The 55995-nt window shown below is 69.4% G+C and carries 53 protein-coding genes, 1 tRNA gene and 2 pseudogenes (2 of these 56 only partly in view); 22 read left to right on the plus strand and 34 right to left on the minus strand.

Going from position 1 to position 55995, the window contains the following annotated elements; translation table 11 throughout:
* The 14 genes from ABD235_RS18095 to ABD235_RS18160 all read right to left on the minus strand — a co-directional run.
* Positions 1 to 1259, minus strand: the 5' portion of a protein-coding gene (locus ABD235_RS18095; protein ID WP_344175398.1) for a DNA cytosine methyltransferase. Its footprint begins 472 nt before the window's first position; the window shows 1259 of its 1731 coding nt (coding positions 1–1259); the start codon lies at positions 1257 to 1259; the stop codon falls past the left edge of the window.
* Positions 1260 to 1338: 79 nt separating this feature from the next.
* Positions 1339 to 1509 carry a hypothetical protein gene (locus tag ABD235_RS18100; RefSeq protein ID WP_344175401.1) on the minus strand — a complete coding sequence of 57 codons (171 nt, stop codon included), beginning with the start codon at positions 1507 to 1509 and terminating at the stop codon, positions 1339 to 1341.
* The gene (locus tag ABD235_RS18105; RefSeq protein ID WP_344175402.1) at positions 1506 to 1661 is read right to left on the minus strand and encodes a hypothetical protein; all 156 of its coding nucleotides are present in this window, start codon (positions 1659 to 1661) and stop codon (positions 1506 to 1508) included. The genes ABD235_RS18100 and ABD235_RS18105 overlap by 4 nt, the downstream gene beginning before the upstream one ends.
* 288 nt (positions 1662 to 1949) lie before the next feature.
* On the minus strand, positions 1950 to 2345 hold the full coding sequence (locus tag ABD235_RS18110) for a hypothetical protein (protein WP_344175403.1): 396 nt from the start codon (positions 2343 to 2345) through the stop codon (positions 1950 to 1952).
* 52 nt (positions 2346 to 2397) lie between these two features.
* Positions 2398 to 5589, minus strand: a complete 3192-nt coding sequence (locus ABD235_RS18115) for a hypothetical protein (RefSeq protein ID WP_344175406.1) — start codon at positions 5587 to 5589, stop codon at positions 2398 to 2400.
* 19 nt (positions 5590 to 5608) lie between these two features.
* Positions 5609 to 10276: a MobF family relaxase gene (gene mobF, locus ABD235_RS18120; protein ID WP_344175408.1), complete on the minus strand. Its 4668-nt coding sequence runs from the start codon at positions 10274 to 10276 to the stop codon at positions 5609 to 5611.
* 217 nt (positions 10277 to 10493) lie between these two features.
* On the minus strand, positions 10494 to 12107 hold the full coding sequence (locus ABD235_RS18125) for a DUF2637 domain-containing protein (RefSeq protein ID WP_344175410.1): 1614 nt from the start codon (positions 12105 to 12107) through the stop codon (positions 10494 to 10496).
* A complete protein-coding gene (locus ABD235_RS18130; RefSeq protein WP_344175412.1) occupies positions 12104 to 12832 on the minus strand; it encodes a hypothetical protein in 729 nt (242 codons plus the stop codon). The genes ABD235_RS18125 and ABD235_RS18130 overlap by 4 nt, the downstream gene beginning before the upstream one ends.
* On the minus strand, positions 12829 to 13497 hold the full coding sequence (locus ABD235_RS18135; protein ID WP_344175414.1) for an RRQRL motif-containing zinc-binding protein: 669 nt from the start codon (positions 13495 to 13497) through the stop codon (positions 12829 to 12831). Before ABD235_RS18135 ends, ABD235_RS18130 begins: the two co-directional genes overlap by 4 nt.
* Entirely contained in the window at positions 13494 to 14306 is an 813-nt protein-coding gene (locus tag ABD235_RS18140) for a deazapurine DNA modification protein DpdA family protein (RefSeq protein WP_344175416.1), read from the minus strand. The genes ABD235_RS18135 and ABD235_RS18140 overlap by 4 nt, the downstream gene beginning before the upstream one ends.
* Positions 14303 to 16612 carry a type IV secretory system conjugative DNA transfer family protein gene (locus tag ABD235_RS18145; RefSeq protein ID WP_344175418.1) on the minus strand — a complete coding sequence of 770 codons (2310 nt, stop codon included), beginning with the start codon at positions 16610 to 16612 and terminating at the stop codon, positions 14303 to 14305. Before ABD235_RS18145 ends, ABD235_RS18140 begins: the two co-directional genes overlap by 4 nt.
* Positions 16612 to 17127 carry a Pycsar system effector family protein gene (locus ABD235_RS18150; RefSeq protein WP_344175420.1) on the minus strand — a complete coding sequence of 172 codons (516 nt, stop codon included), beginning with the start codon at positions 17125 to 17127 and terminating at the stop codon, positions 16612 to 16614. The genes ABD235_RS18145 and ABD235_RS18150 overlap by 1 nt, the downstream gene beginning before the upstream one ends.
* Positions 17124 to 17474, minus strand: a complete 351-nt coding sequence (locus ABD235_RS18155) for a hypothetical protein (protein WP_344175422.1) — start codon at positions 17472 to 17474, stop codon at positions 17124 to 17126. The genes ABD235_RS18150 and ABD235_RS18155 overlap by 4 nt, the downstream gene beginning before the upstream one ends.
* Before the next feature lie 137 nt (positions 17475 to 17611).
* Positions 17612 to 18001: a helix-turn-helix domain-containing protein gene (locus ABD235_RS18160; RefSeq protein WP_344175424.1), complete on the minus strand. Its 390-nt coding sequence runs from the start codon at positions 17999 to 18001 to the stop codon at positions 17612 to 17614.
* A gap of 144 nt (positions 18002 to 18145) precedes the next feature.
* Here ABD235_RS18160 and ABD235_RS18165 point away from each other — a divergent pair, with 144 nt between their 5' ends.
* Together ABD235_RS18165 and ABD235_RS18170 are read left to right on the plus strand one after the other, a co-directional pair.
* On the plus strand, positions 18146 to 19000 hold the full coding sequence (locus tag ABD235_RS18165) for a hypothetical protein (RefSeq protein WP_344175426.1): 855 nt from the start codon (positions 18146 to 18148) through the stop codon (positions 18998 to 19000).
* Positions 18945 to 19919 (plus strand): NAD-dependent epimerase/dehydratase family protein, encoded by a 975-nt coding sequence (locus ABD235_RS18170; RefSeq protein ID WP_344175428.1) that lies wholly within the window; start codon positions 18945 to 18947, stop codon positions 19917 to 19919. Before ABD235_RS18165 ends, ABD235_RS18170 begins: the two co-directional genes overlap by 56 nt.
* 193 nt (positions 19920 to 20112) lie before the next feature.
* On the opposite strand, the gene ABD235_RS18175 is transcribed toward ABD235_RS18170, so the two are convergent.
* The 5 genes from ABD235_RS18175 to ABD235_RS18195 form a co-directional block, all read right to left on the minus strand.
* On the minus strand, positions 20113 to 20574 hold the full coding sequence (locus ABD235_RS18175) for a hypothetical protein (protein ID WP_344175430.1): 462 nt from the start codon (positions 20572 to 20574) through the stop codon (positions 20113 to 20115).
* 493 nt (positions 20575 to 21067) lie between these two features.
* Positions 21068 to 22360, minus strand: a complete 1293-nt coding sequence (locus tag ABD235_RS18180) for a site-specific integrase (RefSeq protein WP_344175431.1) — start codon at positions 22358 to 22360, stop codon at positions 21068 to 21070.
* A 154-nt stretch (positions 22361 to 22514) separates the two neighbouring features.
* Positions 22515 to 22587 (minus strand) — tRNA-Thr (locus ABD235_RS18185).
* Between the two features lie 27 nt (positions 22588 to 22614).
* Positions 22615 to 23760, minus strand: coding sequence for an MFS transporter (locus ABD235_RS18190; protein ID WP_344175432.1), 1146 nt, complete (start codon positions 23758 to 23760; stop codon positions 22615 to 22617).
* Between the two features lie 52 nt (positions 23761 to 23812).
* On the minus strand, positions 23813 to 25108 hold the full coding sequence (locus ABD235_RS18195; protein WP_344175434.1) for a gluzincin family metallopeptidase: 1296 nt from the start codon (positions 25106 to 25108) through the stop codon (positions 23813 to 23815).
* Positions 25109 to 25233: 125 nt separating this feature from the next.
* On the opposite strand from ABD235_RS18195, the gene ABD235_RS18200 reads away from it, so the two are divergent.
* From ABD235_RS18200 to ABD235_RS18220, 5 genes are all read left to right on the plus strand, one after another.
* Positions 25234 to 26028 (plus strand): alpha/beta fold hydrolase, encoded by a 795-nt coding sequence (locus tag ABD235_RS18200; RefSeq protein ID WP_344175436.1) that lies wholly within the window; start codon positions 25234 to 25236, stop codon positions 26026 to 26028.
* Between the two features lie 67 nt (positions 26029 to 26095).
* A complete protein-coding gene (locus tag ABD235_RS18205) occupies positions 26096 to 26824 on the plus strand; it encodes a class I SAM-dependent methyltransferase (protein ID WP_344175438.1) in 729 nt (242 codons plus the stop codon).
* A gap of 189 nt (positions 26825 to 27013) precedes the next feature.
* A complete protein-coding gene (locus tag ABD235_RS18210) occupies positions 27014 to 28438 on the plus strand; it encodes a glycosyl hydrolase family 18 protein (protein ID WP_344175440.1) in 1425 nt (474 codons plus the stop codon).
* A gap of 92 nt (positions 28439 to 28530) precedes the next feature.
* Positions 28531 to 28968, plus strand: coding sequence for a TIGR03618 family F420-dependent PPOX class oxidoreductase (locus ABD235_RS18215; RefSeq protein WP_344175443.1), 438 nt, complete (start codon positions 28531 to 28533; stop codon positions 28966 to 28968).
* A gap of 104 nt (positions 28969 to 29072) precedes the next feature.
* Positions 29073 to 29231, plus strand: coding sequence for a hypothetical protein (locus tag ABD235_RS18220; protein WP_344175445.1), 159 nt, complete (start codon positions 29073 to 29075; stop codon positions 29229 to 29231).
* Here the strand turns inward: ABD235_RS18220 and ABD235_RS18225 are convergent, their stop codons facing one another.
* The 3 genes from ABD235_RS18225 to ABD235_RS18235 all read right to left on the minus strand — a co-directional run bounded on the left by ABD235_RS18225 (position 29232) and on the right by ABD235_RS18235 (position 32744).
* Entirely contained in the window at positions 29232 to 30260 is a 1029-nt protein-coding gene (locus ABD235_RS18225; RefSeq protein ID WP_344175448.1) for a CapA family protein, read from the minus strand. It abuts the gene before it with no gap.
* Positions 30257 to 31318: an acyltransferase family protein gene (locus ABD235_RS18230; RefSeq protein ID WP_344175450.1), complete on the minus strand. Its 1062-nt coding sequence runs from the start codon at positions 31316 to 31318 to the stop codon at positions 30257 to 30259. The genes ABD235_RS18225 and ABD235_RS18230 overlap by 4 nt, the downstream gene beginning before the upstream one ends.
* A gap of 124 nt (positions 31319 to 31442) precedes the next feature.
* Positions 31443 to 32744 (minus strand): hypothetical protein, encoded by a 1302-nt coding sequence (locus ABD235_RS18235; protein ID WP_344175452.1) that lies wholly within the window; start codon positions 32742 to 32744, stop codon positions 31443 to 31445.
* Between the two features lie 207 nt (positions 32745 to 32951).
* Between ABD235_RS18235 and ABD235_RS18240 the strand changes: the two genes are divergently transcribed.
* From ABD235_RS18240 to ABD235_RS18250, 3 genes are read left to right on the plus strand one after another with little or no spacing between them, the layout of a single operon-like run.
* The gene (locus ABD235_RS18240; RefSeq protein ID WP_344175453.1) at positions 32952 to 33761 is read left to right on the plus strand and encodes an NPP1 family protein; all 810 of its coding nucleotides are present in this window, start codon (positions 32952 to 32954) and stop codon (positions 33759 to 33761) included.
* Positions 33762 to 33797: 36 nt separating this feature from the next.
* Positions 33798 to 34289: an MSMEG_6728 family protein gene (locus tag ABD235_RS18245; protein WP_344178683.1), complete on the plus strand. Its 492-nt coding sequence runs from the start codon at positions 33798 to 33800 to the stop codon at positions 34287 to 34289.
* Positions 34290 to 34299: 10 nt separating this feature from the next.
* Positions 34300 to 34701 carry a PPOX class F420-dependent oxidoreductase gene (locus tag ABD235_RS18250; RefSeq protein WP_344175455.1) on the plus strand — a complete coding sequence of 134 codons (402 nt, stop codon included), beginning with the start codon at positions 34300 to 34302 and terminating at the stop codon, positions 34699 to 34701.
* Here ABD235_RS18250 and ABD235_RS18255 read toward each other — a convergent pair whose 3' ends face one another.
* The 3 genes from ABD235_RS18255 to ABD235_RS18265 form a co-directional block, all read right to left on the minus strand.
* Positions 34702 to 35115: a DUF6042 family protein gene (locus ABD235_RS18255; protein ID WP_344178685.1), complete on the minus strand. Its 414-nt coding sequence runs from the start codon at positions 35113 to 35115 to the stop codon at positions 34702 to 34704. It lies immediately after the preceding gene.
* Between the two features lie 200 nt (positions 35116 to 35315).
* The gene (locus ABD235_RS18260; RefSeq protein ID WP_344175457.1) at positions 35316 to 36014 is read right to left on the minus strand and encodes an anti-sigma factor family protein; all 699 of its coding nucleotides are present in this window, start codon (positions 36012 to 36014) and stop codon (positions 35316 to 35318) included.
* Entirely contained in the window at positions 36014 to 36565 is a 552-nt protein-coding gene (locus ABD235_RS18265) for a sigma-70 family RNA polymerase sigma factor (RefSeq protein WP_344175459.1), read from the minus strand. Before ABD235_RS18265 ends, ABD235_RS18260 begins: the two co-directional genes overlap by 1 nt.
* Positions 36566 to 36902: 337 nt before the next feature.
* On the opposite strand from ABD235_RS18265, the gene ABD235_RS18270 reads away from it, so the two are divergent.
* Positions 36903 to 37625, plus strand: coding sequence for a hypothetical protein (locus ABD235_RS18270; RefSeq protein ID WP_344175461.1), 723 nt, complete (start codon positions 36903 to 36905; stop codon positions 37623 to 37625).
* Positions 37626 to 37701: 76 nt separating this feature from the next.
* On the opposite strand, the gene ABD235_RS18275 is transcribed toward ABD235_RS18270, so the two are convergent.
* The 3 genes from ABD235_RS18275 to ABD235_RS18285 form a co-directional block, all read right to left on the minus strand.
* Positions 37702 to 38640 carry a DUF1996 domain-containing protein gene (locus tag ABD235_RS18275; protein WP_344175462.1) on the minus strand — a complete coding sequence of 313 codons (939 nt, stop codon included), beginning with the start codon at positions 38638 to 38640 and terminating at the stop codon, positions 37702 to 37704.
* A gap of 63 nt (positions 38641 to 38703) precedes the next feature.
* Positions 38704 to 39210, minus strand: a complete 507-nt coding sequence (locus ABD235_RS18280) for a hypothetical protein (protein WP_344175464.1) — start codon at positions 39208 to 39210, stop codon at positions 38704 to 38706.
* A 34-nt stretch (positions 39211 to 39244) separates the two neighbouring features.
* Positions 39245 to 39640, minus strand: coding sequence for an SRPBCC family protein (locus ABD235_RS18285; RefSeq protein ID WP_344175466.1), 396 nt, complete (start codon positions 39638 to 39640; stop codon positions 39245 to 39247).
* Positions 39641 to 39691: 51 nt separating this feature from the next.
* On the opposite strand from ABD235_RS18285, the gene ABD235_RS18290 reads away from it, so the two are divergent.
* Positions 39692 to 40105: a MarR family winged helix-turn-helix transcriptional regulator gene (locus ABD235_RS18290; RefSeq protein WP_344175468.1), complete on the plus strand. Its 414-nt coding sequence runs from the start codon at positions 39692 to 39694 to the stop codon at positions 40103 to 40105.
* Here ABD235_RS18290 and ABD235_RS18295 read toward each other — a convergent pair.
* The gene (locus ABD235_RS18295) at positions 40102 to 40641 is read right to left on the minus strand and encodes a GNAT family N-acetyltransferase (RefSeq protein ID WP_344175470.1); all 540 of its coding nucleotides are present in this window, start codon (positions 40639 to 40641) and stop codon (positions 40102 to 40104) included. The two genes, ABD235_RS18290 and ABD235_RS18295, sit on opposite strands and share 4 nt — an antisense overlap.
* Before the next feature lie 66 nt (positions 40642 to 40707).
* On the opposite strand from ABD235_RS18295, the pseudogene ABD235_RS39915 reads away from it, so the two are divergent.
* Together ABD235_RS39915 and ABD235_RS18300 are read left to right on the plus strand one after the other, a co-directional pair.
* A pseudogene (locus ABD235_RS39915) lies at positions 40708 to 40878 on the plus strand (MerR family DNA-binding transcriptional regulator); the annotation flags it as partial.
* Between the two features lie 67 nt (positions 40879 to 40945).
* Positions 40946 to 41404, plus strand: a complete 459-nt coding sequence (locus ABD235_RS18300) for a hypothetical protein (protein ID WP_344175472.1) — start codon at positions 40946 to 40948, stop codon at positions 41402 to 41404.
* A gap of 30 nt (positions 41405 to 41434) precedes the next feature.
* Here ABD235_RS18300 and ABD235_RS18305 read toward each other — a convergent pair whose 3' ends face one another.
* On the minus strand, positions 41435 to 43057 hold the full coding sequence (locus ABD235_RS18305; RefSeq protein ID WP_344175474.1) for an alpha-L-fucosidase: 1623 nt from the start codon (positions 43055 to 43057) through the stop codon (positions 41435 to 41437).
* Between the two features lie 102 nt (positions 43058 to 43159).
* Positions 43160 to 43462, minus strand: a complete 303-nt coding sequence (locus ABD235_RS18310; RefSeq protein ID WP_344175476.1) for a hypothetical protein — start codon at positions 43460 to 43462, stop codon at positions 43160 to 43162.
* 71 nt (positions 43463 to 43533) lie between these two features.
* Between ABD235_RS18310 and ABD235_RS18315 the strand changes: the two are divergent.
* The 3 genes and pseudogenes from ABD235_RS18315 to ABD235_RS18325 all read left to right on the plus strand — a co-directional run.
* A pseudogene (locus ABD235_RS18315) lies at positions 43534 to 44118 on the plus strand (NmrA family NAD(P)-binding protein); the annotation flags it as partial.
* Positions 44119 to 44191: 73 nt separating this feature from the next.
* Positions 44192 to 44578 carry a VOC family protein gene (locus tag ABD235_RS18320; RefSeq protein ID WP_344175478.1) on the plus strand — a complete coding sequence of 129 codons (387 nt, stop codon included), beginning with the start codon at positions 44192 to 44194 and terminating at the stop codon, positions 44576 to 44578.
* Positions 44579 to 44593: 15 nt separating this feature from the next.
* Positions 44594 to 44959 (plus strand): hypothetical protein, encoded by a 366-nt coding sequence (locus tag ABD235_RS18325; RefSeq protein ID WP_344175480.1) that lies wholly within the window; start codon positions 44594 to 44596, stop codon positions 44957 to 44959.
* Positions 44960 to 45007: 48 nt separating this feature from the next.
* On the opposite strand, the gene ABD235_RS18330 is transcribed toward ABD235_RS18325, so the two are convergent.
* Positions 45008 to 45946, minus strand: coding sequence for a GlxA family transcriptional regulator (locus ABD235_RS18330; protein WP_344175482.1), 939 nt, complete (start codon positions 45944 to 45946; stop codon positions 45008 to 45010).
* Positions 45947 to 46017: 71 nt separating this feature from the next.
* Between ABD235_RS18330 and ABD235_RS18335 the strand changes: the two genes are divergently transcribed.
* From ABD235_RS18335 to ABD235_RS18350, 4 genes are all read left to right on the plus strand, one after another.
* Positions 46018 to 47049: a saccharopine dehydrogenase family protein gene (locus ABD235_RS18335; RefSeq protein WP_344175484.1), complete on the plus strand. Its 1032-nt coding sequence runs from the start codon at positions 46018 to 46020 to the stop codon at positions 47047 to 47049.
* Positions 47050 to 47108: 59 nt separating this feature from the next.
* Positions 47109 to 52595, plus strand: a complete 5487-nt coding sequence (locus tag ABD235_RS18340) for an ATP-binding protein (protein WP_344175486.1) — start codon at positions 47109 to 47111, stop codon at positions 52593 to 52595.
* Between the two features lie 69 nt (positions 52596 to 52664).
* Positions 52665 to 53156: a DUF3592 domain-containing protein gene (locus ABD235_RS18345; RefSeq protein ID WP_344175489.1), complete on the plus strand. Its 492-nt coding sequence runs from the start codon at positions 52665 to 52667 to the stop codon at positions 53154 to 53156.
* Positions 53153 to 53719, plus strand: coding sequence for a dihydrofolate reductase family protein (locus tag ABD235_RS18350; protein ID WP_344175491.1), 567 nt, complete (start codon positions 53153 to 53155; stop codon positions 53717 to 53719). The genes ABD235_RS18345 and ABD235_RS18350 overlap by 4 nt, the downstream gene beginning before the upstream one ends.
* Here ABD235_RS18350 and ABD235_RS18355 read toward each other — a convergent pair.
* Positions 53701 to 54594: an EamA family transporter gene (locus ABD235_RS18355; RefSeq protein WP_344175493.1), complete on the minus strand. Its 894-nt coding sequence runs from the start codon at positions 54592 to 54594 to the stop codon at positions 53701 to 53703. The genes ABD235_RS18350 and ABD235_RS18355 overlap by 19 nt on opposite strands.
* 68 nt (positions 54595 to 54662) lie before the next feature.
* Between ABD235_RS18355 and ABD235_RS18360 the strand changes: the two genes are divergently transcribed.
* Positions 54663 to 55520, plus strand: coding sequence for a LysR family transcriptional regulator (locus tag ABD235_RS18360; RefSeq protein WP_344175495.1), 858 nt, complete (start codon positions 54663 to 54665; stop codon positions 55518 to 55520).
* Here the strand turns inward: ABD235_RS18360 and ABD235_RS18365 are convergent.
* A protein-coding gene (locus tag ABD235_RS18365) for a type 1 glutamine amidotransferase domain-containing protein (RefSeq protein ID WP_344175497.1) crosses the window boundary here: on the minus strand, positions 55513 to 55995 show its 3' portion. It continues 42 nt past the right edge of the window; only the last 483 of its 525 coding nucleotides appear in the window; its start codon lies beyond the right edge, outside the window; the stop codon is at positions 55513 to 55515. The genes ABD235_RS18360 and ABD235_RS18365 overlap by 8 nt on opposite strands.

Genomic DNA, 55995 nt, shown 5'->3' on the forward strand with positions numbered 1-55995 from the left:
CGGGTGGTCAGGGTTCGCAGCGCTTCGTCGGTCGGGCGGGCGTCGTCGTTCCACGAGCCGCCGGACGGGGTCACGAGGCCGTGGTGGTTGCCGCTGGCACAGAACGTCGCCGCGGGCTGCATCACCGACCGTGCGTCCGACCCGCCACCGCGCAGCTCGGCGACGAACGGTGTGACCATTGCGGTCTCGGCCCGGGTCGTCTGGGTCCGCATCGGCCACCACATCGGGTCGGCCTGCTTACCGTCGCGGCCCTCAACCGGAACCGCGAGCGCCTTCGACGCAGTGGTATGCAGGGTCCGGAGAACCTCATCCATCCCCCAGGCGCGGTAGTAGCCGTCCGGGTCGCCGTAACGCGGGTGGTTCGGGTCCGTCGCGTCGTAGGCGTTCCCGGCCGCCTCCAAGTGGAACGCGCCCCAGTAGCGAGCGATCCCAGCAGCGATCCGCGCCCGGGTCTTCGGCTTCAACCGATCCCCGATCCGCTCCCCCGGCACGCTCCAGTCGATCGCCGCAGCAGCGGGGAGGTATCCCGGCTCGACGACGGTGCCGCAGGCGGCGTGTACGTAGTGGTAGGCCTGGCGGTACCGGCCCACGGACTTGCCCTGAGCCCACGCCTGCTGCGACTCCACCATCGCCTCACAGCGCGTGCAGTACGCCTGCGGACGGAGGATCTGCTCGAAGTCCGGCGCCGGTGTCCCGTCCAGCCAGCACGCGATGTAGATCCGGTCCCGCGACTGCGGCGCCGGCGGCCCGAACGCCTGGGCGTGCATCGAGTTCAGTGACACGACCCGGAACTTGTAGCCCAGCTTCATCAGGTCTTGGCGCCACACGTGCCACGCCAGCCGGTATTTTTCCTGGACGGCGATGTCGACGACGTTCTCGATGATCATCACCCGGTAGCGGTGGTACTCGGCGAACTTGAGCACGTCGAACATCAGCAGCCGCGAGCGCTGCGCGGCCTCGTTGGACAGCGGGTCCTCGAACAGCCCTTCCTCGATCGCGGGCAGCTGCTTGCCGTTGGCCTGCGACCACTTCGTGCACTCCGGCGAGGCCCACAAAATGTCGGTGCGCGGGAAGAACCTCGGGTCCTCCTTGTGCAGGTCGGCGGTGGAGTGGTCGGTGTTGGGGTGGTTCAGGTTGTGCACGGCCACCGCCAGCGCCCAGTGGTTCGCGGCGATCCGCACATCGATCCCCGGGATCTGCATCGCGCCCGAGCTGGATCCACCGGCGCCGCAGAACAGGTCAGTCAAGCTCAAAGTCATGGTCGGCTCCTTCCTGTGGTGCGGGGAGCGCCGTGGGTGTCTGGTAGTCCTTCACCACGGCGCGTCCCCGGCCGGTGGGTTAGTTGGTGATCTCGTCGGGAGCGCTGTGCACGAGCAGCTGGTAGTCGGCGTCGTCTGGGTCGTCGCCGAAGAACTCGGCGCCGCACGAGCAGAGGCTGACGAACTTGCCGTCCACGTAGGGCTGCTCGGCCGGGGTGACGTCGCGGTGCTCGCTGGTCCTGGTCGTCATCGCTTGCCGCCCTTGGTGTTGTTGCGGGCGGCAACGGCCTGCGGGGTGTGCAGGTGCTCGCAGCAGATCGGCGAGCCGCAGAAGCGGTACTTCTTCGGGCTGCACCAGAGGGCGCAGGTCGTGCTGTGGATGCTGTTCCGGTCGTTGGTCACGGTGGTCATCCCTTTCGCTGGTGGGCTTGTGTAGCGGCAGCCCCGTTCTTGGGGGCCTGCCGGCTACTGCCGCCTAGCGGGCCGGGTCAGAGGCCCCGGCCAAGTTGGTTTCGGCCGTTGTCAGCTGGTGGACGCGGTTTGTCCTCCAGGTGAGAACTGCCGGGACCGACTTGGCCGGAGGGGACCTGGTCCGCTAGCCGCCCGCCAGCCCCAGCCAGGCACCGGGACCTTGCTCGGGCCGCAGGACCGAAAACGCCCCGCCCCGAAGAGGGCGGGGCGTCAGCCGAGTCAGACCTGCTGGTCGTCGCCGAGCGCCGGCCCGGTGTCTTCAATGGCCTGCTCGTCGACTGCTTCGGTGGCACGGTCCTCGGCGTGCCAGCGGACCAGTTCGTCATCGCGCTCGTCCCGCATCTGCTGGTCGACTTCGATCCGCTCGTGAACCTGCTCGACCGAGCGCTGCGCACGGCTGATCGCCACCGAGCACGCGCTGGTCTCGGTGGCCGCCTTGACGCTCTCCGACGGTTCGTCGCCGCGGTCGCCGGCGGCGACCAGCTCGACGCCCTCGCGAGCAGCGATCTTCTCCTCCACGTCACCGCTGCTTTCGGCGGTGGCCGCCAGCTCGTCGACCTGGGCGACGAGCGTCTCGTTACCGCGCGCACGGTCGTTGTACTCGGCGGCCTCCAACTCGTCGGCATGTTCGGTGCGCGCTTGCTTGTCGTCGGTGGCCTCACTCTCGTCACCGAGATCGGCTGGCAGCTGGACCTGCAGGCCCTTGGCTTGCTGCTGGACCCACGTCTGAAGGTCGCGCCGCGCCCCGCACGAACTCCGCCTCGCTGTCGCTGCTGGCGGCCGCCAGCTGCATCGCGTTGTACTCAGCATCTGCGGCCGCGAACCGTACGTCGTCGGCGAGCATGCCGAACCGCTCCTCACGCTCATCGTCCCCGGCGTGGGCAGCCTCGCCGGCAAGCTGCGCGAGCCGCTCGGCGATCCGGGCGTGTCCGAGATCGGGGGCTTCCATGGCTTCGGCCGCGGCGCGCTGCTCGGCCGTCAGGTACGACGCGGGGTCGGCCAGCTCGTCGCTGTCGTCGTCGACCTGCTCGGCACTGCCATGGTCGTCGCGGCCTTCCTGGTCGGTACTTTCGCGGCCGGCAACCTCACGTCCTGCCGAGACCTCGGCCTCGGCAACTTCCTCGGCTGCGGTCTGCCAGGGCCCAGGGATGATCTCGGACTCGCCATCCCAGGCGTACGGAACATGACGGGTGTCGCTGGTGAGGATCCTCAGCCGCCTCGCCCGCTCGGCGTCACCGTTGCTTGCCGCGGTGTCGGCGAGTTCGTCGACTTGGCGCGCGAGTGTCTTCCGGCGGCGCTGCGGTTCGTTGTACTTGGCCGCCTCCAGCTCGGCGTCAAGCTCTCGCCGCCACTCGGCGTCGGGTGCGGCGTCGCCCTGCTCAGTCCTCGCTGCCTCGACGTCCCGTGTCGTCCGTGTCGAATCGCTGTCGATCGGGGCGTTAGTGCCGCTAGGAGCGTCGATCTGGTGCTGCGTGGACTGGTCGAGCCAGCTGTCGAAGTCGACCCTGGGCTGAAAAATGCGCCCCACGGCGGCGCCGGTCTCACGCGCCGGCGCATGAATGGTTGCAGGAGGCGAAGCGAAGTTGGCGGAGGAGAACGAGAGCGGTTCCTTCGTCCGCGCTGCCTCTTCCATGACCGATGCGGTGAGACGGTCGCGCCACTTCGCGACATCCTTCTGGCTCAGGTCTGAAGTGCCCGTTGTCTCTGCGTCGCCGGTCTGCTCGGACGGTCCCAACTCGTCACCAGTGTTGGCGTCGGTGTCGGTGTAGATGCTCCCTAGATCGGCCGCCGCTGCGAGCTGATCGGCCTCCTGAAGCCATTGCCGGGCCTGTTCCCGCAGCCGTGCTGCGCCGGCTGGGTTGTCGGCGTCGTCGAGACGTTCCGCGTTCATTTCCGCGCGCTCGGCGGCGCTGACGAGCTCGGCGAGTCGGTCGCTGTGGTCGTCCGCCGCGGTGTCGTCGTCGGCACGGCGTGCCTGCTCGCCGGCACCCGCGTCGACGGCGACGCCGTACTGCGCGTCGCCGGTGATCCGCACGCTGGGGCGGCGCTCGCCGTGCTCGTTGTAATCGAGCAATTCGGCGCGCGGACCGATCTGGTGCGTGGTGAGGCGCTGCAGGGCCTGGTCGATTTGCTCGGAGGCGTAGGGCGTGGCGTCACTCAGCCGGCTGTGCAGTGCGAGGCGATGCTTGAGCTGGCCGAGGTCGACGGGGTCATGGTCGCTGGGGGTTCCGAGGTCGAACTGGCGTTCGGCGGCCCGGTCGCTGACGATCATGTCGTAGGCGTGCTGGACGGCGTTCTCGAGCATCTGGTCGCTGTCGCGCTCGAGCGGCTCGGCGCCGGTTTGGTCGGCGTTGCTGTCGGGCAGGACCAGCCCGTGGCGGGAGACCTGCTCCTGCAGGCGCGCCTCGGTCAGGGTCTGCTGTTCGGCGAGGTGGGCACGCCGGTCGGGGGCCCGCAGCGCGCCTTCGACCGCCTCGTATTCGTCGAACTGGGCCTGGTCGTCGATCTGCTCGGCGAGTTCGCGGTACCGGGCGGCCAGCTCGAAGTCGCCGGCGGCAACCGCCTGGTCGGCCTGCTGCGACAATCCGACGATCAGTGGCCGGTGACCCAGGTTGGGCGGGCGGAGCCTGATCCAGTCCTCGACGTTGTCCAGGTGATCGAGCAGCACGTCTGCGACCTCGACTGACTCCACGGGCTGGCCGAGCCCCGGGAACAGCTGGTGGCGGCGCAGGATCAGTCGCGCCTCGACGTCTTCGGGATCCTCATCGTCGCCGAGCTCGTATGCACCGGTGCGCAGCTGCTCGGGCAGCACGATCGCGTCGTCGTCGGTGAGGCTCTCGTTGCCGAGCCCGGCAACGTGGTCCAGCGCGTCTCCGAACGCGTGACGGTCCAGCTGGTCGAGGTCTTCACCGTCCTGGCCGGGGTTGGTCGTGGCGCGATCCTCGTACTGGCTGAGAACCATGACGACGTCGTCGGCGAAGTCTTGCAGCCCATCCGCTCGCGCCTTTTGCCCGGCGTTGCGGGCCTGCTTGGCTTCGGCCAGCGCCCAGGCGTGCACGGCGGCAGCGTGGTCACGCACGGCGGACGACGCCGCCGCGGGCGGCTCGTACTGGGTGCTGTTCAGGATCGGGTGCCGTACATTCGACGACCAGTCCAGCGTCGCGCTGAACAGTTGCTGGTGCCGCTCCCACAGTCCGGGGTGGTTCGACGACAGCGCCGGAAAGAGAGCGTTCGGCAGCGCGATCTCCGGCCCGGGGTGGACCTTGCCGCTGAACAACGCGGCGTGCTCGCTGAGCTCCCGGCGAAAGGCTTCCCGGTCCAGTTTCGGGGTCTCGTCGCGGCCCGCGGCGCGCTGGTCGGCGGCCTGCAGCGTGTACAGCTCGACCATCTTGTCGAGTTGGGCGTCGAAGTCGCGCAGGACGGTGGCGCGGTGCTGGTCGCCGCGACCTTCGGCCTGGCGCAGGTCGGTGCGGATCGCGTCGCGAGCCAGCGCGACGTCGCCGGCCGGGTCGTAGTTCGTCCCTTGCCGCTGCGGAAACACGGTGTCGGCGCTGATCGCGTTCTGGGCGAGGTAGGCACGGCCGTAGTTCTCCCACTGCTCGATCGCCGTCGTCAGTGCTTCGTCGTTGAGCCGGCCGCGGTCGAGGTCGGCCACGACGAACCCGAGTTCCTCGCCCATGGTCTGCCACACCGACTGGTACGCCGCTGCGCGCAGCGAGTCCGGCTCGGTGTCGGCCAGCCGGTCCAAAGTGTCCATGCGGTCCTGAGCCCGCTGGATCTGAGCCGGGTAGTCACCCGTCGGCTGCAGCGGCGCGATCCGGTTGAGCAGTCCGTCGAGCCAGGTTGTGAACTTCGCCATGATCGTTCTCCTTGTGGGGCTAGTCGTCCAGGCCGAGCGAGTCGCCGGCTTGGGTGTGGTTGCTGGTGGCATCGGTTGCGCTGAACTCGCGTTCGGCGTGCCAGGCCGCGAGATCCTCTTCGCGGCGGTCGGCTTCGGCGGCTTCGCGTTCGGCGTCGGCCTGCTCGCGCTGCCGTAGCTCGATCAGCGCCCGTTGCGCGCGCCGTACGGCGTCGGCGGTTTCGTCTGCGGTCGGGATCCGCATCGATTCGGCCTCGGGGGCGTGGTCCTCGGCTGCGGCTACGTCGCGCAGGTCGGCCGGTGCCAGGTCGTCGACGGTGTTGGCCGTCGGCTTGTCGAAGTCGCTCTGCGTCTCGACTGGGTCGGTCTGGTCGGTGTTGTTGGGTTCCGCGACAATCTCGGCGTCGGATATGGATTCGTCGGCGATGTCCTCCGCGTCGTCGCGGCCGGTGTCGAGCTGGTCGTGTACGAGTTCGGCTTCGACGAACTCGTCGGCTCGTACGGCGCTGGCGCGGTCGCGTTCTTGCTGTGCTGCGATTTCTGTGAGGTCGAGCTCGTCGGTGATGACGCGGTGGGGGTCTTCGGCGCGGTCGGCGGCGAGGTTGGCGGCGATCCAGTCGTCGACGGTGGGTCCGTCGTCGGTGTTGTCGATACCGCGGGTGGCGAGTTCGTCGGCGGCGCGCTGCGCGGCGGCGCGGGTTTCGGCGGTGTGGGCGTACCAGGTCGCCCGGGCGTCGTCGGCCAGCTGCAGCTCGGCGGCGCGCGCGTCGAGCGCCTCGGCGAGCGCTTCAGCCTCGGCCGCCTGGACCTGCAATTCGTGGACGCGATCTACGCCCTCGGCGGACAGGGCGGCGGCTTCGGCGCGCAGGCGAGTGGCCTCACGGCGCTGGTCTTCGGCGCCTGCGCGGGTCCCGGCCAGTTCGTGGGCGACATAGGGCGGTGCCCACGTCTGCTCGCGGTCGTAGGCGCGGACTCGGACGCGGAGCTGGCCGGTGGTCATCTCGGCCTCGGCACGGTCGGCTTCGGGGCGGCCGAGCGCCCGCCACGCTTGCCGCCAGGTGGCATACATCTCCGGCTGGCCGGGTTTCGGCGCCGACCCGAGTGCTTCGGCCGGGTCGGTGATGCCGGCGATCTCGCGGTGAGCGGCCACGGCAGCGGCGCGCTCGACCCACGTCGCGCGGTCCGTCTCGGCGCCTGGGCTGTCGGTGCCCGGCACCGGGCCGAGGGCCTCGAGTGCCCATTGCGGCTGCTCGTCGGCGACCGCCTCGCCGAGCTGGTGGTGGCGCTTGTCGGCTTCGGCCGCGAGTTCGTGCAGGTAGGTGCTCCATTGGGCGCTCACGGTCGCCGGAACCAGGTCGGCAAGGCTGGTCGTGGTCGGGTCCAGTTCGGTGGTGCGGGTGATGCGGTCCTGTAGCACGCTGGTCAGCTGCCGGGCGCCTTCCAGTGAGCGTTTCGCGATCGCGTCGCGCAGGACCTGTTCGGCGTCGACGCCGGCGAGCTCGACGCGGCGCAGCAAGGTCGACAGGGTCGCTGCGCCGTCCTCGCCGATCAGCCGCTGGCACTCGTCGGGAGTGAGTACGTCGTCGGCTTCGAGGGCTTGCAGCCACTGGGCGGTGCGGTCGCCGGTGGCGACGGTGATGGCGTCGGTGAGCCGTTCGAACGCCGTGCGGTACGTGCCCGCGTCGGCGGCGTCGTCGGCTTCGGCCTGCAGGCCCGAGGACTCCGGCGCGGCTTCGTCGGCGTCGAACGCCGCAGCCAGGACGGCGGTCGCGGACTTGCGCGCCGCGCGTGCGACCTCGCCGGTCTCGGCGTCGGCGTGGGCGGCCTTGGTGACGACGTGGACGGTGTTAGAGATCCGTCCGCGGGTCAGTTGCACGTACAGCGACCTCAGCGACGTTCGGGCCGATACGACGCCGTGGGTGGTGTCGACGGTGGCGCCCTGGGCGGCGTGGACGGTGGCGGCGTAGGCCAGTGTCACGTTCTCCTGGACGTACCAGGAGGGCAGGATCACGCTCTGGCCCTCGATGGGCTGGCGGGTGTCGCGGTCGAGCGGTATCGCTCGGATGGATCCGTTGACCAGGATCTCCTCGACGCGGAACTCGTCGCGGTTGAACACGGGCCGGCTGGTGCCGTCCTCGCCCTTGTGTTGCCAGTCGTTCATGCGGGCCTGGATGAGGTCGCCGCGGCCAGCGCGGTTGCCGTCGCCTCCTAGCTCGACGGTGTTCAGGTCGTCGACGCGGCGCAGCTTGACCAGGCGGGCGCGCAGCTCTGCGGCGACGCTGGCGGCCTGCTCGTTGGTGTCGGTGACGAGCAGGGTGTTCAGGCCTTTGAGGTGGTCGGCCAGCCAGGCGTCGGCCGCGAGACGCTGGGCGCGTTCGGCGTGCTCGCCGTCGATGATGCGGCCGTACTTGTAGTACTCGGCCAGCACCGAGGCGTCCCCGGCGCGCAGCCGCAGCGAGGCTGGGCCTTCCCAGTCCTGCTGGAAGCGGTGGGTTTCGCCGAGTTCGTGGGTCAGTGCGGTCTTGGTCACCAGTTCCATGCCGCCGCCGGCACCGACGGCGGCCAACTGGCGCGGGTCGCCGACCAGCAGCAGCTTGGCCCCGGCCGCCTCGCAGTGCCGCTGGATCGCAGCGAGATCGGCGGTCTCGGCCATCGCGGACTCGTCGACGACGACCAGATCGCCGTCGCGCAGCGCCCACGCCAGCTGCTCGCGGTTCGCCGTACCGTTGGCGATCTTGTCCTGCGTCATCAGCCAGCGCGTGATGTTGCGGGCGGTGACACCGTCGCCGGCCAGGACCTCGGTCGCGGCCTGCGATGCGGCGAGGCCGACCATGCGCTGCTGGCGGCCACCCCACAGCGCGGGGTCTTCCCACGCCTTGGCGAGGGCACCGACGACACGGGACTTTCCGGTGCCGGCCGGGCCGATGAGTGCCTCGACCTTCGCGCCCGAGGTCAGGATCCCGCGCAGCGCCAGATCCTGCCCGCGGCCAAGAGTGAAGCCCTGAGTGGCGAGCTGGTTCACGAAGCCGGCCGCGTCGACGCTGTTCATCGCTGCCGCGCCGCGCGCGTAACCCAACTCGGCGAGCGACTCTTCGACGCTGCGATGAGCGGCGGTCATGAACCGCTCCCCACCGGGCGCCCGGTACGCCGATGACCCGTCGTTGAGGCGCAGCTCGTCGGGCAGGCTCGCGTCGCCCGGGCGGGCGGCCTCGATCGACCAGGCGCGCTCGAGTGCCCGTTCGGTCAGTGTGTCGAGCAGCTCGACGATCTCGGCCGGCGTGCGGTTGCCGAGATCGTCAGGCAGACGGTTGCTGATGGCCCGGGTCAGGTCGGCCGCGGTCCACGCAGCCTTGGTTGCCTGGACCTCGGCCAGCGCCTCCTCGACCACCTTCGCCTCCGGCAGCGGCTGCGCCGCGCGGTCGGCCTCGGCGTGCTGCAGGGCCTTCTCGGCGACAGCGGCCAGCCCCCCGGAGACTTCGGCGCGCAGTTCGCGGTCCCAGCGCTCCAGGCGATCCTCGACGGTCTCGCCGTCGTGGGACTTGGCCTTGCGGGTCGCGAACGTCGCCGAGCGCTGGAGCCGGTCCAGCTCCAGGCCGTTCGGCTCGCGGCCGAACTTGTCGCGGAACTCGTCCACGAGCCTGGCTGTCTTTTTGGTGATGGCTCGGCGGCGGGAGCTGAACAGGTCCATGACGGCCTGGTCGACGCCGACGATCTCGCGGGACTTGCCGTCGGGCCGCATCGCGAACCGGACACCGAGCGCTTGGGTCAGGTGCTGTTCCATCACCCGCTCGCCGATCGCGCCGGCGGCGCCGCGGTAGCGGTGCAACGCGGCACCGTCGATCGTGCGCCACTCACCGTCCGGTCCCTGGACCCGATTGAGGATCGCGTTGTGGATGTGCAGCTGGGGGTCGTGGTTGCGGGAGTCGTGCTGGAAGAACGACGCGACGGTCCAGTCGTGGGCATCGGCCCACCGGCCAGCGGCGCCGCCGTGGTGCCCGACCCGGGTGTATCCGGCCTTGTCGGACAAATAGCCGAGCAGGGCCTGGTTACCGGCCCAGATCGCGTCCTCGACGGCTTGCCGCTGCTGGCCCCAGGCCAGCGCTTCGGTCTGGGCGCGCTGCACCGCGGCTTGCAAACGGTGCACCGCGGAGCGGTCCCCGCTCCGCTCCGCCTCCACAACTGCACCGGGCAGAGCGGCCCGGGCCTGCTCCGCTGCCCGCACCGCCCGGACCTCTTGGGCTTCGAACGAGGTGTGCAGGACGGTGATCGACTTCTGCACCGAAAAGGTCGCGTCGTAGAACGCGACGTTGCGGCGCACGTTGCGTCCCGCCTCCGCGCGCAGCTCCTCGCGGCGCTCCGCGTCTGCACCGGGCTCGGCGGCCAGTGCAGCCTGGTAGATCTCCTCCTCCGACTTGTACGCGCGACCGGTGTGGCCGAGGGTGTCAGCCTCGTCCCACAGCATCGGGTCGCCGAACCGTTCGTCGCGCGGGTCGAGGAACCGCTCGTACAGCGCGCTCATCTCCTCGGTGCCAACCTCACCGGACAGCCCGAGCGCCTCCGCGCCCCGGCCTGACCAGCGGCCCGGCGGCTCACCGGCAGCGGTGGCGCCGGTGTAGTAGTTCTCCCGACCGGCCGCGACCGCGCCGGTCAGGTAGTCGGCGCTGTGGCCGCTCGAAACCGTCAGCACGAGCGACCACCGGCCCGGCCCCCGGCCACGCCGGCGGCGGCGCACGCCGCCGCGGCGGGCGGGTTAGCCGACCGACGACAATCGGAGTCGAGGCTCCATTTGATCGTGATGCATAGGTGTGTATCGACGTATTCGTCCCTCCGCTCCCCTGCTGAGGGCTGCTGAATGCTGGATGGGCCTGACCTGTGGATCGGGCTTGTCTGCTCGCTTCGGATGTTCATCGGGTGCTGCTCGTTTCGAGTTCGTCGGCTTCGTCGGTGGCGTTGTGCTGCTGTTGGTGGTTGCTGTCGGCATCGGTTTCGGATGGGCCGTTGCCGTCGTTATCCGGATCGCTGGCGGCGTCGGTGGTGTTCTTGGGCTCGACCCAGCCGAGCCGGTCGGCGAGCCGCCGCGCCTTCGGGAACCCACAACCCAGAACCCGGGTGATCTCGCGCTGCCCGAGGGGCGCGCCACCGTGGTCGCGCCGCGATGCCTCCACCAGGACCGCCAAGTCGGCCTCGTCACCGCGCTTGCTCCGCGCCTCTCCCCCACCACCTGCACCGCTTCGCGGCGACTCGGAGACAGGTGCACTGATCACCGATGCACCGCTGTTGCGCGCAGCGGCGGGCTGGTGCACCGGAGCAGCTGCACCGGCCTGGCTCATGGGGTGCACCGGAGCGGGTTCACCGGAGCGCGGTGCGGCTGCACCGGTGCGGTTGTGGTGCGGTGCAGCCTGCGGAGCGCGCTGCTCCGAAACGATCCGCGCGCCGCCTTGGTGGAGCAGTGCACCGACGACGTAACCGACCATCAACTGCACCGCCAGGGCCTCGTCCTCGGCGGTCTCCTCGCCGTCGGTGACCTCGGACACGTCGTCGGGATCGGCCGGGTCGATCTGGTCACGGCGGGCGGCCAGCAGGAACAGCACCAGCCACAGCGGGAACTCGCTCCGCGCCGGGGCCTGCTCGTCCGTAACAGGCAGGCCGAGCGCCGCGGAGTCGACGACAGCGAGCAGTTCGCCCGCGGTCATCCTGTCGGTGGTGGGCAGCAGGGCAGCGAGCTGGCCGGCGGTCAGCAGGCCGTCGCGGATCGTCTGCAGCGCGGCCGACCGCGCGGCCCGGGCGGAGTCGATCGGCAGGACGCGGCGGCTCGGGCAGACGGTGTTCAGTCGCGACGACATCCGCACGACCTGCTGAACCAGCGCCCGAGCTGCGACCGGGTCGTCGGTGCCCGTCCGAGCGAGGTGCAACCAGACCCTGGTGGTGATGACCGGGGAGGTGAACCAGGTCAGCGCGGACAGCTTCGCGCGGGCGGGCTGGGCAAGCTTCATCTGCAGTCGCAGCAAATGGGCGAGCATCTCGACCAGTACGGCGTAGGCGATCGGTGCGAGGGCGTGCGCGACGGCGTCGGCGATCCCGGTGGCGGTGTCGACGTTGAGCCACACGGTGCCGCCGATGAACACGTACGTCGTCACCAGCGCGCCCGGGATCCGCCAGCCCCGCGTCAGCGCGGCCAGCCGCAGGGCGGTGCAGGCGATGATCATGCCGTCAGCCACCAGCGGCACGAGCGGGCTGTTGAACTTCTCCGAGACGGCGCTGAACGAACGGGCGCCGCCGATCGCGGCGACCCCGAACGCGGCAACGATCGCCACCACGATCAGCACCCGCCGACCGGCACCCGGGCGGCTAGCCACCCGGCTGGCGCCACGCGCCGCGCGCCGGACCAGCCACGCGACCAGGCCGATCGTGACGGCGGCCCCGGCCGCGATCGCGGCGATCTCGGCAACCCGCCCGACGTCCGGCAGAGCGTAGTCCCCGAAAGGGTTGCTGAGGGCAAGGACCCGGTTGGTGTTCATCGCTGGCCTCCAGCGGTGTTCGGTACGGCGGTCAGGGAGGCGCCGCCGGGGCGCCCGGCCTTGACCTGCTCGGGGGTCGGGGTGGGGCCGTGCTGGTCGCGGTCAGTGGCCCACCAGGTCACGAACGGGTCCGCGTCGGTCATCAGCGGGACCGTGACGGCGGGCCGTCCGGCGTGCTCGCGGTGGGCCAGGACGCTGCAGCCTTCGCCGTAGCCGGTGACGCGCTTGGCGACACCGGGGCGCTGGCGGTCGTGCCAGTCACCGGCGAGCTTGAGCGACGCCTCTTCGCCGTGGAACGCCGCGGTCCAGGCGTCCATCAGCCACAGCAGCTCTTCGACGATCTCGGGGTGCCACAGCCAGCACACCGGCAGCGACTCGCGGCCGTCCTTGTAGCGCAGGTAGACCGTCTGCAGCCACGGCAGCAACTCCGACAGCACCGCCTGCACGGCGGCCTCGTCCTCGGCCAGCACCAACCACGACCGCACCGCCGGCGCGGCCTCGTCGCCACCGCTGCTGCTGGTTCGCTTCGCGGGCGACTGGGTGAGCGCGTCGCCCAACTCCGTCACGACCTTCGCCAGCCGGGTCAGATCCTGGGCACTGGCACTCTGCCGCAACCCGCTCTTGACCGCCTGCAGGTCGCGACTGAACGCCTCGACGGTACGAGCCAGGGCGGCGACCGCGCGCTGTGCGGCCACGGCGGGCTCTTCGTGGTCTTGGTGCTTCATGCTGCTCCTACCTCCACTCCCGGCCAGGACTCGTCACCGGCCGGGAACTCGTCGTGGTGACCGCGCGCCGGGGCGCGGTCCGTGTCGTCGGTGTGCCAGCGCGCGAACTGCCCGTCGCGCTCGGCAGCGTCGTCGCGGGCACGGCGCTCGCCGGCGGCTTGCTCGACCGCCTGGGCGGCCTGGTCGACGGCGGCCGACGCCTCGACCGCCGGATCGTCGTCGGCACTGTCGTCGGCGTCGTCCATCCAGTTGTGCAAGGTCCTCCAGGTCGCGCCCTGGTCGGGACGGGGCTCGACGCCGTCGGAGTGGCAGTCGCCGCACAGGTGGTCGGTGGTGCGGACGAAGTGGTCGACCGGGCCGCACTCGGCGCAGACCTTCCGCGCCGCCAGAGCCTTCTCAACCGCGGCCAACTGGGCATCGGTCGCGGTCCGCTTCGGCTTCGCGTTGGCCTCGACGTACAGCCAGGCGAATCTGTCGCTGCGCTTCCACGTGAGTCGGGCGAACGGTTCCTGCCCGCCCGGGCACAGCCCCTTGCTCCGCAATTGCCGACGGGTTGCCAACCCGGCGGGTGCCTGGCGGCGACGGAACTCCGGCAACCCGTCGCGGACCGTGCCGGGCCAACTGCGCCCGTCCCACAGCTCGACCCACTCCGGTTGTCCGGTCATCGCTGTCCTCCTTCGGAGGAGGCAGCGCGTGGCGTGTCGAACAAGGCGAGTTCTTCGTAGCGCGGGATCGAGCCGAGGACCCGGTGACGCCACTGGTGCGCGTAGAGGCGGCAGTTGGCGCAGTTGCTGTGCTGGCAGCCCGGCAGCGGCGCGCTGCGGCGGGCTTCGACGGACCAAGCCATCGAGTCAGCCGACGCGAGCCGGTGCCCGCACCGGCGCAGCCCGAGGACCTTGAAACCGAAGCCGTGCAGCTGCGTGATGCCGATGGCGCGAAGCGCATCGATGATGGCGACGGCCTCGCTGGTCGCCTGGCGGCGGCACACGGACCCGAGTCCGACGACCTGAACCGATCGCAGATCGACGCCGGCGGCGGCGTACAGGTCGGCGCACGCGAGGTAGTCGTCGACGTGCCATCCCTGCAGCACGGGAACGAACGGCAGATCGGGAGCGGTTTCCCGCAGCTCGCGGTAGTTGTCGATCGTGCGTCGCTGGTGCTCGAGCAGCGACAAACCAGTCCTGGTCAGGATCCATGGCTCGCACATCCAGTCCTGCGGCGCGGCCCACATCAGCCCGCCGATCTCGTCGCGGTAGCGACGGACCCGCTCGGCGTACTGACGCGGCGTCGGGCCGGCCGACCACGATCCATGCGTCGACAGCTCGGTGAAACCGCCCGAATCCAGAGCCCAAGGTGCTTTGGCTCGCGGCAGCGTCTTGTAGCCGCGCAGGCGCCTGTCGGAGACGAACAGCGGAACACCGCTGGTCCGCAGCCAGCCGGGCTGGTGGGTGCCGAGGTAGAACTGAGCCGTCATTGCTGCACCTCCTCGCGCTCAACGCGCTCGCGCTCGGTGCGCGCCGCCAAAGCAGCGCGTGCGTTGCGCATGGCACCGATCAGCCGGACGCGGGCGATGAGCTCGCGGGCCGGATCGTTCGCGTCGAGCCAGGCCAGGACTCCGGCGGCACGGCGGGCGAAGGGCGCGGTGGCCTTCCGTACGACGGCCCGGGCCCGGACGGTCGCGGCCCGGTCGGCGGCAATGACCTGGTCACACAGCCACCCCGCCTGGCTGAGGAGCCAGCCGCCGGTCGCGTCGGCGACGGTCTCGGTGAGGGTGGTGAGCCAGCGCACCGCCGGTCGGCGCCGGAACTTGGCCAGGCGGACGTCGAGGCGCTTGTAGGTCATCCGGGCATTGGTGATCGCGGGCGGCATGCCGTTGGTGATGATCAGTACCTGCCCGGTGCGCAACTGTCCGACCTGGGCCGGGGTGAGCACCGTCGACTTACGAGTGGAGATCGACTGGGCGCCGGTCGAGCGGTCCTTGGTGACGGCGGGCTCTTCCCGCTCGCCGGCCACGGTCGACCAGTACTGCAGGTCCTCGCCGTCGGCCGATCCGCCGAACAGGATCTTGGTCGCGCAGTTGGTGAGCAGGGCACCGGTCGCGGCGTCGCCGAACCGCTGCCGCATCTGCGCCCGGGACTGTGCGGCGATGTGCATGGTGATCCCGCGCGACCCGAAGTCACCCGACCACTGGTCCAGCGGGATCAGGCAGATCAGCGCGGCCTCGTCGAGCACCATCGTGAGCGACGGGTCGAGTCGCTCGCGCGGCGACCGGGCCGCGATCGCCTTGGCCTGCCGGGCGATGTTCGCTGTGAGGGCGGTGACCAGCGGCGAGGTCTTCTTGTCCTCGGCCCCGATCAGGTAGACCGTGCCGTTGGTGGCGAGCAGTTCCTGGACGTCGAACTGCTGGCCACCGGGCGCCGCCGCCTTCGCCGCGCTCGGTACCGACAGCCAGCCCAGTGCGGGCATGATTGTGGTCGAGATCGATGACTGGGTGTTCGGGTTGTTGGTGAAGAACTGCTTGGCCTCCTGCATCATCCCGGCGGCCGTCGTTCCGGCGGCCTCCAGCTGATATAGGACCGTGCTGGCCGCTTCCTTGGACGGGTGGGCGACCCACTGCTGCACGTCGTACATTGAGTAGCCGCCCAGCGCGGCGGCGTGCAGTAGCGCCTGCAGGGTCTGCTTGGCGAATCCGTCCCAGCGCTCGCCCTGGCCGTCGCTCTTGTTTCGGCCGATGCCGTCGATCAGGTCGGCGGCGCGGTCCATCGCTACCGCGGCGAGCTCGCAGCCCTGCAGCGGGTCGAACCGCACCCACGTGCCACCGAGCGACTCGACCAGCGCGTCGACCTCGGACCCGGCGGTGATCACGCCGCTGGGGTCGAACACCCACACCGGCCCCTTCGCGGCGCGGGCGGTGGCGGTGTCGCGCAGTACGTCCTGCTTGGTCGAGGTCGTGATCACCGCGCCAACCGCGTCCAGGATCCAGTTCATCAGCAGCTGCGTCTTGCCCTGCCGGGGACCGCCGAAGGTGATCGTGTGGTGCTGAGTCGACGACCAGAGCCACACCAGTCCGACGCGCGCGATCTTCACGCCCAGCTCTGCGGTGCGGACGAGGCGCCGCTGCCAGCGCGACAGCTCGGCCAGCGACGGGCGCAGGACCGCCATTTGCTTGCGCAGACCCCGCGCCGACGCGGTACGCAACACGTCCACGCTCGAGGCGAGACCGTCGGTCTCACGCCCGGCCCGCCCCAGGCGGCGCAGCAGGCCGCGCGAGCTGGACCGCGAGAACAGCACCCGCGCCAGCGTCCCCAGCGAAACCATGGCGCCGACCGCGACCGCGGCCAGCCACCAGCGGTGGATCTCCGGGCTGACAGGCAGCGCCCGCAGCGCCAGGCCGACGTAGACCAGCCACGCACCAACCGAGATCCCAGCCCCGATCGGCTGGTTGACCTTGATCAGCACCGCCGAGACCAGCACCAGCACACCGGCCGCAACCAGCCAGGTACCGATGCCGCCCGGCGCACCCACCCGGGAGGCCAGGAACCCGACGTAACCGAGCCACAGCGGCATCGACACGATTAGGCCCCGGCCGACCTGCCAGAACATCAGGACCACCGACAGCAGTCCTAGCGCTCCCCCGACGGTCAGCCACGTACCGACCTCGACGGCCAGCGGAGCGGGCGCCGCAACGATCAGCACGATCCCACCGGCCAGCACGCCGGCCATCGACAAACCCAGCTTCGGGAGCACGACACCGTCTCGCGCGTTCGGTCGACGCTCCATCACCGACCACCACCCAGCAGCCAACCGGCCGCCGCCAGGAAACCGCCCACCGACACCGCGAGGAACGACACCCGCACCAGACGGTGCTTGGACCAGGCGATCTCCGACAAGACCTTGGCCTGGTGACTCACCGCCTCGCACGGCCCCGCGACCTCCTCGCTCGGGTACGCGTGAGGGTTGGGGTTGAGGTGTCGGCGCAGCTGCTCCATCGACCGGAGCCGCACCGCGCCGAAGTACAGGAACTCCCCCGGCACCAACTGCTCGCCCGGCGTGTGCAGCCGCGGTACGACCACCAACATCGCTGCAGCGATTGCGACCGCCAGCGCGATCAGGGACAGACCCAGCAGAACCCGGGCGCCGATCGGCGACCCGCCCGACTGCGACACCAGCGCAAGCACCACCGCGGTCAGCGCCGTCTCGACCGGTACAGCGAAACCGGCCTTGTTATCAGCCCGCTCGATCGCGCCAGCGGCCGAGTCGTGCATCCACTTCGCCAGGTCAAGGTGCGTGCTCATCGACCCACACCACCCGTGGGCGTGGGGTGGGCCGTGAACCGAACACTCACCCTCGGCGAAGCGAACCGGGTCCGCACCGAGTAGCCCGCGCCCGGAGCCAGCGCTGGCATCACGCCGAGCGCCTCCCCCGCAGCCTCGACAATCCGCATGTCCGCGCTGAACGACTCCTCGCACACCAGCCAGGCCGCCTCGACGAACGGCAACCCGAGCTGCGGGTGGTCAGCCACAAACGCGGCCAGCTCAAACAACCCCCGAATGACCGCCGCACGCTCCGGCGCGACGTCCAACATCCCCACCGGCGGAACCCACCGGCTCACCGACTCGCCAGCATCCGTCATGCTGGACACCTCCTGTGCTCTTAGCTGAGTGATGGGAGAACCGGCCCTGTTCTGGTTGGCGCCTGTGGCAGGGCCGGTCCAAGTCGTTCTGGCTTGATCGCGCGCACTTGGAGGCACTCCGCTTCTCCAGCGGGCGAGAAGGCGTTTCACGCCGCGCCTCCGGCCGGCTGCGAGGCAGCACCGCTCCAGCCGGCGGCCCATTCGCTCGCCTCGACGCAACCGCCACCGACCACTGCGTCATTCAGCAGTTGCTCGACCGCCTTGGCCGGGATTACATAGCGCCCTTTGCCATCCCCGCGTTGCATCCGAACTGCAGGGAATGCGTCCGCCCGGACGAGTCGGTAAAGGTGCTCCTGCGAGACGCTGCAGAGCGCAGCTGCTTCGGGAATCGTGTAGCTCGGCACCCCGGCTGCGCGCTTCCGCAGGGCGCTCCGCAGGGCGAGCTCTCTGCTGAGTTGGCGGAGGCTGCCCGCGATTGAGTCGTTCTCTTCTGGCTCGGCTGGCTGATGCACGAGCCCCGCTCGCTTCTCTGTCATCTGAGACCTCATCCGGCTTGCGCCTGCCATGTTTGGCTGGGCTGTACGGAAGATTTAAGCACCCCTTGAATCCGAAATTCAAGCCCCCCTTAAGCCGGATCTGCAGAGGCACTAGGATGAGAGCCCAGGAGACGGAGGTAACTGGTGGAAGAGGTTGAGCGGCTGCGGTCGATAGACGACCCGATGGAGCAGCTGCGGTACTCCGGCGACGTCCTCGCCGCGCTCCAGGCGACGACCGCTGAGGTCGGAGAAATCCGCCGCGGGGCGGTGGACGCCCTGCGCGCTCGAGGTATGACGCTCGCCCAGATTTCTGCCGAGGCCGGGATATCCGTGGCCCGACTCTCGCAGCTCGGGGCACCGCGCCGTCGACCGGAGCGGGTGCTGCTGAGCACCGGCGACACGGTGCACGTCGTATTGCCCGTAGAACAGGCGCCTTACCCGGAAGGTCCTCAACGCCCGGTTGTGCACGAGAGCGACATTGCGTTCCAGAAAGATATCGAGCGCCTCGCCCGGGAGTACGGCCTCGGGACCGACACCGAGCATCTACCAGCTGGCGAGTACGTCGATCTCAACCGGGACGGCCTCATAGTCACATGCGGTCCGCGACAGTCACCCTGGCTGACTCAGATCCTTGCGTCGGACACGGCCTACGGCTTCGAGCGCGATGACGAGAGTTGGTATCTGCTCGACAAGTCGTCGGACGAGAAGCTGCGATCCCCGCGCCATGTTGGTGACGGTGGCGATCTGGCCTACTTAGGCACACTTCCCCGGCCCGATGGAAACGGGACCTGGCTCTACTGCGCCGGCATCCATGCACCGGGCTCCCGCGGCGGTGCACTTTACCTAGCGGAACACCTCGCCGAGCTGCACCGCGAGACCCGTGGCCACCTGTGGTCATGCCTCGTTCGATGCGACTACGACCCCAATACGCAGGAGGTCAGCAATGCCGAACTCATTGCCCCCGTACGTCGCCGGGAACGACTCCGTCAGCAGCGCTGAGCCCAATGCCTCTCAGCGGATTCTCGTTCTGGGCGCCTCTGGCTTCATCGGCCAACACGTCTGCGCCGCGCTACAAAGTCGCGGCGTGGAGCACCTCAAGGTCACGCGCACACCACGGCCCGGTTTCGATGCCGCCGTCGACCTGGCCTGTGCGCCACTGAGTGAGCTCAACGAGATCCTGCGCAGCTTCGCTCCCACCGCGGTCATCAACTGTTCGGGCGCAGTGCGTGGGTCGACGGCAGATTTGATGCGCGGCAACGTGGTCGGCACACATTCGCTCCTTCTCGGACTATCGAGCAGCGCGCCGAGAGCTCGGCTCGTCCAGCTCGGCTCCTCGGCAGAGTACGGCTCGTCGGAAGGTGAGACGCCGATGAATGAGGAGACTCCGACTCAGCCGAATAGCCCATACGGCTACACGAAGCTCGCTGCGTCTGAACTCGTCCTGCACGCGCGCGATCAGGGCCTTGATGCGATCGTCCTCAGAATGTTCAACATCAGCGGACCACAATCACCCACCAGCACCATGCTCGGAAGCCTGATTGAGCAACTGCGAAACGCGCCTGACAGCCCCACGATCACGCTGGATTCCCTTGCAGGCTGGCGCGACTACCTCGATGTCCGGGACGTAGCCGCGGCGGCTTGTACTGCGGCGCTACTCGACGAGGTGCCCCCAGTTGCCAACATCGGCCGGGGCGAAGCCGTCCAGACCGGCGACTGGGTTAGACAACTGATCGACCTCAGCGGTACGGGCGCCCAATTGGAAGAACGCCAGGGCACCGCCAACACCCACAAAGCATCGGCCGGCGCTGTCGCCTGGCAATGCGCCGACATCGGCCTCGCTGAGAAACGCCTCGGCTGGACCCCGACGATCCCGCTTTCGGTTTCGCTCCGCGACACATGGCTGGCCGCAACCAGCTAACTGCCGCATCGACCTCTCACAGGTCAAGGCGCCCCTCCGGCAGGCAATGCCTCCGGCGGGGGCCTCACGACTCCGAGATGACGGGTCGATTCGGCCGGCATAGGTCGAAGGCGGCCGCGGGTGCGTCTTCCCGCCTGCCGCACAGCCCAGCCAGGACTTATCAGGAGCCGCCAGAGGGGACAACGTGGCTGAACTAGTCTGCGGTCCCCAAGTCGGCGCGAATCTGATTCAGGTAGTCCGCTCTGTAAGCCTCGATCTGCCTTTCCTTGCGGCGAATCTCCGCGTAGCTAACGCTGACAGCATCAGCTATGAACAGGGCTTGATCCAGCTCGATCAGCCAGCCGGCGAGCCGTCTCGCAGCCCCAGTGCTCGCCTGGGATCCAATCACCTCAATGCGCGCAACCGCCGACTCAAGGTTCTTGGTGAACTCGGCTGAGAAGAGCCGAGGATTTTCGACCGGCGGATGGATAGCTCTGCTATCACGCGTCCTGCTGTCAGCGAAGAGCGGATCGAGAATTTCTTTGGCCTCAGTAACTACGGCGAGCAATGCAAGGTGTGCTTCAAGACGAGCATCCCGCCACCGATCGTCCATCTTGCGTCGGTACTCGCGCTGGTCAGCTTCTGCGGCTTCGTCGGCTGCCCTGTCGAGCTCCAACTTCCGCTGCTGTCGCTCATCTTCCCGCAGAAGGCGAGCGTCTCGACGGTTCAAGAGGTTTGTAGCGATTACGGCGAGTGGAGCCACAAGGGCAGTCATGAGGGGGCCAAGCCAAGCCGACATGTTGCACCGTCCCTATTCGCTTACCGATCTCGATCGAGTGTGACGCATCTGTCCATCGATCAGAGAAGTTCGTGCCGTCGGCGCGCCCTTGCGAGAAAGCAGCAGGGGCTCGGCCGGTCACTCACGGGGAGAGACCCGACGGGCCCAGGCTCAGTGTCTGATCGCTCTAGAGCAGCGGGCCGCCTGAACTGCCTTTGAAGGCAGGGGCTCCACGCGTGCTAACAGTCCTGCTAACAACAGCTTGGACGCGATGGACGTTCAAGGCGACCCCAGTGCACACCGCCGCTTCGAACTGCGAGCGATAGGGTTCCGAGGACGGTCGTCGCGGAACTCATGATGAGTAGGCCATCGAGCTGGCCAGCCCGATGATTCAGGTTGCCTCGGAGCCTTCGGATGAGGGACCGGGCTGCGGCGCCGGCCGGACCATCTTGTTCGCCAGGATGCTGGCGGCTGCTCGATCTGAGTCGGCGACCCACGCGGCGTATACACGGAGCGTCGTGGTGCCTCCGCCGCCGTGGCCTAGGCGGCCGGCGACCGTGCGGATATCTACGCCCGAGGTGATCAACTCTGTTGCTGAATAGTGGCGGAGGGTGTGGAGATGGCTGGTGATGCCGAGTTCGGCGCACATCCTCGCGTAGCGGTGGCTGATGCCGTCCGGATTGCACGGTCGGCTGTGATCCGGCTCGTAGGAGAAGACGAACCCGGCGTCATCGAACTTCAAGCCCAGCCGCTCGATCTGTTCCTGAGTTCGGGCCCGGTGCTCTCGGAGAAGATCGACAGTGTCAGAGTCGAGGCTGTTGCGTCGCATCTGGTGGGTCTTAGTGTCCTTTTCCCTGGCCTTGCCGCTTCGCTGGGTGAAGTTTCGGCGTATCTCGAGGACGCCCTGGTCCAGGTGTACGTCGTGCCAGCGAAGAGCCAGCAGCTCGCCCCGCCGCGCGCCGGTAACCATCTTGAGCCAGATAAACATGCCCCACCCGGCGTCCTGCTCCCACGACGCCGCAACGATCCGGGCTGCTTCATCGGAAGTCGGCGGTTTGGGCTGCGGTGCTGCCTGCTTCGGCTTCTTCGCATCTGTTGCCGGATTACTCTCGATCCACTCCCAGCGGGTCGCCGCCGCGAGAGCACCACTGATCACGAAGTGGATCTTTCGCACCGATCCAGCGGCAAGTGGTTTACAAACGTGAGCCCTGCACTCGATCACCTTGCACTGCATCTGCCCGCAGTCATGCTCTGCCAACGTCTTTGCAGTCGGCCGGCCCGGCTTTCGACGGTGCTGAACCACGCGACAATCGTGCGGCCCAGGCTCGCGGTGCTCGATGTATGGCTTGCCGTTGCATCGGAGCCGACAGCGGCGAAGCTGGGCATAGAACTGCTCGAGAACGCGGGTGCCGATCTTGGAGATAGGGACATCACCGATCGCTGGGACGATGTTTCGCTCGATGAGCCGACGGTAGTCGTCTCGCGTCGACTCATCTGCCTCGTGAACTTCCAGCCACGCCTCCAACGTGTAGGCCAAGGTCGCCTTGGTTGCTGCATTCCGCTGCTTGTCGACCTTCGCGAGCAGCCGCGTGCGGATCTCTTCGACCTTCTTCTCGTCACGAGTGGACTCAGTCAGGTACACGTCCTTGCCCGTGACAGGGTCGACGCCGGAGTAAACGAGCACCTGATGGGACCCTCCGCGGGTACGGACGTACCCGCGTTCGCGCCCACTGTCACCACGTCGCCCAGCCACTCTCACAGCGTACTCATTGACAGCGCCATTGACAGACAGTCACATCTTGCGGCTACTTAACGTAATATCCGCAGGTCAAACAGAGAGCCGACGAGGGGACTCGAACCCCTAACCACCGCTTTACAAGAGCGGTGCGCTACCAATTGCGCCACGTCGGCGAGTGCTCGTCGATTGTAGTGGATGGGTCAGAGGGTGTGGCGGAGGGCTCGGGCTCCTGGGACGGCGATCAGGGCTATGGCGGCCATGACCAGGAAGGCGGGGGTTGGGTGGTCGACCAGGAGGCCGACCGCTGTGGCTACCAGGAGGCCGCCTAGGTTGCCTGACATCCAGATGAGGCCGGCTGCTGTGCCTTCGGCTTCGCCTGTGCGGCGTTCTACTACCTCTAGGACTACGGGGAGGGCTGGGAGGAGTAGGAGGCCGATGGTGGTGATGGCCAGGTAGGCGACGAGGGTGCTGGGGAAGAGTGCCAAGCAGGCGCAGGCTACGGCGGTGGCGGTGAGGCTTAGGGCTAGCTGGGCGGAGGCCGCGTGGTGGCGGGAGACCCAGATGGGGATGGTGGCGCTGCCTAGGACACCGGCTATCACGTTCACCAAGAGGATGGTGCTGGCGGTGCTGGCGGTGACGCCGGCTGGTTCCAGGAGGGGCTGGGCGAAGGTGGTCATGGCCACGAAGACGCCGAAGGGGAACATCGCCAGGACGCACAAACGCCGGATCAGGGGGTCGCTCCAGGCGGTGCGGAGGGCGTTGCGGTCGGGGCGGATTGCCACTGGTTTGTGGTCCGCGGGGAGGCGTAGGGCGAGCAGCAGGACCACGGAGGCCACTACGGAGAAGATGGCTGAGATGAGCAGTACGGCGGGGAGCTGGTCGCTGTTGGCGAAGACGGCGGAGAGGACGAAGGCGATGACCATGCCGGCGAAGATGCTGGCGGTGCCGACGGCGATGCCGGTGGGGCGGTCGCGGACCGAGAGATAGCGGCCGGTAATGCCCGTGACGGCGTTCAGGACCAACGGCTGCGCGATCGAGGCGACGATTTGGCCGGCCAGGAGCCAGGGGTAGGTGTCGCCCAGGCGGATCAGGGCGCCGGCGGCGGTCAGCAGGGCGCCGATCAGCAGGGACGCGCGGAACCAGCGGTCCAGGAGCAGCCCGGCGGGGATCGCCAGTACGACGTACAAAAGCGGGAAGACCTGGGCGAGCCAGCCGATGGCGTTCTCGGTGACGTCGTAACGGTCGGCGGCGACAGTGGTGACGCCGGCGAAGTTCAGCCAGACCAGTTGGGTCGCGGCGCCGACCAGGGAGTACGCGATGATCGGCGTCCAGCGGCTGCGGGGCATTACCGAACAGTAAGGCCTGGCCCGGCTGTCGGCGAGCTTCTGCGGAGCCGAGCTAGTTCTTCACGGCCGCGGCGAGCGCTGCGTCGGTGGTCTTGAAGTGTTTGGCCAGCGCGCGGTCGCGGGCGGCGGGGTCGTCGGGAGACTTGGCGAGGTCGGCGTAGAAGGCGTTCACGCGGGGCAGGCCGTACTTCGTGACGAGGTGCTCGACGATCAGCCAGCTGACGCCGTAGCTCTGTTCGTCGTAGTCGCCGTGGAAGACCCCGTCGATGGGCAGCACCTTCAGCTTCGGCAGGCCCTCGCGGCGGATGGACCGGCGGTAGTCGGCGAGCCACTCGGTATGGCCCTCGGCGGCGGTCAGCTCCATCTCGACGTACTCGGCGAAGCCCTCGACCAGCCAGGTCGGGGCGCCGTGGCCGAGCGGCGACATCGCGGCGTGGGTGAACTCGTGCGCCAGCAGGAAGCGGTCGGCGTCGGACCGTTCGCTCGGGTGGATCACGATCCTGCTGCCGGTGACCTTGAACTGGGTCGCCTCGGGGTTGATCGGCGCGTAGTTCTGGACCGCGACGGCGGCCGCCGGGTGGCCGCCGGTCTGCCACTCCGCGTCGAAGGATCGACCGTCGCCCAGGGCAACGATCAGGATCCCGGCCTGCGCCCGCCGGGTCGCCGCCCGTACGGCGGGCGTCGCGATCCGGGCCTCGCGCAACAATCGACGCCCGTTCGCGCGTTCGGACGGCGGGACGATCACCAGTACGCCGGGCCCGCGGACCACTTCCAGCGGACCGAGGTCCCACGGCTCGCGGGTCTTGCCGCGGTCGGCCTCGGCGGCGAGGTCGTCGTCGTCCACGAGCAGCCAGCGACCGTTGCGCTCGGCAAAGGTGAAGCCGGCCGGCACGTACCGCGCGGAGGTGTCGATGCCGTTGACCTGGACCAGCATCATGATCCGGAAGGCGTACGCCTTCGCGCCGTGCTGGGCCTGCGGTTCGGGCACCCACCCGGCCTCGCGCCGGTAGGTCAGCGAGCGCAGCCCGATCTTGCGCAGGTTCGCGTACTGCAACTGGTGCCGCGCCCGCAGCTTGGCGTTGCGTGGGTCGAGCTGCCCCAGGAACGCCGGCAGCTGGCCGGCGACCACCGCCGCCGCGCGTGCCTTCAGCAACGCGTCGACCTGCGCGAGCATCCGGGCCTCGGTGTCGTCGACCGGAGCAGGCGATACCGCAGCCGGCGCCGACGACGTCACCGGACGCTCGTCCGGCCGTCGTACCACCCAGGTCACTGCCGAAACGGCGACAGCCAGTACGACGACGCCCGCCATCCACAGCACCCGTCGCCGGGTCCTGAAATCCCCACCCATGTGTTGTCTCCCCAACCCACCCCACCAGTGCGCAAAGGTTACAGGTGGCGTGAATTCGTCAGCGGGGTGACACCGGCCGGTCCGGCCGCGTTGCATGCAGCCAGGACCACGAAAGGGGCAAGGACATGCGGAAGCGGACCATCGCCGTGATCGGCGTACTGGTACTGGCGATGCTCGGACTCGCGGGGGTCAGCTCGCAGGCGGTCGCCAAGGCGGACAAGCCGACTGTCGTGCTGGTGCACGGAGCGTTCGCCGAGTCGGCCAGCTGGGACGGCGTGATCAAGCGGCTGGACAAGGCCGGCTACCCGGTCGTCGCGGTCGCGAACCCGCTGCGCAGCGTCAGCGGCGACGCGACGTACCTGAGGAGCGTGCTGGCCGGCATCAAGGGCCCGATCGTGCTCGTCGGTCACTCGTACGGCGGGCAGGTGATGACCCCGGCGGCGACCGGCAACCAGAACGTCAAGGCGCTGGTCTACATCGCGGCCTTCGCGCCGGCCAAGAGCGAGAGCGCGCTCGACCTGACCAACAAGTTCCCCGGCAGCACGTTGGGGGCGGCGATCCAGAGCATCCCGCTGGGTGACGGCAGCAACGACGTGACCATCCAGCCGGCCAAGTTCCGCGAGCAGTTCATGGCGGACGTCTCCCGCAAGGAGGCCGCGCTGGCCGCGGTGACGCAGCGGCCGATCAGGGACGTGGCGCTGTCCGAGGGCGCGGGCGACCCGGCCTGGACGAGCATCCCGTCGTGGTTCCTGATCCCGACCGGCGACAAGAACATCCCGCCGGCCGTGCAGCACTTCATGGCCGACCGTGCGCACGCGAAGGCCGTCGTCGAGGTCAAGGGCGCCTCGCACGCGGTCGCGGTCTCCGAGCCGGGCAAGGTCGCGGACCTGATCAAGCAAGCGGCGACCGCGACCCGCTGATCCCCAAGCCCGCCTCGGTTCCCTGATGACCGAGGCGGGCTTTGGCGTGCTCGGGTTGAATCGGCCCATGGACCTCAAGAGCCCGTACGACGAAGTCGCCGACGCCTACCACGCCACCCTCGATCCCGACGGCGCCGGTCTGACCGATCCGACCCTCGACGACCTCCTCGGCGACGGCGAGGGCGGCGGCGATCTGCGCGGTCAACGGGTCGCGTCGATCGCCTGCGGCCAGGGCCGCGACACCCGCCGGCTCGCCGATCTCGGCGCGAGCGTCGTCGGGATCGACGCCTCCGAGACGCTGCTGGCCCACGCGCGCCGGCTGGAGCAGGACAGCCCGCGCGGGATCGAGTACCTGCACGGCGACGCGCAGCGGCTCGACGGGCTGGCGGACGCGTCGTACGACGGTGCCGTCTGCTACATGGCGTTGATGGACATCCCCCAGCTCGAGCCCGCGCTGCGGTCGGTCGCGCGGATCCTGAAGCCCGGCGGCTGGTTCGTCGCGTCGATCGTGCACCCGTGCACCAAGCCGCCGTCGCACGGCGAACTGGTCGACCACACCACCGGCGAGGCGCGCCGCGTCACCGGCCGGTACTTCGAGGAGGGCCCGTACGACAGCGTCACCCGGTGGGAGGTCCTGCCGCGGGTGTCGTACCACCGGACGCTCTCGACGTACGTGAACACGCTGGTCGCGGTGGGCCTGGCCGTCGAACGCCTCGCCGAGCCGGTCGGCGACCGTCCGGTCTGGCGGGAGGCACCCGGCCTGCTGTACCTGCGGTGCCGGCGGGTGGATTCTTAACGCTGTGAACTCTTGACGCCACGGAGCGAAACACGATTCACTGATCGCGACTTCGGTCAGATCTTTCCTTAAGTACACCTTCGTACGACCGCCCCCGGAAGGTGTCACCTGAAGGACGGCCCACGGGCTCGTCGCGCTGTTGACCTTTCGGGGGTACCGCCCCAGGACCCGTCCGAAAGGAACCGCCCCATGAAGGCTTTTTCTTCACCTTGGATCAAGCTTCGAACCCGATGGGCCATCGCCGGTCTGGCCGTGGCCACGGCCGCTGCCGGTGCCGTCGTCGCCCCCTCGGCCGGAGCCGCCACCCAGTCCGACGCCACCGTCGCCGCCCCCAGCGCCGTGGCCGCCTTGCCGAGCGGATTCCGTAGCGTCGGCTACATGCCCTCGTGGGCCGGCGACGTGAACGCCATCCAGTACTCGAAGCTGACCCACATCAACTACGCGTTCGCGCTGCCGAACTCCAACGGCACCCTGCAGGGCATCGAGAACACCTCGAAGCTGTCCCAGTTGGTGAGCAAGGGCCACGCCGCCGGCGTCAAGGTCTCACTGGCGATCGGCGGCTGGAACGACGGCAACGACTCCGCGTTCGAGCAGCTCGCGGGCAACTCCGGCGCCCGGACCACGTTCGTGAACAGCGTGATGAGCGTGATCAACCAGTACGGGCTGGACGGCGTCGACATCGACTGGGAGTACCCGGACCCGGGCACGTCGGGCAACAACTACACCGCGCTGATGCAGCAGCTGAGCAACACGCTGCACGCCAACGGCAAGTTGCTGACCGCGGCCGTCGTCTCCGAGGGTGACACCGCGAACGGCGTCCAGCCTGCCGTCTTCGGGTACGTCGACTGGCTGAACATCATGGCGTACGACGGCGGCAGCCCGCACGCCGGCTACGACTGGTCGATCAACGCGGCGAACTTCTGGAAGAACCGCGGTCTGCCGAAGAACAAGACCGTGCTCGGCGTACCGTTCTACAGCCGCCCGAACTACACGCAGTACAAGGACATCGTGGCGATGAACCCGAACAACGCCAACGTCGACTGCGTGACCATCAACGGCACCCAGAACTGCTACAACGGCATCCCGACGATCAAGCGCAAGACCCAGTGGGCGGTCGCGAACGCCGGCGGCATCATGAACTGGGAGCTGTCCCAGGACGCGACCGGCAGCGCCTCGCTGGTCAGCGCGATCTTCGACGCCGCGGGCGGCACCAGCCAGCCGCCGACCGGCGGCAAGACCGGCCCAATCAAGGGCATCGGCGGCAAGTGCGTCGACGTCGCCGGCGCCAACAGCGCGAACGGCACCGCGGTCCAGCTGTGGACCTGCAACGGCACCACCGCCCAGACCTGGACCGTCGGCGACGGCACCGTCCGGGCCCTCGGCAAGTGCCTGGACGTGGCCGCCGCCGGTACGGCGAACGGCACCCAGGTCCAGCTCTACGACTGCAACGGCACCGGCGCCCAGGGCTGGCAGCCCCAGTCCAACGGCACCCTGCTGAACCCGGCCTCCGGCCGCTGCCTCGACGCCACCGGCCAGAGCTCGGCCGACGGCACCCGCCTCCAGATCTGGGACTGCGCCCGCTCGGCGAACCAGCTCTGGACCGTTCCCGCCTGATCCTCGACCGTCCGACGCCCCGTCCCCGTGCCCGGGGGCGGGGCGTTGGCCGTTCACCCGCCGTACGGCGGTCGCCGTGGTGTGATGGCGGGATGACGACGTTGAGCGAGTTCGCGGAGTTGGCTCGGGGCGAGCAGGGGTTGGCGGTGGTGGCGACAGTGCGGGCCGACGCGAGCATCCAGTCGTCGGTGGTCAACCTCGGCGTCCTGGAGCATCCGGTCAGCGGTGAGGCCGTGGTGGGATTCGTGACGTACGGGAAGGTGAAGCTCGGCAACCTCCGGGCGCGGAACCAGGTCAACCTGGCGGTGCGCGCCGGCTGGCAGTGGGCGGCGGTGGAGGGGCAGGCCGAGATCATCGGGCCGGACGACCCGCACCCGGCGGTGGACGCCGAGCGCCTGCGGTTGCTGCTGCGGGAGATCTTCAGGGCGGCCGGGGGCACCCACGACGACTGGGACGAGTACGACCGGGTCATGGTTGCCGACGGGCGGGCCGCGGTCCTGGTCACGCCGCAGCGGGTCTACGGCTCGTAGGAATCGTCACCGGTCCGACAGGTGGCGCTTGACGCTCGATGCTGGTAACCATTCTGACCGGTTACTAGTCAAGGGGTACGCTGTTCGGCCCTGGCGGCGGTTGGGTGTTCCAGCTGACGCCCGAGAACGGCGGCACGCGGGTCGACGTCGAGCTGACCCGCCGGCCGACGGCGTTCAAGGGAAAGTTGCTGGCGGCCCTGTTGCCCGTTGTCGGGCGGTCCTCGCTGCGCAAGTCGTTCAGCGGTCCGCTGAAGGTCAAGTGATCAAGGGGATTGCTGCAGCTGCGCGCAGTCGCGGAGGCCGTTGACCCGGGCCCGTTCCTTGTCGCGCTCGGAGGGAGTGAACTCGACCGGCTGCCGCGTCTCGGGCGACAGCGCCGTTGGGGTGAAGTTGCGCTCGACAACCGTTCGGCCGTGCAGGGTGAGGTGCAGTACGCCGCCCCGCCAGTCCTCCGGGGTCAGCAGCCCGGATCCCCAGAGCAGGTTGCCCATGCCGTAGGCAACGAACGTGTTGCCCTCGTACCCCTGTCCCTGCAGGACGTGGGCGTGCGCACCGACCACGACATCGGCGCCGGCCGCCGACAGGTCCGCGGCGAACGACCGCTGGTCCGCGGTCGGGCAACGATCGTGCTCCGCACCCCAGTGCGGCGCGACGACGATCACGTCACTCGTCGCCCGAGCAGCCCGTACGGCGGCCAAGGCCTGGCGCCGATCGACGGCCAGCGCGAGCCCGGCGCGGTTCTTCGTCGCGGTCCACTCGTCGGCGAGGTCCGACACCTGGCTGAACGCGAAGACCGAGACCCGGATCCCGCGGATCGTCGTACGCCAAGGGGCGTAGGCCTGTGCCGCGTTGCGGCCGCCACCGACCGTCGGCAGGCCGCCCCGCCAGGCCGCGGACATCGTGTCGAACAGGCCGACCTGGCCGTAGTCGAGCGTGTGGTTGTTGGCCAGGCTGATCAGGTCCACGCCGGCCGACTTGATCGCCGTCACGGCGCGCGCATCGGTCCGGAACAGGTAGCGCTTCTGCTGAGGAGTCCCTCGAGTGGTGATCGGGGTCTCCAGGTTCACGATCGCCAGGTCCGCGCTCTTCAGCTCGTCGGCGACCGGACCGAAGGCCGTCGCGGGATCCTTCTCCAGCAGTTCCTGCGTCTTGCCCTCGAAGTTGACGTCACCGCCGAAGGCCAGCGTCAACGCCGGGCCCTCGGCCCGCACCGGCGGATCCGCCTGGAGCTCGCCGCCGGTACATCCGGTGACCAGGGCAAGCATCAGCAGACCGATGCCCAGGGCCCTCATTGGAGGGCTCGCTTCAGCCGTGGGGCGAGCGGTTTCTCGACGTACCGGTTGATCAGGTACGCCGCGAGGATCATCACGAGAGTGGTGACGCCGACCAGGAGGTACTTGTTCACCTGGTGGCCGAGTCGCTCGAAGATAATGAAGCCGATGTGCGCGTGGATCAGGTACAGCGGGTACGTGAGGGCGCCGAGGGCAACGAACCACGGGCGCGCCAGCCGGGTGGTCAGGCGCAGCGCGACCGCGAGCATCACCGCGAAGACGAGCACGATGGCCGCGACGACGACCGGCGTCTTCAACGTGGTGTGGAAGCGGTTCTCGACGTCACCGGCGAACTGCACGCCGCGGTACACCGCGTTGACCAGACAGAGCCCGACCAGGACCAGCCAGGACGGCCGCGGCCCGAACCGGTAGATCATGCACAACGCCATCCCTGCGATGAAGTAGTGCGAGTACTGCGTGTTCAGGATCAGGTCCGTGCTCGCCGGCAGCACGCCGAGCTGGTACACGGCGGTGAGTCCGAGCCAGGTCCAGATCACGATGCCCACCCGCCGCGTCGTGATCGTGAAGAAGGTGAGCGCGAAGATGATCAGGTAGAAGCGCAGCTCGGCCCAGAGCGTCCAGTACACGACGTCGACGTTCTCGAGGTTGGCCAGCGAGTTGAACATGGTCAGGTTGCCGAGGTACTGCACCAGCCCGATCGGGAAACGCCCGGCGCCGAACAGCACCGACACCAGCGCGGTCAGCGACACAGCCACCCAGTACGCCGGGTAGAGGCGGACGACGCGCGAGACGAGAAAGCTGCGCGGCGTACGGTCCCAGGCGGACAGCAGGACGACGAAACCGCTGATCATGAAGAAGAGGTCGACGCCGAGATAGCCGTACCGGGCGACCAGGCCCGGTGCCTCGAAGCCGAGCGGCGAGACGACTTTGTAGTACCCGGCGAACAGGTAGTGGTAGAGGACCACCGAGACCGCCGCGAAGATCCGCAACAGGTCCACCTCGTAGAGCCGGACTCCCGCGCGGACAGCCCGCGCCTCCCCAGTCGTCGTCGAACTCATGCAGTCAACCTATCCAGCCGACAGGCTGCGGGCGTCAGCCTAAAGGCGTATCCGGGCCTCGTCCCAAAGGCGTAAACACGCCAGGGCGTCCCCACCGCGATCGGCGGGGACGCCCTGGGTGAGCTCAGCGAACGGTGAGGGTGAACGGATAGGTGTAGCCGGCGTCGACCGGTAGGCCCTGGCTGCTCGTCGAGGCCGCGACCCACCAGCGGAACTGGTGCGTACCCACGCGGTTGAAGGCGAACGGTCCGCTCTGCGCAGTGCCGTTGACCAGCGTGCGGGACACCAGTCCTTGCCACTGGCCACTGCTGTTCTTGAACTGCAGGGCGACCTGGTGCGACCCGTACGGCGCGACCGTCACGGTCGCGTTCGGCTGCTGGCCGAGCGCGATGTCGGAGTCCAGGAAGCGGGCGTCGAGCACCTGCGGGGTGGCGCGGATCGCCTTGGTGGCGCTGATGCTCTGGAAGTTCACGATGCCGAGACCGTCCGCCGACTCGTTCAGGATCGCCCGGTACTCGCGGGCGCCGGTGTTCGTGATCACGAACGTGTACTTGCCCTGGGCATCGGCGATGGTGGCACCGATCCCGTACCACGCGGAGGTCGCGGAGTTCCGGCCGTGCAGCGACACCTGGTGCCGCTTCACGACACTGTCGGGCGCCAGGGTGCAGTCCCCCGCTGCCGGGTTCTTCAGCTTGTTCAGCACGAACGAGCCGGTCATCGTCACCTTCGCGCCGTAGATGCCCGACGCCGGGGTGTTGAAGGCGACCGTCGCCGTCCGGGCCCGGACACTCGCGGCGGTGGCCTCACCCCATTCGTTGGACCGCACCAGGTCGACCGTGTACGCCCCGGCCTGCGGCGGCACCTGGCCGTACTCATTGGTGGTCGCCGGCAACGAAACCGTCTCGCACTGCGCCGCGGTCCCGGCCTTCACCCGGGTCACCACCGGAGTGACCGGCGACCCATCGACCTTGTCCAGCGGGTCGTTCGGCGTCGTGTCGATCGCCGTGTCGGTCGCGAACGTCCACTGCAGCGCGCCGCGAACCATGGCCTTGCTCATGCCGGTCTCGCCCCGGATGTACCGGTCGAAGCTCGCCGACCGCGCGCCCGCCGTACTCGGGTCGGCGACGAAGATCCGCGCCGTGCTCGCCGCGTCGTGCGACGGCTTCAGCGCCGCGACCGGTACGACGAGTTCGTTCGCCCCCGCCGCGGTCGTCGTCCCGATCCGCTCGGCCTGCTGCCCGCTCACCTCGAGGTACACGTCGTTGGCGATCCCCGCCGCCTCGTCCCAGCTGATGTTCACCTTGCCCGGCTCGGCCCACGCCACCTTCACCTCGGACACCGCCGCCGACCCCGCCGGCGCCGCGTGCGCAACCGCCGGCACCGCCAGCCCACCCACCACAGCCAGCGCCGCCAAAGACCTCTTCATCATGATTTCCCCCAGCTCTCGTGAAGCCCCGCAGGTCGAGGCACCGTTAAGACGCCCCGACCACCACGAAAGGTTGAGCCCGGTCGGCCGGCTTCTGATGTTCACTCTGGGTCAATCAGTAGACACGTGACGTATGTACTGACTTGCCCGGTGGCTGTCATTCTCGGAGGCGTTCACTTCCGCCCCCGCTCTGGAAAAGAGTGTCGAATGAACGAACTTCCGCCCTCCACTTCCGCACGCCCTCCGAAGCGCCGGCGTCGGGTGCTCGGTGTCGCGCTGGCCACGGCCGCGTTGATGGTGACGTCCGCGGCCGCGGCGTACGCGGCACCGCCTCCTTCCCTGCCGCAGAACGCCGGCGGGTACGACCAGTCGTTCTCCCCGGCGTACGACTACGACGTCGACGGCTGCTACGCGACGCCGGCGATCGGCGCCGACGGGACGCTCAACCCCGGGCTCAACACGACTGGCGCGGTCAACGGCAGCTGCCGGGACCAGTCCGACCTGGACAACAGCCAGACCTACTCGCGGTCGAGCTGCAACAACGGCTGGTGCGCGGTGGTGTACGCCAGCTACTTCGAGAAGGACCAGGCCGTCGCCGGCAGCGGTCTCGGCGGTCACCGGCACGACTTCGAGCACGTCATCTCGTGGATCAACCAGGCCAGCAACCAGGTCGAGTACGTGACCACGACGCAGCACAGCAGCCAGGTCACGTACCCGCGCTCGCAGGTCCGCTTCGACGGGACGCACCCGAAGGTCGTCTACCACAAGGACGGCGCGAGCACGCACTTCTTCCGGCTTGCCAACAGCAACGACGAACCGCCGGAGAACCACTACCACAACTGGCGCTACCCGCCGCTCGTCGGCTGGGACGGCTACCCCAGCACGGGTCTGCGCGACATCCTGATGAACGCGGACTTCGGTTCGGCCACCATCAAGATCACCGACAAGGACAACCGCTTCCACAACCTGCTCAACGCCTCCAAGCCCAGCGGCATCCCCTTCGACCCCTGGGCCTAGCCGTCCGTGGGCAAGCCGGGTGCGCCCGGCTTGCCCATGGGTACCGGCGACGACATGCAGTCGTTCCTCCCGTACGCCGACTTCCAGGCGACCGCGCGGATCCTCGACCCGCGGCGCCTCGGCAAGCAACGCGTCGAGACGATCCAGATCCTCCGCGGCCTGACTGTCGCGAACTACGGCTGGCGCCACCACCCCGCCGTGAAGATGTGGGCCGGGTACGAGGAAGCGCTCGTCCGGTACGGCCTGGAGATCTGCACCGCCTGGACGGCGACCGGCCGCGCCGACACCTGCGACCCGACGCTGCGCAACGACCTGCGCGCCGGGTGCGGGATCGACCGCATCCGCACGCAGCGCGAACTCGCCGCCGCGGGCGAGCTGCCGCCGTGGCTCGGCGACGAGGACTTCCACCGGAGCCATCGCTCCGCCCTGCTGCAGAAGGACCCGCCGTACTACGGCCGCGTGTTCGACGACCCCACCGACCTGCCGTACGTCTGGCCGGCCTCGGACCGCAACCCCTGCGGAAAGTAGGCTCGTCGGGGTGACGATCCCCGAAGACTTCCACGACCTGCTCAGCTCGCGAGCGGTCGCCTTCGTGTCGACCATCGGCAAGAACGGCGGACCGCAGGTAACACCTTTGTGGTTCCTGTGGGATGGCGACCGCGTCCGGATCAGCCTGGTCGAAGGCCGCCAGAAACTCCGCAACCTCCGCCGCAACCCGCGGATCTCCCTCGCGATCGTCGAGCCCACCCGCCCGACGTACTACCTGGAGCTCCGCGGCACCGTCGACGAGCTCGTCCTCGACCCGGACTGCTCTCTCGAACGCGCGATCGCCGAGAAGTACGTCGGCGAGTGGACCGACGTCGAACCTCCCGGCACCCCGCGCTACGCCACCAGCATCATCGTCGAACGCACCACCAGCCAACGCGGCGAACCGAGCTGATCAGCCCTCGCCTCGCACGTGGTTGCCCCGCCGATCCAGCGGCGCCAGGACCACCCGCTCGGGCCCACGATCGACGCGTAGCAGCCCACGCCCCTCGGCGTACGCCAGAGCCGCTTGTACGTCGGCCTCCGACGCGAGCGTCCGCGCCGCGAGCCCGGCGACGGCCTGCTCGGCACCACCCCACAAGGCAACCGACACCAGGTCGGCCGCGTACCCGGTGAACTGATTGACCGCCTGCGACGCCTCGAGGGAGCTCACCACCTGCGCCGGTAGCTCGACGACGTCCTGCGCCCGCGGCGGCCGCTCGACGCCGACGAACCGCTCACCGTCGGAGGTCAGTACGCCAAGCGCCACCATCAACCGCAGCACCTCACGCCTGGTCGTCGGCGCGACCTGCCCGACCTGAGCAGCGATCTCCGCAACCGTCGGATACCCGGCATCGGACTCGACGCAGGCAGCGGATCATCGAGCCAGCGCTCGCCGCGGTAGTGGTCGACACCCCACTGGCCCCACAACAGTCATCCGCGAACGGTAGTCCAACCGACATGCCACCAGAGCACGCTTGCAGGAACGTGCAGACAGCGCGGACGCCGGGCGGTTGCCCGGCGTCCGCGTCAGACCGCGGTCTTCACGAACTGCTGCCCGCTGGTGTTCTCGATCAGTACGGCGGCGACGTCGGCCGGGTCGATCAACGCGGTCCCGTCCAGGGTCGTCCCGTTGGCGGCGCCCTTCTCGGAGACCAGCCAGCTGCCGGCCGTTTCGCGACGACCGTCCTTGCCCACGACAACCAATCGGCACGGCTCGTTCGCCGGGAGACCGGTGACGGCGACGTTCACCCGGACGAAGCCCGCGGCGGGCTCGACCCGGACTGTCAGCCGCGCCCCGGTGCGCGCGTCGACGCTGCTGGCGAACCGCGTGCCCGGTACGGCGGAAGCGGTCGGCGTCGGCTCCGGCCCGGCGATCGGTGGGTTGTCGACCGTGTTCCGCCCGATCAGCACGCCCCCGACCACCGCCGCGACCGCTGCCACGGCGGCGATCGACGCAATCACGGCCACTCGCCCGCGCCCCGGAGTTGCCGACTCCTTCCGTACCTGACGCAACGTCCGCTGCAGCAGCAGGTCCGCGTCCTCCGGCGGGCCGTCGAGCAACGCCTCCGCCGGCACCTCCTGCAGGAAACTCTGGAGCTCGCGCAACGCGTTCACCTCCTCCCGGCAGGACGCGCAGCCCGCCAGGTGCTGCTCGACCTGCTCCGCCCCCGCCGTGTCCAGCTCGCCGTCGACGTAGCCGTCGATGTCCGCGTGTTCGGTCGCCATCAGGCCACTCCTTCCATCCCGAGGTGCCGTCCCGCGGGGAAGTGCTCGCGCAGCGCGCGCAACCCGTAGTGCGACCGTGATTTCACCGTGCCGGGCGGGATGCCGAGCACGTCGGCGGCCTCGGCGACGCTGCGTCCCTCCAGGTAGATCTGCTCGAGGACGACGCGGTGCTCGGGCGACAGCCGGTGCAACGCCTGCAGGACCACCATCGTGTCGACGACCTCGTCGGCGTGGTCGCGCTCGACCGCCACCGTGGTCTCGGTCTCGGCGACCTCGGCCGGGCGCGCGTTCCGGGCCCGGACCCGGTCGGTGACGATGTTCCGTACGACGGTCAGCAACCAGCCGCGGATCGATCCCTTGCCGTTGCCCAGGTCGTCGAGGTGCCGCCAGGCCCGGACCAGCGCTTCCTGGACGACGTCCTCGGCACTCGCCCGGTCACCGGTCAACCGCGTGGCGTAGGCCAGCATCGCCTTGCCGTGCTCGTTGAACAACGTCCGGACGAGTTCCTCGTCCGCCGTCTCGCGGCGGCGTCGGGTGATGAACCCGGCCATGCGCTTCCACCTCTCGCAGGTTCCGCGGCGCGGAACGTTCCCTCGGTCCGTCACACCGGGCCGCGCCCGCGCGCCGCCCGGATCCTCTCACCCACGGTGCCCGGTTCCGCGGTCGGCCGCCCGCCGGTCGGTACGACGGGCGACCCGCGGAGGTCACGTGCCGTCCCCTCGTACGGCACGTGTCCCGGACCCCTCACACACGGATCTCGACCCCGCTCAGGTTCACATAAAAATGTGATCCACGTCACATCCAGCGATCTGAACCCGAACGCCTCGTCCCGCCGTGTGTGCTGCCGAACGGACCCGACGGGACCGCCCGAGCTCGAGGGAAGCACCCATGACGATGCGCAGCACGCTGCTGAAGATCGCTTTCACCACCGCCGGTCTCACCGCATTGGTGGCCTGCGGCAACTACAACCAGCCGGACGCCGCACCGGCCGTGGCGCCGTCGACGGTGGTCGTCACGGTGCCGGCGCCGCAGGAGACGACGGCCACCGAGCAGGAGCCGGCCCAGCCCGCGGAGCCCACCGAGCAGGAGCCCGAGCAGCAGCCGGCCCAGCAGCCGCAGGCCGCGAGTGAGCCGCAGCCGGCCGCCTTGCAGCGCACGATGGGTCAGGTCAAGATCTTCGACGGCCCCGCCGCGGCACCGATCCCGCCGGTCCCGGCCGGTCAGAGCAGCCCGGCGGTCCAGGTCGAGGCCGGTGCGAACCAGGTCGTCACCGACAGCCGCGGGATGACGCTGTACCGGTTCGACAAGGACTCCGCGAAGCCGTCGAAGCCCACCTGCTTCGGGGACTGCGCGAAGAAGTGGCCGCCGCTGCTGGTCAAGTCGCCCGGCAAGATCTACACCGTCGGCGTCGACCCGAAGATCGTCAGCTACGTCGAGCGGCCGGACGGCACCTGCCAGGTCACCATCAACGGCTGGCCGGCGTACTACTTCGCGAAGGACCAGGTGCCGGGCGACATCCTCGGCCAGGGCGTCGGCCAGACGTGGTTCGCGTTCACCCCGCAGGGCGGCAAGTCCGACGTCGTCAACACCGGGGCGGGCTCCGGGTACTGAGCCCTCACGATCAGCTCGGGGTGGTCCTTGGGGGCAGGGACCATCCCGGGCTTTCTTGCGTACGCCGTACCGGCGATCAGGCCGTGCAGCGACGGTTTTCGTTGATGCAGGCAACCAGTCGGTCCATCTGGGCCGGCTGCATCACGTTGATGAAGTGACTGTGATCGGCCAGCGCGCTGCGGCCGTCCTCGGGGAAGGTGTCGATGGTGAAGTCCGCGCCCTTCGGCACCGTGTAGGCGATCTCGAGGTGGAGCTGCGGCACCGGGAACGTGGCCGGCGGACAGGCACCTGCCGCGGTCGGGAAGACGAGGTGCGAGCTGTGGTCGGGACTGTCGAGGGACTTGCCGTTCCAGCAGCTCGGGAAGTCGAAGACGCGGACCACCTGCTGACCGTCGGGGCAGCGCGGGTAGTCCTTGGTGACGTGGTCGCGCGCTCCTGAGCAGGTCCACTGGAGATGGCCGGTGTTCCTGCCGCCCTGGGAGAAGCCGTGCGCGTTGCCCGCCGCGGTCCGGAGGAACTCCGGCATCGGTACGACGTCGCTGACCGGGTTGCCGCGGAACTCGATCGTCACCGCCGCCGGCGGTAGCACGCGCCCTTCGTTGCCGTGGGCATCGTGTTCGCCGGCGTCGTGGTCGCTGTCGCCAGGTACGCGGAGCACCGGCCAGTAGTAGCTCGACTTGTCGCCACCCCGGCAGGTCGTTTTCGCCGCGGCAAGGCTCTGATCGGTCGAGAACGCGTTCGTCGACACGTTGCCGACGTAGTCGTGCAGGTGATGCGCCGCCCCGATCACTCCTGGATTCACGACCAGGTTGTCCGAGTTGCGGATGCCGCTCTCGTTCCGGCCGCAGTCCACCTGCCAGGTCCCGGTCGAGGCGTCCGCCGTAGGAGTTACCACCGCCGGCGCCGCTGGGGCCTCGGCGATCGCGACGTACCGAATCGCCTTGTCGCCGGGATCATCGCCCAGCACCCCACAGCCCGCCACCACCACGATTCCCAGCCAGGCGAACCGGCGCATGCCTCCACCAATCATTGAACCCTCAGCCACACCGAGCCAGAAGGTAGCACGCAGCGCGCCGCCTCACCGGGCCTGCAGTTCCTTGGGCCAGGGAAACACCAGTGGGTCGGCGCGCGCCTGCCAATTCTCGCCAACTTCGCCCAGCACCCGCGCGACCCGAGCGACCTGCTCGTCGCCGTACGGACAGGGCAGCGCGCTGGTGACACCCCACGCCTCCCGCACCTCGGCGTACGGCACCCGACCCTGCTCGTACGCCGCATAGAAGACGCTCGCGAGCGCCTCGCTGATCCCGATCCCCTTGGCCGCCTTGAGGATCCGCGCGCTGCGCACCTTCGCGTCGTGACGCTTCTTCCCGCCGGTCTGCGTCATGCTGCTCAACACCGCGCCGGCCGCGATGCAGCCGTAGATGCCGTCGGGGATGCCGAGCTCGCGCTCGAGCACGGCGTGCACGAGGTCGTGCGGGACCGCGTGCTTGCGCGAGTACGACGCCAGCTCGAACTCGGCGCCGTCCGCGCGCCGGATCAGTGTGCGGCACTCGCCGCGCGGGTCGGGCACGAAGGTCAGGTGCACGACATCGAGCGTGGACCTTCGGAAAGCCTTTGTGCTACTGGTTTTCGCAGTGCGTGCGGACCGTGGCGAGTTCCTCGTCGATGACGTCGGACTGGGCGGTGACGACGTCTTCGGGTGTGCCGTCGGGGAAGAACAGGGTGAACTGGTACTCGGCGCCGTCGCCGTTGGGGATGACGCGGGTGAAGACGCCCGAGGTGGGGTCGTCGGCGGCGAGGAGATCGACGGTGCCGTGCTCGGACGACGTGCAGACGTTGATGCGGCGTTCGGAGTCGGCGTTGTGGAAGATCCACAGGTCGCCGTCGGGTTCAACGGTCTTGACGGCGCCGGGAGCCCAGAGTGGGAGGTTGCGGGGGTCGGCGACGAAGGCGAAGACCTTGGCCGGGGCTGCGTCGATCGCGATGCTGCGGGAGAGAACCGTATTTGTAGGCATATGCTTATCATATGCAGATGCTTACAATTGAGCAATGCCTACGATGCTCGGATGGAGCGTGATGACCTCGGGGCCCTGTTCGCTCGGGTGGTACGGCGGCTGATGGCGGCCGAGCGGCCGCTGCTGGACGCCCACGGGCTGACGATGTGGGAGTACTCCGTGCTCACCCACCTCGCGAAGCAGCCGACCGAGACGCAGCAGGCGCTGGCGCAGGCGATCGGCTACGACAAGTCCCGGCTGATCCCGATGCTCGACAAGCTCGCCGAGGACGGCCTGCTCGTGCGTGAGCCCGACCCCGCCAACCGGCGCGCCCACACCGTTCGGCTGACTCCTGAGGGCCGGACCCGCTTGAACGCCGCCAAAACCGACGTCCGCGCGATGGAAGAGGACCTGCTCAGCGCTCTCAGTCCGACCGAGCGGCGACATCTTCTCGCGGCGCTACCCCGCCTGGCCGACACCGACTAGACGCCGGGGTGGTTCGGAGAGAGGAAAACGACGATGTCGGTCTCCGCACCCTTGACCGGCGGTTCGTGCCAGCCGACGCCACGGTAGAACGCGATCGTGTCGTGGGCCTGGTTCCAGGTCAGGAGCCAGGCGCCTGACGGCTGGTGATCGGCTGCGGTCGACAGCAACCGCCGGCCGAGGCCCGTCCCCCGCGCCCAGCCGAGGACCCCGAGCTCGTCGATCTCGAAGGCGCCGACGAGGAGTTCGTCGACCTGCTCCGCGCCGAGCCGCTCCAGCACCTGCCCGTACGAGCGATCCGTACGGAACGGTGACGGGGTGGTCCATCCCGTCACGAACCCCGCGATCCGCCCGTCCTCGGCCCGCTCGATCCACGCCCCGAACCCGTCCCGCCCCGCGTCCAGCTCCAGCCGCCGCCGGAACGCGACCCGGGTCTCCTCCAGATCCCGGTGCTGCCACGGCGGCGCCGTGAACACCTCGACGTACGCGTCGGTCAGTTCGTCCGCGATCCCCAGCACGTCACCCTCGTAGCGCTCCATCCCACGAACCTATCCCGCCGAATCCCCGTTGCCCCTCCACCCGGTGGAGGTTGCAGGCTGGGCGCCATGAACGACAGCCTTCTCACGATCGGTGAACTCTCCCAGCGCACCGGCCTGGCGGTACGGACGATCCGGTTCTACGCCGACCAGGGCGTCGTGCCACCGACCCAGCGCACTCCGGCCGGACATCGCCTGTACGACGTCGACGCGCTGATGCGGCTCGACCTCGTCCGAACCCTTCATCGACGACGCGTTCGGCGACCTCGACGCCAACCCCGAGCTGGTCGAGCTTCTGCGCTCCGCGATGCCCGAGCTGCCGGACGACCCGTCTCCGGATCAGCTGGAGGCGTGGATCGAGCTGGCCGATCTCGTCCGGGATCCCGCCTTCAAAGCCGCCGTACGCCGGGCCGCCGAGCACCAGGCTGCCGAACGTGCCGCCGGGGACACGACCGGCCTGCACCACGACCTCACCCAGTACGTCCGCAACCGGGTCAATGCCGCGATCACCAGTGGCATCGACCCCACCGGCGTCGACGCCGCCGCTGTGGTCACGGAGCTGGTCGCCCAGTACTGCGACACCTTCGGCGAAACCGACACACCGTCGTACCGGAGTCGTTTGGTGACCCGGCTCGAAGTCGCGGCGGACCCGCTGATGGAGCGCTACTGGGAACTCCTTGCCATCACCAACGGTTCGCCGCCACCACCGTCGCTTGCGCCGATCTTCCAGTGGTTCCTGGCTGCCTTGCGCGCCACCAGCAGTTGAGCCGTCCGCAGCGCCTGGGCGATACCGGGACTATCGCCGGGCGGCGCCCGGGAACTTGAAGACCGGGGCGCAGGTGCCGTCGGCGGCCTCCTCGAGGGTGGTGGTGCTGCTGGTGGTCGTGAGGGTGACCGGCTTGCCCGTGCTCAACCGAATCGGCTTCTCGCGCAGCATCACGTCCTTCAGGATCACGTCGCCCTTCGGCGCGCCCAGGACGACGGCGTACAGGTCGTTGCCCTTGGTGGTGAAGACGACCTTGTCGCCGGTCGCCGTGGTTGTCGTCGAGCGCGTCCACGGTCGGGTCCCGTCCATCGCCTCGCGGTTGGCGCGGAGCCACGCGCCGATGCCGGTGAGGCGGGACGCCTGCTCGGGCACGATCGTTCCTTCGCCGCCGGACGGGCCGACGTTGACCATCAGCGCGCCGTTGTTCGCGGCCGCGTTGGCCAGTTCGGCGATCAGGTCGGGGGTCTTCGTGTAGTCCGCGTCGGTCTCCTCGCGGTTGTAGCCGAACGACCCACCGATGCCCCGGTCCTGCTGCCAGAACTTCGGCTGGATCGTGTCGAAGTTCGCGTACTCCGGCGTCCGGAAGTCGCTGTGCGGCACGTCCTTCGGCGTACTGATGCTGTCGGCCCCTTCCTCGGTGCTGAAGGCAACCTTCATCAACTGGTCGAATCCCCAGCGCGCGGGCTTGAGACCGAGCAGCTCCCGTCCGTACGACGCGGTGCTCCAGCGATCGTCGACGACCCCCTCGGGCACGGTGTTGTAGTAGTCGGCGATCACCGCGTACAGCCGCTTGGAGCCGGTCGGCCAGGAGATGTCGTTCCAGAGCAGGTCCGGCTTGTAGCGCTGGATCAGCTCGCGCACCTGGGCGACGGCGTACTCGCGGTAGTCCTCGCCGTACGGCAGGAAGGCGTAGTCGCCGAGCGTCTTCACCACCTGCTGCTGGAAGGTCCAGTCGACGCCGCCGGAGTAGTAGACGCCGAACTTCAGCCCACGCTTGCGCACCGCGGCGGCCAACTCGCCCATCAGGTCGCGCTTGGCGTGGAAGTCCGGCGCGTGCGGATTGTGCACCGCGGTCGGCCAGAGCGAGTAGCCGTCCGCGTACTTCGCCGTCACGACCACGTACGACGCGCCCGCGGCCTTGAACTGCTCGGCCCACTGGTCCGGGTTCCAGCGCGCGAGGCCCGCCTCGAACTGGCGCGTGAAGTCGCTGTACGGCGCGTCGCCGTAGTGCTCGCGGTGGAACCGCGCGGTCGGCGAATCGGGGTCCTTGATCGCGTTCGCGTAGTCCTCGGCGTACGGGTTGCGGGTCATCGCGTCGTCGTACGACGTCTGCAGCAGCCGGTTGAACGTCGTACCCTTCGGCGCGAAGCCCGGAACCGAGTACAACCCCCAGTGGATCATCACGCCGAACTTCGCGTCGGCGAACCACCGCGGCAGCGGGTGCTTCTTGAGCGAGTCGAGGTCGGCCGTGTACGGCCCGCTCGTGGTCAACTCGGCCTTGCGCCCGTCCTGCCAGGACCAGAGCATCGACCGGCCGACGAACACCAGCACCAGGACCAGCGCCAGCAGCAACAGGCGCCCGAAGAACCGCCTGATCCGGTGCTTCTTCTTCGGCTTCTTCTCAACGGAGGCCGTGCCGAGTTCGCTGCTCATACCTCCCAGCGTGGCCCGACGAGCCGGCCCGCGAGTCCCACCGCAGCACAGAACACCCGAGACCAAAGGTGGACCCCACCACCGACCTCCAGCCGTGGCGGATCAGGTCAGCGGATCGAGCTCGGTCGAGGAACACGTCTCGCGCGGGTGGTGGGCGATGTCGATCAGTACGGCGAGGCGCCGGCCGGCCTCCTGGAGGTCGGCGACCTGGCGCGCGATGCGGTCGTGCTCGCCGGTCAGGCGTTGGACGAGGGCGGGTTCGAGGTGCTGGGCGTCGATGGCGGCCAGGAGCGGCGCGATCAAGCGGCTGCCCAGGCCGGCGGCGTAGAACTGCTGGATGAGGCGGATCCGTTCGACCGCCTCATGACGGAACTGGTATTGGTGACCGGCGCGACCGGGCCGCAAGGTGGAATCGTCGCTCGCCGGCTCTTGGCGGACGGCGTCCGAGTTCGCGCTCTGGTACGGCGGCCGGTGTCGAGCAGTTCGTGCACTCGTCGGTCGCAGGGATCGGGGCGTTTGTCGAGGAGGCCGCGGTCGGGCGCGGCGAGGCGTGGGGCGATCCGCACTACTGGCACAGCAAGGCCGCGGTGGGCCTCGCGCTGCCCGACGCGGGTTTTCGGTCCTGGACGGAGTTCCGGCCGGCGTTCTTCACCTCGAACCTGGTCCGGCCGTCGATCTGGTTCGAGAACCTGACCGGCGAAGCGGTCGTCACCGCGATCGACGCGGACAAGCCGCTGGCGGTGTTCGCGCCGGAGGACATCGGTACGGCGGTGGCCGCCGCGCTGGCTGATCCGGTGCGGTTCCACGAGCAGGTCGTCGAGCTCGCGGGTGAGCTGTTGTCGCTGAAGGAGATGGCCGCGGCGCTGACGGCGGCCGGTGAGCCGACGCACGTGGAAACTGTCACAGCCGAGCAGGGCAAGGCGCGCGGGATGCTCCCGCAGCTGATGGACAACCAGGTCGGGATGAACGACCGCGCGAGCACGGCCGACCCCAGCTTCGCAGCGGCGTACGACATTCCCCTCACCTCCTTCGCCGACTGGGCCAGGAAGCACTACAGCTGATCATTGCCGCGGGGTTTGATCGCCGTCACGGCGGGAAACCGGCGGGCTGAACCAGCTTCTGAAGGAGGCGGCGATGGGTGAGAGGCCGGCGGCGGTCGGGGATCTGCGGTTGGCGACGATCGTGGTGAACGCACTGGACATGGAGCGGGCCGCCACGTTCTGGGCCGAGACGCTCGGCTACGACGCGGAACGGGAGGTCGGCCCGCAGCACCAGTACACGAAGCTCGAGGATCCGGCCGGGCGCGGACCGGATGTGCTGATCCAGCAGACGGAGAAGATCCCGCAGGACGCGGCGCCGGTGCACATCGACCTCTACACCAGCGACCGCGACCAGCACGTCGAGCGCCTGCTGAAGCTCGGCGCCACCCGCGCCGACGACTGGGACTACCCCGAACGGCACGAGTTCATCGTCCTGCGCGACCCCGAAGGCAACGAGTTCTGCGTGATCCAGGCCGACTGAGCAGGAAGGCTGCGCGTGTACGACGGGGTGATCATCCTCGAGAGCTTGCGTACTGGGGCGGTCCTCGACGAGGTGCCACTGACGGTGCGGAAGCTGCAGCGGGTCGCCGTCACCGGCGCGAGCGCGGCGCAGCCGGCGCTGTGGACGATCATGGATTTCGCGGTCGAGGACCAGCACGCGGAGGCCCTCGCCGAGAAGCTCCAAGAGGTGCTGGACAAACCCGGCTGGTACGCCGACTTCCACAACGCCGACGAGATCTTCGTCGTGTTCCCCGGGAAGGTCTTCAGGTATCCGCGAGGTGATCAGGCGGCGCGGGCCGAGGCGCAGGCGCACGGCCGGACGCTCGCGATTCCCGAGCCGCAGCTCGACTGGGTCGACTAGGAGTGGCTCGACGGCCGGTCAGGCGCGGAACGAACGGCGGACGGTCGGTCAGGCGCGGAAGGATCGGCGGTAGGTGTCCGGTGGGACTCCGACCGTTCGCTTGAACTGGCGGCGGAGGGTGGTGGCGGTTCCAAGGCCGGTGGCGGTAGCTACCGACTCGATGCTTTCGTCGGTGGATTCCAGCAACTGCTGGGCGCGGCGGACTCGTTGGGTGTTGAGCCACTGGATCGGCGTCTGGCCGGTCACGGCGTTGAACTGGCGCGCGAGGTGGCGAGGGCTGAGGTTCGCGTGGCGGGCCAGGTCGGTGACGGCCAGTGGCTGGTCGAGGCGCTGCTGCGCCCAGGCCAGTACGCCGGCCAAAGCGTGGTCGCCGGCCGGTTGCATCGGGGTGGAGACGAACTGCGCCTGGCCGCCGGGGCGGTGCGGCGGCATGACCAGGCGGCGGGCCACGGTGTTGGCGATCGTGGCGCCGTGGTCCAGCGCGATCAGGTGGATGCAAAGGTCGACCGCCGCGGCCTTGCCCGCGGCGGTGAGGACATTGCCGTTGTCGGTGTAGAGCACGTCCGGATCGACCACGGCCAGCGGGTGGCGAGCCGCGAGCTCAGCGGTGTGCGCCCAGTGGGTCGTCGCCAGCCGCCCGTCGAGCAGCCCGGCGGCACCCAAAGCGAACGCACCGGTGCACAGGGACGCGATCCTCGCCCCGGCGTCGTGAGCTGCCCGTACGGCGTCGACGAGTTCCGGAGGCGGTGGGATGTCGACGTCCGCGCAGGCGGGCACGATCACTGTATCGGCGGTCGCGAGTCGCTCGAGCCCGGCCGAGGGCTCGACCAGGAACGGCCCGATCTGGACGGCGCCGGGCCCGCACAGCACCACGTCGTACCAGTCCTCGACTGCCGTATCGAGTGGCGGTGTGCGGAAGATCTCGTACGCAACGGCCAGCTCGAAGTGCAGGAGATTGCCCGCAGTGGCCAGGGCGACGGTGTGCATGTCCGAAAGTGTACGCATGATGGCGTTCCGGACTATCACGGTCGGTGATCCCACGCCACGAGAGTTGAGCCATGAAGATCGTGGTCTACGGAGCAACCGGGCACACCGGACAGTTCGTCGTCGCCGAGCTGCGCCGACGCGGAATCACCCCCGTCGTGGCGGGGCGCGGCGCCGGGAAACTGAGCAAGGAGTACGAAGACCTGACCGTCCGCCCCGCCGCAGTGGACGATCCAGAAGCCCTCGACCGAGCTCTGGACGGCGCCGACGCGGTGATCAACACCGCCGGACCGTTCGCGCTCACCGCGGGCCCGGTCATCGACGCGGCGCTGCGCGCGAAGATCCCGTACGTCGACGTCGCGGCCGAGATCGAGGCGAACGTCGGCACCCTCACCGAGTACGCCGACCGCGCCCGCGAGGCCGGCACGATCGTCCTGCCGGCGATGGCCTTCTTCGGCGGCCTCGGCGACCTGCTCGTCACCCACGCGATGGGCGACTGGACCGCGGCCGACGAGGCCCACATCGCTTACGGGCTGAGCAGTTGGCACCCCACCCCGGGAACGCGCACGGCCGGCGCGGTGAGCCACGACCGGCGCGACGGCCGCCGGGTCCGCTTCACCAACGGCGTCCTGGAGTACCACGACGAGCCCGCCACGCAGGAGGACTGGGACTTCCCGGCGCCGCTCGGTCGCCGGACGGTCGTCAAGGGCTTCACGATGGCCGACGTGGTGACCGTGCCGCATCACCTGGCGATCCCCGAGGTCGGTACGTCGATGGCCGTCGAGGCGGCCCAGGACCTCGCCGACGTCAGTACCCCCGCCCCGACCCCGAGCGACCCCGACGGCCGCTCCGACCAGTCGTTCGTCGTCGACGTCGCCGTCTCCGCCGACGGCGTCGTACGCAAGGCATCCGCAACCGGCCGAGACATCTATGCCGTATCTGCTCCACTGGCCGTCGAAGCGGTCGAGCGGATCCTGTCCGGGCGGACACGGACAGTAGGCGCGGTGACCGCCGGAGCCCTCTTCGACCCGGCGGATTTCCTGCAGGCGCTGGGACCTTTCCTTTCGGTCACAACCAGTGCACAGCTGACCCCGACTCGACGGTAGGGGCAACTGCCTGGGAATGTTTGCGGTGACAGCTTTGCCGACGACAGGAGTGCCGCCCGGTGTTCAACCGCATCGCCATCGTCAACCGGGGAGAGGCCGCGATGCGGCTGATCAATGCGGTCCGTGAGCTCAACGCCGAAACGGGGAGCCAGGTCGAGACGGTCGCGTTGTACACGGATGCCGAGCGCGCCGCCACGTTCGCCCGTGAGGCCGACCTGGCCTACCCGCTCGGCCCGGCCGCCGACCGCCCGTACCTGGACCTGGCCAAACTCGAGCGCGCCCTGCTCGAGACCAAGGCCGACGCGGCCTGGGTCGGCTGGGGCTTCGTCGCCGAGGACCCGGCCTTCGCCGAGCTGTGCGCGCGGATCGGCGTGACGTTCGTCGGCCCGAGCGCGGAGGCGATGCGCAAGCTGGGCGACAAGATCGGCTCGAAGCTGATCGCCGAGGAGGTCGGCGTCCCGGTCGCGCCGTGGAGCCGGGGCGCGGTCGCGACGCTGGACGAGGCGCTTGCCTCGGCCAACGAGATCGGCTACCCGGTGATGCTCAAGGCAACGGCCGGTGGCGGTGGCCGCGGGATCCGGCTGGTCCGCGACGACGAGGACTTACGCGAGGCGTACCAGCGGACCAGTGACGAAGCCGCGCGCGCGTTCGGCAGCGGCGTGGTGTTCCTGGAGCGGCTCGTCACCGGCGCCCGGCACGTCGAGGTCCAGGTGATCGCGGACGGGCAGGGTACGGCGTGGGCGCTCGGCGTCCGCGACTGCTCGGTCCAGCGCCGCAACCAGAAGGTCATCGAGGAGTCGGCCTCGCCGGTCCTGGCCCCGGACCAGGTTGCCGACCTGAAGGCGTCGGCCGAGCGACTGGCGCTGGCCGTCGGGTACGCCGGCGCCGGCACGGTCGAGTTCCTGTACCACCCCGGCGACAAGCTGTTCGCGTTCCTCGAGGTGAACACCCGCCTCCAGGTCGAGCACCCGATCACCGAGCTGACCACCGACTTCGACCTGGTTCGCGCCCAGCTGCACGTTGCGGCAGGCAACAAGCTGGAGGGCCCACGGCCGGTCGAGGTCGGCCACGCCGTCGAGGCGCGGCTGAACGCCGAGGACCCGGACCGCGACTTCGCGCCGTCCCCCGGGCGGATCGCGCGGCTGCGGCTGCCGTCCGGCCCCGGCGTACGGGTCGACACCGGCGTCAGCGAGGGCGACTCGATCCCGGCCGATTTCGACTCGATGATCGCCAAGATCATCGGCTACGGCCGGACCCGCGAGGAGGCGCTCGGCCGCCTGCGCCGCGCGGTCGCCGACACCACCGTCGTGCTGGAAGGCGGTACGACGAACAAGAGCTTCGTGCTCGACCTGCTCGACCAGCCCGAGGTGATCGACGGCTCCGCCGACACCGGCTGGATCGACCGGGTCCGCGGCGAGGGCCGGCTGGTCCTGCGGCGGCACTCCGGGATCGCGCTGATCGCGGCCGCGATCGAGGCGTACGAGGAAGCCGAGCGGGTCGAGCGCCAGCGCCTGCTCGACTCCGCCCGCGGCGGCCGTCCCCAGGTCCAGCACGAGGTCGGCCGTGCGATCGCGCTCAAGCTGCGCGGTGCGACGTACCGGGTCTCGGTCGCGAAGATCGGCTCCGCCCGCTACCGCGTGGGCGTCGGCACCGGTGACGACCTCTGCTACCTGGACGCCGAGCTCGACCGGCTCGACGCGTACGACGCCCGGCTGGTCGTCTCCGGCCGCCGGTACCGGCTCGTCACCGCGACGCACGGTCCCGTCCACCTGGTCGAGGTCGACGGTGTCACGCACCGGGTCAGCCGCGACGAGGGCGGCGTGATGCGCGCGCCCGCTCCGGCGCTGGTCGTCGCGACGCCGGTCGCCGCGGGCGCCGAGGTCGAGGCCGGTGCGCCGGTCCTCGTCCTGGAGAGCATGAAGATGGAAACGGTGCTGTACGCGCCGTTCAAGGCGATCGTGAAGGAGCTGCCGGTCTCGACCGGCAGCCAGGTCGAGACCGGAGCGCCGCTGCTGCGGCTGGAGCCGGTCGGCGACGCGGACGTCAAGGTCGAGGTGTCGGACAGCGTCGATCTGGAGCTGCCGATCCCCGAGACGCCGCCGACCGCCGCCGAGCGGGCCGCGCGCGGGCTCGACAACCTGCGCAGCATGCTGCTCGGGTTCGACATCGACCCGCGCGACGAGGGTCGGACCCTGTCGGAGTACCTGTCCGCCCGCGCGGAGCTGGACCAGCCGCCGGTCGCGGACGAGCTCGGCGTGCTCCGGCTGTTCGCGGACTTCGCGGAGCTGAGCCGCAACCGGCCGGCCGGTGAGGACCTGAACACCGAGCTCCGGGTGCACAGCCCGAAGGAGCACTTCCACACGTACCTGCAGACCTTGGACGCCGAGCGCGCCGGGCTGCCGGACCAGTTCCGCGAGCGGCTGGCGCGCGTGCTCGGCCACTACGGCGTCACCGACCTGGACCGTAGCGACGAGCTGACCGACGCGGTGTTCCGGATCTTCCTGGCCCAGCAGCGCACGTCACCCGACGTGCTGCTGATGACGTCGCTGCTGCAGCAGTGGCTGGCCGAACCGATGCCTGAGGCCCCTTTGGACGCCGAGGCGTACGCCGTACTGGATCACCTCGTGGTCGCGACCCAGCTGCGGTTCCCGGTGATCGGTGACCTGGCGCGGAGTGTCCGGTTCCGCTGGTTCGACCAGCCGCAGGTGGACGCCGCTCGCGCCGAGGTGCTGACCGAGGTCGCCGCCGAGCTGGACTCGCTGACCAGCGACCCGGACGTGCCGGACCGCACCGAGCGGGTCAAGGCGCTGGCCGCGATCCCCGAGCAGATCGTCGGCTTCCTGGCCGAGCGGATCGAGGCCGGGGTGCACCCGGTCGAGCCGATGCTGGAGGTGCTGATCCGTCGGCACTACCTCGAGTACGAGCTGCACGACCTGCGCAACACCACGGTCAACGGGCGCGCGTTCGCGAGCGCCGACTACACGCTGGACGACCGCCCGACCCACCTGGTCACCACGATCGGCACGGTCGACGAACTGGCCGACACCGGCAGCGACCTGGTCCGTGACCTGGCCGCTGAGGTCGCGGCCGCGCCGGCCGGTCATCAGGCCGTCGCGGATCTGTACCTGTCCTGGCCCGGTACGCCGGAGTCGCCGCAGGACGCGTCGGACCGGCTGCGCGACATCGTCGCCGCACTGCCGTTCGTCAACGACGTACGGCGGGTCGCCCTGGCTGTTGTCCCGGGCAACGGTCGCGAGGTCTGGTACTTCACGTTCCGCCCGTCGGCCGACGGTGTAGTCGAGGACGACAACGTCCGCGGCGTGCACCCGATGGTCGGCCGCCGGCTCAACCTGTGGCGCCTGCACGACTTCAAGATCACCCGGCTGGACGCACCCGAGGACGTGCTGCTCTACCACTGCGTGGCGAAGGACAACCCCGCCGATGAGCGGCTGGTCGCGCTGGCGCAGGTCCGCCAGTTCGCCGTGGTCCGCGACGAGGAGGGCAAGGTCACCTCGCTGCCGCACGTCGAGCGCGCGATCGCGAACTGCCTCGAAGGCATTCGCCGGGCCCGGACCGCGCGCGGCGCGGCCGGGGCGCGGCTGGAGATGAACCACGTCTGGGTGACGATCTGGCCGGTCGTCGACGGGCAGGTCCCGGAGCTGACCGCGCTGCAGCGCAACATCGCGCCGATGACCGCGGGCGCGGGCATCGAGGAGGTCATCGTCAGCGGCCGCGTGACCGGCTCGAACGGTACGCCGCTGCCGGTGGTCGGGAAGTTCTCGTACCAGCCCGGTTCCGGCGTCGTCACCAAGGTGGTCCGCCCGCCGACGGAACGGCTCAAGCCGCTCGACGACTACGCGCAGAAGGTGCTCAAGGCGCGTCGCCGCAACACCGTCTACCCGTACGAGGTGGCCGGTCTGGTGGTCGGTGCCGGAGGCACCTATGTCGAGCACGACCTGGACGACACCGGTGCGCTGGTGCCGGTCGACCGGCCGCGCGGGCTGAACAAGGCCGGCCTGATCGCCGGTGTGATCACCACCCCGACCCGTCGCCACCCCGAGGGCATCACCCGCGTCGTACTCAGCGGCGACCCGACGATGGCGCTCGGCGCGGTCGCCGAGGCCGAGTGCGCGCGGATCATCGGTGCGCTCGACCTGGCCGAGCGGCTGAAGGCGCCGGTCGAGTGGTTCGCCGTGTCCGCGGGCGCCCGGATCTCGATGGACTCCGGCACCGAGAACATGGACTGGGTCGCGAAGGCGCTGAAGCGGATCGTAGAGTTCACCCAGGCCGGTGGCGAGATCAACATCGTGGTCGCGGGCATCAACGTCGGCGCGCAGCCGTACTGGAACGCCGAAGCGACGATGCTGATGCACACCAAGGGCATCCTGGTGATGACGCCGGACTCGGCGATGGTGCTGACCGGCAAGCAGACGCTGGACTTCGCCGGCGGGGTCTCGGCCGAGGACAACTTCGGCATCGGCGGCTACGACCGGGTGATGGGCCCGAACGGCGAGGCGCAGTACTGGGCGCCGGACCTGGCCGGGGCGCGCGACATCCTGATGGCGCACTACGACCACACGTACGTCGTACCGGGTGAGCCCGGGCCGCGGCGGGCGCCGACGGCGGACCCGCACGACCGCGACATCACGGCGTACCCGCACGACCCGGCCGACGGCGGGTTCAGCACGGTCGGGGAGATCTTCTCCGCCACGACGAACCCGGACCGCAAGAAGGCGTTCGACATCCGCACGCTGATGCGCGCGGTCGCCGACCAGGACCACCCGATGCTGGAACGCTGGGCCGGCATGGCCGACGCCGAGACCGCGGTCGTCGCAGACACGCGGCTCGGCGGGCTGCCGGTGTGCCTGGTCGGGATCGAGTCGAAACCCGTTGCACGGCGGGGATTCCCGCCCACCGACGGGCCGGACACGTACACCGCGGGCACGCTGTTCCCGCGGTCGTCGAAGAAGGTCGCCCGGGCGATCAACGGTGCCAGCGGCAACCGTCCGCTGGTCGTGCTGGCGAACCTGTCCGGCTTCGACGGGTCGCCGGACTCGATGCGCAACCTGCAGCTGGAGTACGGCGCGGAGATCGGGCGCGCGATCGTGAACTTCCGCGGGCCGATCGTTTTCTGCGTGGTCTCCCGGTACCACGGTGGCGCGTTCGTGGTGTTCTCGAAGGCGCTGAACCCGTCGATGACCGTGCTCGCGGTCGAGGGCTCGTTCGCGTCGGTGCTCGGCGGTGCGCCGGCGGCCGCGGTGGTGTTCTCCGCCGAGGTGAACAACCGCACCTCGGCCGACCCGCGGGTGAAGGCGCTGTCGACCCGCCTCGCCGAGACCGAGGGCGCCGAGCGCGCCGCACTGACCAACGAACTGGCCGAGGTCCGCACCGCGGTCCGCGCCGAGAAACTGGGCGAGGTCGCGTCGGAGTTCGACCGCATCCACGACATCCGTCGCGCGGTCCGGGTGGGGTCCGTCGACCAGGTCGTCACGCCGGAGGAGCTCCGCCCGCAGCTGATCGCGGCCCTGGAGAAGCCCGCCCGCTGAGCTCGTCGAACAGCGCACCGACCGGTACGACGTACTGGTTGGTGCGCTGTTCGCGTGTGAGCATGGGGGATGCGCCGAGCGTTGGGTCTGCTGATGGTGGCGGCCGTGATGGTCGCTGTCTTCGGCGTGGTCGTGCAGCTGGACGTCCGGTACCAGCGGGGGCTGGGCCATGACTTCCTGGCCCACGGCGTACGGGCTGCTGCTGCCGAGGTTGAGCTCGAGGTCGACCGTGGCAAGGGCGGGGACTTCGTGGACGCTGTCCGCGTGGTGTACCGGACGGCTGACGGCCAGGAGATTCGCTCCGAGCTGACCGGTGAGCTGGGCGACCCGCAGGGCGCGGACGAGGGTGACGCGCCTCCTCCGCCCGGGACCAGGTACGCGCCGCCGCTCGAACTGCTCTACCAGCCGTCCGCACCCACCGAGGTGATGGCGGTCGTCGATGCCGAGGACCACTCACGCCCAGGCTCCGTGCTCCTGGTGGCTTGGCTCATGCTTGCCGGAGGGTTGGGCGGTGTGGTCGCCTGCTGGGTCGGCCTTTCCCGAACGAAGGTGGCGTCGTGATCAGTGTGGTGAACTTTCAGTCGCTCGACGGGGTGGTGCAGTCGGTGCTGTCGGCGGACGAGGACACCGAGGGTGGGTTCGCGTACGGCGGGTGGGTGTCGGCGGGGATGGACGACGCGGTGGCTGAGTTCATGCGGGGTGCGACGCTGGCGGCGGGTGGGTTGCTGCTGGGGCGGAAGACGTACGAGACCTTCGCGGCGACCTGGGCTTCCGCTGACGAGAGTGAGCCGGCGGTCGCGGCGATGAACCGGATTCCGAAGTACGTCGCGTCGCGGACGTTGACGACCGGGGCGTGGAACAACACCGTTGTGCTCGGCACCGACCTGGTGAGCGCCGTACGGGAGATTCCGGAGGAGCTCGTCGTCTTCGGGAGCGCTGACCTGCTGCGGACGTTGCTGGCTCACGGGCTGGTGGACGAGCTGCACCTGTTGACGTTCCCGCTGGTGCTGGGGTCGGGGAAGAAGATGTTCGGGGAACTGCCGTCGCCTCTTCGGCTTCAGCTGGAGGCTTCGCGGACGACGCCGTCGGGGGTCAACATCTCGAGCTACGCGGTGGTTGGCTGAGGGCGTCTCGGGGTGAGGGCGCTGGTGGCGTTGGCGGTGATGACCGCGGTGATGGCGGCCCATTCGAGGAGGCCGAGGCGTTGGTCGAGGAGGAGCCAGCCGGCGAGGGCTGCCAGGAGTGGGTTGATGCTCATGAAGAGGCCGAAGAACGTGGTGGGGACGAGGCGGAGGGTCAGCATGTCCAGCAGGTACGGGACGGCTGAGGCGAGCAGGCCGGCGGCTGCGGCGTACGCGAGGTACTTGGGCGCCGGTGTGTGGTGGATGAGGATCCAGCACCCGACCGGGAGGTAGGCGACGGCGGAGACTGCTGCTGCGGCGGCTGCACCCTGGGCTGAGGGGAGGCGGTTGGCGAGGGTGCGGTTGAGGAGGATGTACGCCGCCCAGCAGCAGGCGGCGATGAGGCCGAAGAGGATGCCGAGGTAGTCGGTGCTGGGCTGCGGGCGCATCAGGACGAAGACGGCGGCGCCGGCGATCAGGGCACAGACCAGGTCCACCCTGCGGCGGGAGGTCGCCAGTGCGACCGCCAGCGGGCCTAGGAACTCGAGGGTGACGGCGAGGCCTAGACCGATGCGGTCGACCGCGGTGTAGAGGGTGAGGTTCATCGTCGCGTAGATGGCGGCCAGGGCGAGGATGGGGAGCCACTGACGCCGAGTGAACGTGCGGAACGGTGGGCGGACTACCGCGAGCATGACGGCGGCGGCGACTGCTTGGCGGATGGCGACGACGCCGGCGGGGCCGAGGGCGGGGAAGCCGAGGGCGGCGGTCGCGGCGCCGACCTGGTTGGAGACACCGCTGGTGAGCATGAGGAGGATGCCGCGGAGCTGTCCTGCTGGCATGCGAGCAGCAGCAGGTGGGTTGTCCGTGGCGGCGGTCATTTTCGCAGGATGCGCCTCTCTGTCCGATGCGCAAAATGCATCTCCTGGGGCATCTATACGCTGGGCGTATGGATGTGGAGCTGCGGCACCTGCGGATCCTGGTAGCGATCGTGGACAGCGGCAGTTTCACCGACGCCGCCATCGCGCTCGGAGTTTCGCAGGCTGCGGTCTCCCGGGGGCTGGCGGGGTTGGAGCGGGCGCTCGGCGTACGGGTGTTGTACCGGAGCAGCCGGAGCATCACCTTGACGGCGACCGGGGCTCAGCTGGTGACTCGGGCCCGGCACCTGCTGGACGAACTGGACGATCTGGTGCGGGAGGCCAGGTCCGGGCACGCTCGACTGCGGCTCGGGCATGCCTGGTCGGCGCTCGGGCGGCACACGACGGGCTTCCAGCGGCGGTGGGCCCAGCTGTACCCGGACGTCGAGCTGGTGCTCGTGCGGACGAACACGCCGACCGGCGGACTGGCAGAAGGCGCCTGCGACCTGGCCGTCGTACGGACCGCGGTGGACGAGAAGGCATACGCGAGCACGCTGGTGGGCGTCGAGCGGCGGCAGCTGGTGCTGGCGGCTGACGACCCGTGGGCGCAGCGGCGGTCGGTGCGGTTGGACGAGGTACGGAGCCGGACGGTGCTGGTCGACCGGCGTACCGGTACGACGAGCGTCGAGCTCTGGCCGACAGGTACTCCGCCGCGGATCGAGCACACGGCCGACGTCGACGACTGGCTCGCGCTGATCTCGGCCGGGGACTACGTCGGGGTGACGCCGGAGAGCACGGCAACGCAGTACGGACGGGCGGGCGTGGTCTTCCTTCCGTTGAAGGACGCCCCGCCCGTGCCCGTCCGCGTGATCTGGCCTCGGCAGGACCCGCACCCGTCGACGCGAAACGCCGTCGCGTTGATCAGCGAGGCCTACCAGCAGGTCAGCTGATTGCCTCCAGCAACGTCTTGTTGAACGCCGGGAGGTCGTCCGGCTTGCGGCTCGTGATCAGGTTGCCGTCGGTGACGACCTCCTCGTCGACCCACTCGGCGCCCGCGTTGCGCAGGTCGGTCTGCAGGCTCGGCCACGACGTGAGCCGGCGCCCACGAACGACATCGGCCTCGATCAGCGTCCACGGTGCGTGACAGATCGCCGCCACCGGCTTGCCCGAGTCGACGAACTGCTTGGCGAACGCGACGGCTTTCTCGTCGGTCCGCAGCGCGTCCGGGTTCGCGACCCCGCCCGGCAGCACCAGCGCGTCGAAGTCGTCCACCGAGACGTCGCCAACCGCCTGGTCCACCGGCTGCTTCTCGGCCGGCGTCAGGTGGTTGAAGGTCTGCACCTCACCGGTCTCCGGGCTGAGCAGCACCGGCTGGTGACCGGCCTCCTGCACGGCCTTCCACGGCTCGGACAGCTCGACCCGTTC

The organism is Kribbella lupini (assembly GCF_039529595.1).
Taxonomy (GTDB): Bacteria; Actinomycetota; Actinomycetes; order Propionibacteriales; family Kribbellaceae; genus Kribbella; species Kribbella lupini.

Excerpts from the sequence above, each read along its gene's own strand:
- ABD235_RS18260 (WP_344175457.1), bottom strand. The coding sequence starts at position 36,014 with ATGGCGACCGAACACGCGGACATCGACGGCTACGTCGACGGCGAGCTG.
- ABD235_RS18115 (WP_344175406.1), bottom strand. The coding sequence starts at position 5,589 with ATGGCGAAGTTCACAACCTGGCTCGACGGACTGCTCAACCGGATCGCG.
- ABD235_RS18300 (WP_344175472.1), top strand. The coding sequence starts at position 40,946 with ATGCCCGAGCTGCCGGACGACCCGTCTCCGGATCAGCTGGAGGCGTGG.
- ABD235_RS18320 (WP_344175478.1), top strand. The coding sequence starts at position 44,192 with ATGGGTGAGAGGCCGGCGGCGGTCGGGGATCTGCGGTTGGCGACGATC.
- ABD235_RS18240 (WP_344175453.1), top strand. The coding sequence starts at position 32,952 with ATGAACGAACTTCCGCCCTCCACTTCCGCACGCCCTCCGAAGCGCCGG.
- ABD235_RS18245 (WP_344178683.1), top strand. The coding sequence starts at position 33,798 with ATGGGTACCGGCGACGACATGCAGTCGTTCCTCCCGTACGCCGACTTC.
- ABD235_RS18145 (WP_344175418.1), bottom strand. The coding sequence starts at position 16,612 with ATGGAGCGTCGACCGAACGCGCGAGACGGTGTCGTGCTCCCGAAGCTG.
- ABD235_RS18125 (WP_344175410.1), bottom strand. The coding sequence starts at position 12,107 with ATGAACACCAACCGGGTCCTTGCCCTCAGCAACCCTTTCGGGGACTAC.
- ABD235_RS18135 (WP_344175414.1), bottom strand. The coding sequence starts at position 13,497 with ATGACCGGACAACCGGAGTGGGTCGAGCTGTGGGACGGGCGCAGTTGG.
- ABD235_RS18100 (WP_344175401.1), bottom strand. The coding sequence starts at position 1,509 with ATGACGACCAGGACCAGCGAGCACCGCGACGTCACCCCGGCCGAGCAG.
- ABD235_RS18195 (WP_344175434.1), bottom strand. The coding sequence starts at position 25,108 with ATGGGTGGGGATTTCAGGACCCGGCGACGGGTGCTGTGGATGGCGGGC.
- ABD235_RS18235 (WP_344175452.1), bottom strand. The coding sequence starts at position 32,744 with ATGAAGAGGTCTTTGGCGGCGCTGGCTGTGGTGGGTGGGCTGGCGGTG.
- ABD235_RS18290 (WP_344175468.1), top strand. The coding sequence starts at position 39,692 with ATGGAGCGTGATGACCTCGGGGCCCTGTTCGCTCGGGTGGTACGGCGG.
- ABD235_RS18345 (WP_344175489.1), top strand. The coding sequence starts at position 52,665 with ATGCGCCGAGCGTTGGGTCTGCTGATGGTGGCGGCCGTGATGGTCGCT.
- ABD235_RS18330 (WP_344175482.1), bottom strand. The coding sequence starts at position 45,946 with ATGCACACCGTCGCCCTGGCCACTGCGGGCAATCTCCTGCACTTCGAG.
- ABD235_RS18335 (WP_344175484.1), top strand. The coding sequence starts at position 46,018 with ATGAAGATCGTGGTCTACGGAGCAACCGGGCACACCGGACAGTTCGTC.
- ABD235_RS18200 (WP_344175436.1), top strand. The coding sequence starts at position 25,234 with ATGCGGAAGCGGACCATCGCCGTGATCGGCGTACTGGTACTGGCGATG.
- ABD235_RS18270 (WP_344175461.1), top strand. The coding sequence starts at position 36,903 with ATGACGATGCGCAGCACGCTGCTGAAGATCGCTTTCACCACCGCCGGT.
- ABD235_RS18355 (WP_344175493.1), bottom strand. The coding sequence starts at position 54,594 with ATGACCGCCGCCACGGACAACCCACCTGCTGCTGCTCGCATGCCAGCA.
- ABD235_RS18295 (WP_344175470.1), bottom strand. The coding sequence starts at position 40,641 with ATGGAGCGCTACGAGGGTGACGTGCTGGGGATCGCGGACGAACTGACC.
- ABD235_RS18170 (WP_344175428.1), top strand. The coding sequence starts at position 18,945 with ATGCCGAACTCATTGCCCCCGTACGTCGCCGGGAACGACTCCGTCAGC.
- ABD235_RS18215 (WP_344175443.1), top strand. The coding sequence starts at position 28,531 with ATGACGACGTTGAGCGAGTTCGCGGAGTTGGCTCGGGGCGAGCAGGGG.
- ABD235_RS18285 (WP_344175466.1), bottom strand. The coding sequence starts at position 39,640 with ATGCCTACAAATACGGTTCTCTCCCGCAGCATCGCGATCGACGCAGCC.
- ABD235_RS18230 (WP_344175450.1), bottom strand. The coding sequence starts at position 31,318 with ATGAGTTCGACGACGACTGGGGAGGCGCGGGCTGTCCGCGCGGGAGTC.
- ABD235_RS18150 (WP_344175420.1), bottom strand. The coding sequence starts at position 17,127 with ATGAGCACGCACCTTGACCTGGCGAAGTGGATGCACGACTCGGCCGCT.
- ABD235_RS18160 (WP_344175424.1), bottom strand. The coding sequence starts at position 18,001 with ATGACAGAGAAGCGAGCGGGGCTCGTGCATCAGCCAGCCGAGCCAGAA.
- ABD235_RS18225 (WP_344175448.1), bottom strand. The coding sequence starts at position 30,260 with ATGAGGGCCCTGGGCATCGGTCTGCTGATGCTTGCCCTGGTCACCGGA.
- ABD235_RS18190 (WP_344175432.1), bottom strand. The coding sequence starts at position 23,760 with ATGCCCCGCAGCCGCTGGACGCCGATCATCGCGTACTCCCTGGTCGGC.
- ABD235_RS18130 (WP_344175412.1), bottom strand. The coding sequence starts at position 12,832 with ATGAAGCACCAAGACCACGAAGAGCCCGCCGTGGCCGCACAGCGCGCG.
- ABD235_RS18140 (WP_344175416.1), bottom strand. The coding sequence starts at position 14,306 with ATGACGGCTCAGTTCTACCTCGGCACCCACCAGCCCGGCTGGCTGCGG.
- ABD235_RS18275 (WP_344175462.1), bottom strand. The coding sequence starts at position 38,640 with ATGCGCCGGTTCGCCTGGCTGGGAATCGTGGTGGTGGCGGGCTGTGGG.
- ABD235_RS18265 (WP_344175459.1), bottom strand. The coding sequence starts at position 36,565 with ATGGCCGGGTTCATCACCCGACGCCGCCGCGAGACGGCGGACGAGGAA.
- ABD235_RS18205 (WP_344175438.1), top strand. The coding sequence starts at position 26,096 with ATGGACCTCAAGAGCCCGTACGACGAAGTCGCCGACGCCTACCACGCC.
- ABD235_RS18360 (WP_344175495.1), top strand. The coding sequence starts at position 54,663 with ATGGATGTGGAGCTGCGGCACCTGCGGATCCTGGTAGCGATCGTGGAC.
- ABD235_RS18305 (WP_344175474.1), bottom strand. The coding sequence starts at position 43,057 with ATGAGCAGCGAACTCGGCACGGCCTCCGTTGAGAAGAAGCCGAAGAAG.
- ABD235_RS18210 (WP_344175440.1), top strand. The coding sequence starts at position 27,014 with ATGAAGGCTTTTTCTTCACCTTGGATCAAGCTTCGAACCCGATGGGCC.